Source organism: uncultured Tateyamaria sp., assembly GCF_947494755.1.
Taxonomy (GTDB): Bacteria; Pseudomonadota; Alphaproteobacteria; order Rhodobacterales; family Rhodobacteraceae; genus Tateyamaria.
Genome location: NZ_CANLVZ010000022.1, coordinates 1 through 47,068, shown reverse-complemented (window position 1 = coordinate 47,068; position 47,068 = coordinate 1). Strand labels below are relative to the sequence as shown.

61 protein-coding genes, 1 tRNA gene and 1 pseudogene are annotated in these 47,068 nt (G+C 59.6%); 15 read left to right on the top strand and 48 right to left on the bottom strand.

Translation table 11 applies throughout. The features are described from left to right. Positions 1 to 183: 183 nt before the first annotated feature. From Q0908_RS19150 to Q0908_RS19130, 5 genes are all read right to left on the bottom strand, one after another. Entirely contained in the window at positions 184 to 1,065 is an 882-nt protein-coding gene (locus tag Q0908_RS19150) for a hypothetical protein (RefSeq protein ID WP_299288484.1), read from the bottom strand. A gap of 192 nt (positions 1,066 to 1,257) precedes the next feature. After that, positions 1,258 to 1,334, bottom strand: a tRNA-Arg gene (locus Q0908_RS19145). A gap of 69 nt (positions 1,335 to 1,403) precedes the next feature. Next, a complete protein-coding gene (locus Q0908_RS19140; RefSeq protein ID WP_299288481.1) occupies positions 1,404 to 2,786 on the bottom strand; it encodes a HAMP domain-containing sensor histidine kinase in 1,383 nt (460 codons plus the stop codon). 12 nt (positions 2,787 to 2,798) lie between these two features. Next, positions 2,799 to 4,217, bottom strand: coding sequence for an FAD-dependent oxidoreductase (locus Q0908_RS19135; protein ID WP_299288478.1), 1,419 nt, complete (start codon positions 4,215 to 4,217; stop codon positions 2,799 to 2,801). A 5-nt stretch (positions 4,218 to 4,222) separates the two neighbouring features. Continuing rightward, the gene (locus tag Q0908_RS19130; RefSeq protein ID WP_299288475.1) at positions 4,223 to 4,981 is read right to left on the bottom strand and encodes a TVP38/TMEM64 family protein; all 759 of its coding nucleotides are present in this window, start codon (positions 4,979 to 4,981) and stop codon (positions 4,223 to 4,225) included. A gap of 295 nt (positions 4,982 to 5,276) precedes the next feature. Between Q0908_RS19130 and rpmH the strand changes: the two genes are divergently transcribed. The 3 genes from rpmH to yidD are packed head-to-tail and all read left to right on the top strand — an operon-like array spanning position 5,277 to position 6,071. Then, a complete protein-coding gene (gene rpmH, locus Q0908_RS19125; RefSeq protein ID WP_005980833.1) occupies positions 5,277 to 5,411 on the top strand; it encodes a 50S ribosomal protein L34 in 135 nt (44 codons plus the stop codon). 25 nt (positions 5,412 to 5,436) lie between these two features. After that, positions 5,437 to 5,832 (top strand): ribonuclease P protein component, encoded by a 396-nt coding sequence (rnpA, locus tag Q0908_RS19120; protein WP_299288472.1) that lies wholly within the window; start codon positions 5,437 to 5,439, stop codon positions 5,830 to 5,832. After that, positions 5,829 to 6,071 carry a membrane protein insertion efficiency factor YidD gene (gene yidD, locus Q0908_RS19115; protein WP_299288470.1) on the top strand — a complete coding sequence of 81 codons (243 nt, stop codon included), beginning with the start codon at positions 5,829 to 5,831 and terminating at the stop codon, positions 6,069 to 6,071. The genes rnpA and yidD overlap by 4 nt, the downstream gene beginning before the upstream one ends. Here the strand turns inward: yidD and Q0908_RS19110 are convergent. Beyond that, a pseudogene (locus Q0908_RS19110) lies at positions 6,072 to 6,594 on the bottom strand (DUF3833 family protein). 103 nt (positions 6,595 to 6,697) lie between these two features. Between Q0908_RS19110 and ttcA the strand changes: the two are divergent. The 8 genes from ttcA (at position 6,698) to Q0908_RS19070 (ending at position 14,983) form a co-directional block, all read left to right on the top strand. After that, entirely contained in the window at positions 6,698 to 7,585 is an 888-nt protein-coding gene (ttcA, locus tag Q0908_RS19105; RefSeq protein WP_299288464.1) for a tRNA 2-thiocytidine(32) synthetase TtcA, read from the top strand. A 75-nt stretch (positions 7,586 to 7,660) separates the two neighbouring features. Continuing rightward, positions 7,661 to 9,211 (top strand): bifunctional diguanylate cyclase/phosphodiesterase, encoded by a 1,551-nt coding sequence (locus Q0908_RS19100; protein WP_299288461.1) that lies wholly within the window; start codon positions 7,661 to 7,663, stop codon positions 9,209 to 9,211. A gap of 165 nt (positions 9,212 to 9,376) precedes the next feature. After that, complete coding sequence (yidC, locus tag Q0908_RS19095) at positions 9,377 to 11,191, top strand: membrane protein insertase YidC (protein ID WP_299288458.1); 1,815 nt, start codon at positions 9,377 to 9,379, stop codon at positions 11,189 to 11,191. Then, positions 11,191 to 11,928 carry an MOSC N-terminal beta barrel domain-containing protein gene (locus Q0908_RS19090; RefSeq protein WP_299288456.1) on the top strand — a complete coding sequence of 246 codons (738 nt, stop codon included), beginning with the start codon at positions 11,191 to 11,193 and terminating at the stop codon, positions 11,926 to 11,928. The genes yidC and Q0908_RS19090 overlap by 1 nt, the downstream gene beginning before the upstream one ends. Then, positions 11,925 to 12,578 carry a ribosome biogenesis GTP-binding protein YihA/YsxC gene (gene yihA, locus Q0908_RS19085; RefSeq protein WP_299288453.1) on the top strand — a complete coding sequence of 218 codons (654 nt, stop codon included), beginning with the start codon at positions 11,925 to 11,927 and terminating at the stop codon, positions 12,576 to 12,578. The genes Q0908_RS19090 and yihA overlap by 4 nt, the downstream gene beginning before the upstream one ends. Positions 12,579 to 12,654: 76 nt before the next feature. Continuing rightward, positions 12,655 to 13,518, top strand: coding sequence for an acetylglutamate kinase (gene argB, locus Q0908_RS19080; RefSeq protein ID WP_299288450.1), 864 nt, complete (start codon positions 12,655 to 12,657; stop codon positions 13,516 to 13,518). A 59-nt stretch (positions 13,519 to 13,577) separates the two neighbouring features. Beyond that, positions 13,578 to 14,372: a sterol desaturase family protein gene (locus Q0908_RS19075; protein WP_299288447.1), complete on the top strand. Its 795-nt coding sequence runs from the start codon at positions 13,578 to 13,580 to the stop codon at positions 14,370 to 14,372. Continuing rightward, entirely contained in the window at positions 14,369 to 14,983 is a 615-nt protein-coding gene (locus Q0908_RS19070; RefSeq protein WP_299288444.1) for a ferredoxin, read from the top strand. Before Q0908_RS19075 ends, Q0908_RS19070 begins: the two co-directional genes overlap by 4 nt. Here Q0908_RS19070 and Q0908_RS19065 read toward each other — a convergent pair whose 3' ends face one another. The 11 genes from Q0908_RS19065 to Q0908_RS19015 all read right to left on the bottom strand — a co-directional run bounded on the left by Q0908_RS19065 (position 14,984) and on the right by Q0908_RS19015 (position 26,144). Next, on the bottom strand, positions 14,984 to 15,766 hold the full coding sequence (locus Q0908_RS19065) for an FkbM family methyltransferase (RefSeq protein ID WP_299288441.1): 783 nt from the start codon (positions 15,764 to 15,766) through the stop codon (positions 14,984 to 14,986). It lies immediately after the preceding gene. Positions 15,767 to 15,926: 160 nt separating this feature from the next. Beyond that, complete coding sequence (locus Q0908_RS19060; RefSeq protein ID WP_299288438.1) at positions 15,927 to 16,730, bottom strand: amino acid ABC transporter ATP-binding protein; 804 nt, start codon at positions 16,728 to 16,730, stop codon at positions 15,927 to 15,929. 15 nt (positions 16,731 to 16,745) lie between these two features. After that, on the bottom strand, positions 16,746 to 18,044 hold the full coding sequence (locus tag Q0908_RS19055) for an amino acid ABC transporter permease (RefSeq protein ID WP_299288436.1): 1,299 nt from the start codon (positions 18,042 to 18,044) through the stop codon (positions 16,746 to 16,748). Position 18,045: 1 nt separating this feature from the next. Further along, positions 18,046 to 19,257 (bottom strand): ABC transporter permease subunit, encoded by a 1,212-nt coding sequence (locus Q0908_RS19050; protein WP_299288434.1) that lies wholly within the window; start codon positions 19,255 to 19,257, stop codon positions 18,046 to 18,048. Between the two features lie 166 nt (positions 19,258 to 19,423). After that, a complete protein-coding gene (locus Q0908_RS19045; RefSeq protein WP_299288431.1) occupies positions 19,424 to 20,443 on the bottom strand; it encodes an amino acid ABC transporter substrate-binding protein in 1,020 nt (339 codons plus the stop codon). Positions 20,444 to 20,659: 216 nt separating this feature from the next. Beyond that, complete coding sequence (locus tag Q0908_RS19040; protein ID WP_299288428.1) at positions 20,660 to 21,364, bottom strand: ATP12 family protein; 705 nt, start codon at positions 21,362 to 21,364, stop codon at positions 20,660 to 20,662. Then, positions 21,361 to 22,020: an HAD-IA family hydrolase gene (locus tag Q0908_RS19035; protein ID WP_299288425.1), complete on the bottom strand. Its 660-nt coding sequence runs from the start codon at positions 22,018 to 22,020 to the stop codon at positions 21,361 to 21,363. Before Q0908_RS19035 ends, Q0908_RS19040 begins: the two co-directional genes overlap by 4 nt. Then, positions 22,020 to 23,057 carry an RluA family pseudouridine synthase gene (locus Q0908_RS19030; protein ID WP_299288422.1) on the bottom strand — a complete coding sequence of 346 codons (1,038 nt, stop codon included), beginning with the start codon at positions 23,055 to 23,057 and terminating at the stop codon, positions 22,020 to 22,022. The genes Q0908_RS19035 and Q0908_RS19030 overlap by 1 nt, the downstream gene beginning before the upstream one ends. Then, the gene (gene crcB / locus Q0908_RS19025) at positions 23,054 to 23,434 is read right to left on the bottom strand and encodes a fluoride efflux transporter CrcB (RefSeq protein WP_299288419.1); all 381 of its coding nucleotides are present in this window, start codon (positions 23,432 to 23,434) and stop codon (positions 23,054 to 23,056) included. The genes Q0908_RS19030 and crcB overlap by 4 nt, the downstream gene beginning before the upstream one ends. Before the next feature lie 31 nt (positions 23,435 to 23,465). After that, positions 23,466 to 24,770, bottom strand: coding sequence for a replication-associated recombination protein A (locus tag Q0908_RS19020; RefSeq protein ID WP_299288415.1), 1,305 nt, complete (start codon positions 24,768 to 24,770; stop codon positions 23,466 to 23,468). Then, positions 24,771 to 26,144 carry a trypsin-like peptidase domain-containing protein gene (locus tag Q0908_RS19015; protein WP_299288412.1) on the bottom strand — a complete coding sequence of 458 codons (1,374 nt, stop codon included), beginning with the start codon at positions 26,142 to 26,144 and terminating at the stop codon, positions 24,771 to 24,773. A gap of 120 nt (positions 26,145 to 26,264) precedes the next feature. Between Q0908_RS19015 and Q0908_RS19010 the strand changes: the two genes are divergently transcribed. Next, positions 26,265 to 26,720 carry a host attachment family protein gene (locus Q0908_RS19010; protein ID WP_299288409.1) on the top strand — a complete coding sequence of 152 codons (456 nt, stop codon included), beginning with the start codon at positions 26,265 to 26,267 and terminating at the stop codon, positions 26,718 to 26,720. A 67-nt stretch (positions 26,721 to 26,787) separates the two neighbouring features. Here Q0908_RS19010 and rplQ read toward each other — a convergent pair whose 3' ends face one another. The 8 genes from rplQ to rplO all read right to left on the bottom strand — a co-directional run bounded on the left by rplQ (position 26,788) and on the right by rplO (position 32,515). Continuing rightward, complete coding sequence (rplQ, locus tag Q0908_RS19005; RefSeq protein ID WP_299288407.1) at positions 26,788 to 27,207, bottom strand: 50S ribosomal protein L17; 420 nt, start codon at positions 27,205 to 27,207, stop codon at positions 26,788 to 26,790. Between the two features lie 152 nt (positions 27,208 to 27,359). Continuing rightward, positions 27,360 to 28,376: a DNA-directed RNA polymerase subunit alpha gene (locus tag Q0908_RS19000; protein ID WP_299146823.1), complete on the bottom strand. Its 1,017-nt coding sequence runs from the start codon at positions 28,374 to 28,376 to the stop codon at positions 27,360 to 27,362. A gap of 117 nt (positions 28,377 to 28,493) precedes the next feature. Next, entirely contained in the window at positions 28,494 to 28,886 is a 393-nt protein-coding gene (rpsK, locus tag Q0908_RS18995) for a 30S ribosomal protein S11 (protein ID WP_299146824.1), read from the bottom strand. A 12-nt stretch (positions 28,887 to 28,898) separates the two neighbouring features. Next, positions 28,899 to 29,267: a 30S ribosomal protein S13 gene (gene rpsM, locus Q0908_RS18990; protein WP_299146825.1), complete on the bottom strand. Its 369-nt coding sequence runs from the start codon at positions 29,265 to 29,267 to the stop codon at positions 28,899 to 28,901. Between the two features lie 321 nt (positions 29,268 to 29,588). Beyond that, complete coding sequence (locus tag Q0908_RS18985) at positions 29,589 to 29,894, bottom strand: hypothetical protein (RefSeq protein WP_299288402.1); 306 nt, start codon at positions 29,892 to 29,894, stop codon at positions 29,589 to 29,591. Then, positions 29,891 to 30,541 (bottom strand): adenylate kinase, encoded by a 651-nt coding sequence (locus Q0908_RS18980; protein WP_299288400.1) that lies wholly within the window; start codon positions 30,539 to 30,541, stop codon positions 29,891 to 29,893. The genes Q0908_RS18985 and Q0908_RS18980 overlap by 4 nt, the downstream gene beginning before the upstream one ends. A 23-nt stretch (positions 30,542 to 30,564) precedes the next feature. Then, complete coding sequence (gene secY / locus Q0908_RS18975) at positions 30,565 to 31,929, bottom strand: preprotein translocase subunit SecY (RefSeq protein ID WP_299288397.1); 1,365 nt, start codon at positions 31,927 to 31,929, stop codon at positions 30,565 to 30,567. Positions 31,930 to 32,044: 115 nt separating this feature from the next. Continuing rightward, on the bottom strand, positions 32,045 to 32,515 hold the full coding sequence (rplO, locus tag Q0908_RS18970; protein WP_299288394.1) for a 50S ribosomal protein L15: 471 nt from the start codon (positions 32,513 to 32,515) through the stop codon (positions 32,045 to 32,047). Between the two features lie 364 nt (positions 32,516 to 32,879). On the opposite strand from rplO, the gene Q0908_RS18965 reads away from it, so the two are divergent. Next, complete coding sequence (locus Q0908_RS18965; RefSeq protein ID WP_299288391.1) at positions 32,880 to 33,590, top strand: hypothetical protein; 711 nt, start codon at positions 32,880 to 32,882, stop codon at positions 33,588 to 33,590. Here the strand turns inward: Q0908_RS18965 and Q0908_RS18960 are convergent. Then, positions 33,529 to 34,179, bottom strand: coding sequence for a DsbA family protein (locus tag Q0908_RS18960; protein ID WP_299288388.1), 651 nt, complete (start codon positions 34,177 to 34,179; stop codon positions 33,529 to 33,531). The two genes, Q0908_RS18965 and Q0908_RS18960, sit on opposite strands and share 62 nt — an antisense overlap. Before the next feature lie 181 nt (positions 34,180 to 34,360). Here Q0908_RS18960 and Q0908_RS18955 point away from each other — a divergent pair, with 181 nt between their 5' ends. Further along, positions 34,361 to 35,008 carry a hypothetical protein gene (locus Q0908_RS18955; protein ID WP_299288385.1) on the top strand — a complete coding sequence of 216 codons (648 nt, stop codon included), beginning with the start codon at positions 34,361 to 34,363 and terminating at the stop codon, positions 35,006 to 35,008. A gap of 60 nt (positions 35,009 to 35,068) precedes the next feature. Here Q0908_RS18955 and rpmD read toward each other — a convergent pair whose 3' ends face one another. The 11 genes from rpmD to rpmC all read right to left on the bottom strand — a co-directional run bounded on the left by rpmD (position 35,069) and on the right by rpmC (position 39,345). Next, entirely contained in the window at positions 35,069 to 35,257 is a 189-nt protein-coding gene (rpmD, locus tag Q0908_RS18950; protein WP_299146832.1) for a 50S ribosomal protein L30, read from the bottom strand. Positions 35,258 to 35,262: 5 nt separating this feature from the next. Then, positions 35,263 to 35,841, bottom strand: a complete 579-nt coding sequence (gene rpsE, locus Q0908_RS18945; protein WP_299146833.1) for a 30S ribosomal protein S5 — start codon at positions 35,839 to 35,841, stop codon at positions 35,263 to 35,265. A 102-nt stretch (positions 35,842 to 35,943) separates the two neighbouring features. After that, positions 35,944 to 36,303, bottom strand: a complete 360-nt coding sequence (gene rplR / locus Q0908_RS18940) for a 50S ribosomal protein L18 (protein WP_299288381.1) — start codon at positions 36,301 to 36,303, stop codon at positions 35,944 to 35,946. Between the two features lie 11 nt (positions 36,304 to 36,314). Beyond that, entirely contained in the window at positions 36,315 to 36,848 is a 534-nt protein-coding gene (gene rplF, locus Q0908_RS18935; RefSeq protein ID WP_299288378.1) for a 50S ribosomal protein L6, read from the bottom strand. A 10-nt stretch (positions 36,849 to 36,858) separates the two neighbouring features. Further along, positions 36,859 to 37,251, bottom strand: a complete 393-nt coding sequence (gene rpsH, locus Q0908_RS18930; protein WP_299288376.1) for a 30S ribosomal protein S8 — start codon at positions 37,249 to 37,251, stop codon at positions 36,859 to 36,861. A gap of 13 nt (positions 37,252 to 37,264) precedes the next feature. Further along, positions 37,265 to 37,570: a 30S ribosomal protein S14 gene (gene rpsN / locus Q0908_RS18925; RefSeq protein WP_299146835.1), complete on the bottom strand. Its 306-nt coding sequence runs from the start codon at positions 37,568 to 37,570 to the stop codon at positions 37,265 to 37,267. A gap of 19 nt (positions 37,571 to 37,589) precedes the next feature. Then, on the bottom strand, positions 37,590 to 38,153 hold the full coding sequence (gene rplE / locus Q0908_RS18920; protein WP_299288373.1) for a 50S ribosomal protein L5: 564 nt from the start codon (positions 38,151 to 38,153) through the stop codon (positions 37,590 to 37,592). Continuing rightward, on the bottom strand, positions 38,153 to 38,458 hold the full coding sequence (gene rplX / locus Q0908_RS18915; RefSeq protein ID WP_299288370.1) for a 50S ribosomal protein L24: 306 nt from the start codon (positions 38,456 to 38,458) through the stop codon (positions 38,153 to 38,155). The genes rplE and rplX overlap by 1 nt, the downstream gene beginning before the upstream one ends. Then, on the bottom strand, positions 38,458 to 38,826 hold the full coding sequence (rplN, locus tag Q0908_RS18910) for a 50S ribosomal protein L14 (protein WP_113821507.1): 369 nt from the start codon (positions 38,824 to 38,826) through the stop codon (positions 38,458 to 38,460). Before rplN ends, rplX begins: the two co-directional genes overlap by 1 nt. A 75-nt stretch (positions 38,827 to 38,901) precedes the next feature. After that, positions 38,902 to 39,132 (bottom strand): 30S ribosomal protein S17, encoded by a 231-nt coding sequence (gene rpsQ / locus Q0908_RS18905; RefSeq protein WP_076628854.1) that lies wholly within the window; start codon positions 39,130 to 39,132, stop codon positions 38,902 to 38,904. A gap of 12 nt (positions 39,133 to 39,144) precedes the next feature. Beyond that, complete coding sequence (rpmC, locus tag Q0908_RS18900; protein WP_299146843.1) at positions 39,145 to 39,345, bottom strand: 50S ribosomal protein L29; 201 nt, start codon at positions 39,343 to 39,345, stop codon at positions 39,145 to 39,147. Positions 39,346 to 39,652: 307 nt separating this feature from the next. Here rpmC and Q0908_RS18895 point away from each other — a divergent pair, with 307 nt between their 5' ends. Then, positions 39,653 to 40,270, top strand: a complete 618-nt coding sequence (locus Q0908_RS18895) for a TIGR02466 family protein (protein ID WP_299288365.1) — start codon at positions 39,653 to 39,655, stop codon at positions 40,268 to 40,270. Between the two features lie 268 nt (positions 40,271 to 40,538). Here the strand turns inward: Q0908_RS18895 and Q0908_RS18890 are convergent, their stop codons facing one another. The 11 genes from Q0908_RS18890 to Q0908_RS18840 all read right to left on the bottom strand — a co-directional run. Further along, positions 40,539 to 40,898: a type II toxin-antitoxin system death-on-curing family toxin gene (locus tag Q0908_RS18890; protein ID WP_299288362.1), complete on the bottom strand. Its 360-nt coding sequence runs from the start codon at positions 40,896 to 40,898 to the stop codon at positions 40,539 to 40,541. Positions 40,899 to 41,249: 351 nt separating this feature from the next. Next, positions 41,250 to 41,663 carry a 50S ribosomal protein L16 gene (rplP, locus tag Q0908_RS18885; RefSeq protein WP_299146850.1) on the bottom strand — a complete coding sequence of 138 codons (414 nt, stop codon included), beginning with the start codon at positions 41,661 to 41,663 and terminating at the stop codon, positions 41,250 to 41,252. A 15-nt stretch (positions 41,664 to 41,678) separates the two neighbouring features. Beyond that, positions 41,679 to 42,386, bottom strand: a complete 708-nt coding sequence (gene rpsC, locus Q0908_RS18880; protein WP_299288358.1) for a 30S ribosomal protein S3 — start codon at positions 42,384 to 42,386, stop codon at positions 41,679 to 41,681. Beyond that, positions 42,386 to 42,766: a 50S ribosomal protein L22 gene (gene rplV / locus Q0908_RS18875; protein WP_299146852.1), complete on the bottom strand. Its 381-nt coding sequence runs from the start codon at positions 42,764 to 42,766 to the stop codon at positions 42,386 to 42,388. The genes rpsC and rplV overlap by 1 nt, the downstream gene beginning before the upstream one ends. Beyond that, positions 42,763 to 43,041 (bottom strand): 30S ribosomal protein S19, encoded by a 279-nt coding sequence (gene rpsS / locus Q0908_RS18870; protein ID WP_025059469.1) that lies wholly within the window; start codon positions 43,039 to 43,041, stop codon positions 42,763 to 42,765. The genes rplV and rpsS overlap by 4 nt, the downstream gene beginning before the upstream one ends. A 3-nt stretch (positions 43,042 to 43,044) precedes the next feature. Then, a complete protein-coding gene (gene rplB, locus Q0908_RS18865; protein ID WP_299146853.1) occupies positions 43,045 to 43,887 on the bottom strand; it encodes a 50S ribosomal protein L2 in 843 nt (280 codons plus the stop codon). An 817-nt stretch (positions 43,888 to 44,704) separates the two neighbouring features. Further along, positions 44,705 to 45,001 carry a 50S ribosomal protein L23 gene (locus Q0908_RS18860; RefSeq protein ID WP_299288353.1) on the bottom strand — a complete coding sequence of 99 codons (297 nt, stop codon included), beginning with the start codon at positions 44,999 to 45,001 and terminating at the stop codon, positions 44,705 to 44,707. After that, positions 44,998 to 45,615 carry a 50S ribosomal protein L4 gene (rplD, locus tag Q0908_RS18855; protein WP_299288350.1) on the bottom strand — a complete coding sequence of 206 codons (618 nt, stop codon included), beginning with the start codon at positions 45,613 to 45,615 and terminating at the stop codon, positions 44,998 to 45,000. Before rplD ends, Q0908_RS18860 begins: the two co-directional genes overlap by 4 nt. Continuing rightward, complete coding sequence (gene rplC, locus Q0908_RS18850) at positions 45,612 to 46,484, bottom strand: 50S ribosomal protein L3 (protein WP_299288348.1); 873 nt, start codon at positions 46,482 to 46,484, stop codon at positions 45,612 to 45,614. Before rplC ends, rplD begins: the two co-directional genes overlap by 4 nt. Before the next feature lie 14 nt (positions 46,485 to 46,498). Beyond that, complete coding sequence (gene rpsJ / locus Q0908_RS18845; protein ID WP_195819727.1) at positions 46,499 to 46,819, bottom strand: 30S ribosomal protein S10; 321 nt, start codon at positions 46,817 to 46,819, stop codon at positions 46,499 to 46,501. 153 nt (positions 46,820 to 46,972) lie between these two features. Beyond that, on the bottom strand, positions 46,973 to 47,068 hold a 96-nt coding region (locus tag Q0908_RS18840; RefSeq protein WP_170782973.1), incomplete at its 5' end, for a hypothetical protein.

Below are 47,068 nucleotides of genomic sequence, written 5' to 3'. Positions count from 1 at the left end.
ATGCTAACCGGTCAGAAGAGGACCAAAACCTGAACAGAGCTAACTTATAAACACGGACTCTCAGGGGAGCAGGTCAACAACAAATAGGCAGCGAACACCCACCTGACGTCCGCTTTCAAGGAGCTGCACTGCCGCGTAGAGATGGATGACCAAGGTCGGCTCTGGGCCGCGAGCTGCCTTCATTCAAGGCAACACACCTTTCAAGCTCAGGCTGCTGTTACCAAGATCAAAGGACCCGATCGCGGACCAATCGCCAGACCTCCACACGCCGGTGATATGGTCAAAAATAGCACACGGTATCGAGCTGTTCCGTAGCAACCCGACTCGCTCCAATGCAAAACGTTTCGACGTTGCATCCCACACAGGGTAAATCGCTGCGACAGGTTTGACAAAAGGACCGTCCACAAGCGGCGAGCGGCAGATCGATATCGGTATGAGCAATGCCGACAAGGCACTGGCACGAAACAGCAGGTTGCGAATGGCAAAGAACGGCGCGGGAAGCGCCATGTTCAATTCAGCTTCCAGAGGCACCCCGTTTTGGGCAGCGGGTGACGGCCTTGGCACCAGATGTACCTGCCCGTTCAGCATGTCAAACCGCTGTTTGCCTGGCACAAAATCCCACCAGCTCAAAAAACTCTCTATATCAAAGAACGTCGGCAAATCCTGCCCGCTCAGAGGGAGGTCGTTCCAGCCCGTGCGGCGCGCAACCGGAAAGCGTTCGCATAAATCGGTGATGGCAATCTGATGCCCGCCAACGGCCACGGTTGTATTGGTCATTTGGTATCGAAACCCAGAGCCGAGCTTGCGCGCAACAAGAGCCACGCCCGCGTCCGACCTCAAATGAATGACCTGCGCTGCCCCAGCCACTTCACGCGCTGTCATCACGTCTTCGGTCAGTGCAAGTTCGGGATTGTCCGGAGGGACGAGGCAGATAAGAGCCCGCCTGCCCTGCTCATCGATGATCTCGGCACGAGGTGCGAAGCGGGTTCCAGCCCGGCGCGCAACGATCGGGTCATCGCAAATCGTGAGATTTGTCTCAGACAGGGAAAGAGATTGTTCAACCATGACAGCGCCCTTTCGCCGCGATTATGCAGCAAAGGTGGTTCTGGCACACCAAATTATCCCTGGCCAAAAGCCCAAGAGATTGAGATCGGACAGGCTGACAGGAATTGGAACCACGAAAGCGACGTTTCGAGAGACAAATCAGACCTATGTGTCCAAAAACACAAAACTATCTGTCATCTCACATTTTGATTTTGGCGGACCGAGGAGGATTCGAACCCCCGACCCCCTGATTCGTAGTCAGGTACTCTATCCAGCTGAGCTATCGGTCCGCGTTTGGGCGGTTTAGTCCTGTGCCCGCGCCAATGCAAGGGGGTATCTGGCCAAAACCGTGCGCGCGCTCAAATACCGTCGCCCTTGGGCAGGCGGATCGAAAACACTGTTCCGGAGGGTCCTGTCCGGTCCAACTCCAGCGCCCCCCCATGGCCGCGGATCAGCTCGGATGCAATGGCAAGGCCAAGGCCGGTGCCGCCTTTGCTCACCCCACCCTGGAAAGGCGTGAACAGATGCTCTTGCGCCTTGGGTGGCAGGCCGGGGCCAGTGTCGGCGATCTCGATCCACCAATTGTCGGCGTCCTCGTAAGCCGAGACGTTGATTTCGCCTGCCTTATTCGTCGCGATGATCGCCTGACGCGCATTGCGCACGAGGTTGGACACCACGCGAAACAGTTGTTCGGGGTCTGCGCGCAGGGTGAACAGCGGCGGGATGTTTTCGCTGAGCGACAGGTCATGCTCGCCCACTGCCAGTCGTTCACTGTCCAGCACGTCAGCCACCAGATCATCCAGCGTCACCACCATGAGTGAGGGGCTGGGTTCTTCGGCCTTGCCAAAGGCGAGCGTGCTTTCGCACAGGTTCACCGCGCGCGTGATTGAGCCTACCAGTTTGGGAGCCATGCGCGCCACCAGCGGGTCTTCGGACATCTCAATCCGGTCGGTGAATAGTTGAGCCGAAGTGAGAATATTGCGCAAATCATGGCTGATCTTGGACACAGCCCCCCCGAGTTGGGCCAGCCGGTCCTTTTGGCGCAAGGCCGAGATCAGCTCGGTCTGCATCGAGCGCAACGCTTCTTCGGCCTCGCGCAGTTCGGTCACGCCTGCGGTCGGAATAATGATACGCCGCGCATCCTCGGGTGAGGCGGCGTAACGTTGCATATGACCAACGACGCCACGGATTGGTTTCACCAGGATGGCGCGCACTGCAATAAACAGCAAAAAGGCGGTAAAGATCGAAATGACCGCCGACAAGACCAGAATACGCACGCCATAGTCGAGCATAGCAGCGCGCAAAGGTGCCGTTTCCATAGTAATTTCGATCAGCAACCCTGCTTGCCGGGTGGGCGCACCGATCACCCGGATTACCTTGTTTTCAGGATCAAGCAGACGCAGCATTGCATCGCGGATCAACACCGGTGCGGTGCCATCGCGCAGATCAAAGGTCGCATCGATAGCTTGCGGCATCGGAGTCGACAGCATCAATTGGCGCACCTCGTCGCGGCGCAGCACCACGTTGAAGACGCCTGCGTTCTCAAGCAGCTCTTCCTCCAACTCACTGTCGATCATGTCGTCGGCCAGCAGCGCAAGCGAGGCGATCTGCGCCCGCTCAAGCCGGTTCTGCAAAAACTCTTCACGGAACCGGGCGATTGAGGGCACGAAGATCATGATTTCCGCCAACATCACGAAAATCGTCGTGAGGATCAGAAAGCGGCCAGAGAGTGAATTCAACATGCGCGTATGTGGTCAGGGAATGAAGCGTTGCACAAGCCCTACCACCCGCTTGACCAGATCACTTTCGAACAAGCGGGGGCTGAAATAGGCCCCGGCAGCGCGTTTGTTGACCTCACCAATGGTCGGGTACGGAGCAACCATGGCCGCCACCTGGCTCATCTTCATCTTGTTGGCCAGCACAAGCGCCCAGAGGTTGATCAATTCGCCCGCCTGATGCCCCGCGATGGAGGCACCGACGGGACGTCCCTTGACCACCATGACCTTGATCAGCCCCTTGGTCTTGCGCTCGGCGATGGCCCGGTCGTTGTGTTCATAGTGAAAGCGCACCACCTCAAGCTTGTCGCCGTGGGTTTTACGCGCCTGCGCTTCGGTCAGTCCCACCTGCGCCAGTTCCGGGTCTGTGTAAGTCGCCCACGGGATGTGGCTGGTCTTGGTCTTCGAGGGCAACCCAAACAGCATGGATCGAATGATGACCCCCGCATGATAGCCCGCCACATGGGTGAATTGCAGTCCACCGGCCGCATCCCCGATGGCATAGACGCGGCGATTGGTGGTCTTCATGGCGTTATCGACCTTGACTCCTGTTTTCGTCGTCTCGATCCCGGCGGCATCGAGGTTCAGCTTGTCGGTGTTCGTCTTGCGCCCGACGGCCACCAGCAGATGCGAGCCGGCAAAGCTGCGCCCGTCCTTGGTGTGTACCGTGACGGCCACCTCCCCGCCTTCGATCTTGGAGGCCAGCGCATCTTCGGCGATTTCGATCCCTTCTGCGCGCAGGTTTTCAAGCACCACCTTGGCCAGTTCCGGGTCGTCCTTGCCAAGCGCCTTGTCCCCTTCGATCACCGTCACTTTGGATCCCAAGCGGACATGGGCCTGCGCCATCTCCATCCCAATCGGGCCGCCGCCGATGATCAGCAGGTGGTCGGGCCGTTCCCGCAGCTCCCATAGAGTTTCATTGGTCAGGTATGGCACCGTGTCCATGCCTTCGATTGGGGGCACAAGCGGGCTGGACCCCGTCGCGATCACGATGCGTCGCGCGGTGATGACCGTATCGCCCGCCTGCACTTCGGTGTCTGAAATGAAGCGCCCGAATTCGCGGATCACCTCGACCCCAAACCCCTCAAAACGTTCCTGACTGTCGACCGGTTCAATCTGGGCAATGACGCCCTGAACATGGTCCTTGGCTGCGGCATAGTCGATTTGCGGGGCCACCTCGGCCACGCCGTAGACTGCGCTGTGGGACTGAGCATGCGCCGCCTTGCCGCTTGCAATGAGCGCCTTGGAGGGCACACAGCCGTAGTTCAGGCAATCCCCGCCCATCTTGTGTCCTTCGAGCAGGACAACCTTGGCCCCCATTTGGGCCGCGCCTGCGGCCACGGACAAGCCACCTGATCCGGCCCCGATGATCAGGATATCGGTCTTTATACGCTTCATGAAACTTACAGGCCCTTTTTGCCGCGCACGGTCTTGAGGATGATGGGAAGGGCGGCGAGCGCACACAGACCCAAGATAGGCAGCAGGATCGCAGGTTCAAAGATGATGCCCAGATCAGGCGTGTCGCCCCGGTCAAACACCTCACCCAGACCCGCACCGACAGAGGTGAACACAACCGCACCCGGAATGATGCCCAGAAACGTCGTTACTGCAAAACGGAACAAAGGCACACCCAACAAGGCCGGGATCAGGTTGGCCGCAAAGAACGGCACCGCAGGCACAAGCCGGATCAGAAACAGCATGGACCACTGGTTTTCGTCGATGCCATCCTTGATCTTTTTCTGCAGACCACTGCTGGAATCCATCTTTTTGGCCAGTTTGTCGCCAAGGCCCAGGCGGGCGGCGGAAAAGATGGCGATGGCCCCCAATGTGGCCGCAACAACATTGAACAGCGCACCGGGGAAGGTAGCGAACAGGAAACCGCCCGTGAGCGTCATCACAGAGGCACCAGGCAACGAAAACGCCACCACGAGGAAATAGGCGGCCACGAATGCCAGCACCGTCAGCACAAAGTTCTCATCCCGAAACGCCAAAAGCGCCTCGCGATTGTCCGCAAGGGTCTGAAAGTTAAGGTAATCGCGCAGTGTAAAGGCACCAATCGCCGCAACAAGTGCGATCACGATCAAGGGCAGGCGGCGTGCAAATCCGCCGGTTGTTGGTTGGCTGGTATCGGACACATCCGTCCCCTTTTCGTCATTATCCATTGCTGAGGTGCCCCTTCATTGGCCCTCTTCTGACCTGAATGTGCGGACGCGGCACCCCGAAAAACAGGAAAGTCACGGGCGATTGATCATTATTTGTCGAAAACGTGCGAAATCAGGGCTCAATGCGCGTGCTTGAAACATATCATCAGACGCCGGCGCGAATTTGTTGCAGTATCACCATTTTTCGCCTCGCCGGGGTTTGACTTGCCCCCCTGCCCCCTTTAGAGGACGGGCTTCGAATACTGCCATTGCCCCGAATCCGCGTGGCTTGGCCAATTGACCCGGAGTGATTGCGATGAAACGCACATACCAACCCTCGAACCTCGTGCGCAAACGCCGCCACGGTTTTCGCGCGCGCATGGCGACCAAAGCTGGCCGCAAGATCCTGAACGCACGCCGCGCCCGTGGCCGGAAGTCGTTGAGCGCGTAACCGCGCCCTCAGGCATGTTTATCACATGACCCCGCCGAAGGTCTCTTTGTCCGACACACCCGTCGGAAAAGATGCGCCATCGGCGGGGCCATTTCGTTTGTGCACCCTCAAGGCGCGTTCGGAGTTTCTTCGCGCTGCCCGCGCCCGTCGTGTGGCAATGCCCGGATTTATCCTGCAAGTGCACACGCGCGAGACAGGCGATCATATCGGCATTGGCTATACCTGCTCCAAAAAGGTCGGCAACGCTGTGGCCCGCAACCGCGCCAAGCGGCGCTTGCGCGAAATTGCCCGCCTCGTGCTGCCCCATCACGGTACCCCCGGCACCGACTATGTCCTGATCGGGCGCGCCGAGGTCACCGCCACCCGCCCCTTTGAGGACATGCTCGCTGATCTGCGCACCGCACTTGAGCGTGCGCCATGACCCCGCTCGCCTTTATCGCCTCAGTGCCCGTGCGCGCCTATCGGTTGATATTTTCGCCGTGGGTCGGGTTCAATTGCCGCTACCAACCCACCTGCAGCGCCTATGCGCTCGATGCACTGAAAAAGCATGGTGGGATCAAAGGATCGTGGATGGCCGCCCGACGCATCGCGCGCTGTCATCCATGGGGTGGTGATGGGTATGACCCTGTGCCAGAGCGCCCCGAACGGGACGATCCCTGATCACTGCTTTTCAAAGGTGACGATCACGTCGCCAATGTGGACCGCTGCCCCTTCATATAGGCCCGGTTCAGCACACGTGTCTCCGAGAGCATCCACATCCAGTCATCAAAGGTGACCCGCAGCGTGCCGTCCGGCATCGGCAAGTCAATGGTATAGCGCCAGTTGAACGTACCGCCTCGCTGTTGCCCCGTCGCTGTCCCGATCACACCCGGCGCGGTCCCGTCCCGGGTGTCCTCGCCGGTTTTGTTAAGCGCCCAGATGCGTTGTTCGGTGCTGTTGTCCTCATAGACGAAATCCTCAACCAGCGTCAGGGCTGCCCATCCCATGTTCCGTTGATCTCGACGTCAAAGCGACAGCGTACCGTTCCGAACACGTCCGGAAAATGCCCATAGGCCACGACCCGTCCGTCAAAGAACTCTTCAAGGTTCAGTTTCCGCTCGGACAGGGCGGGGTCGTCCAGCGTCCGCTTGCCTGCGCAGGCGGCGACACATGCCAGCGCCAATACCATCAATACGCACATCATGTCGCTGTCCACTTGTTAAACTGGATACGCGCCGCGCCCCCCTTTTGGTTCGCCAAGGCCGTGGTATAGGCTGAATGAAACCCATCGCCCAAGGACGCACCCCATGCTTGATGACAGCGACGATATTCACCCGCTTTTTGCCGGGGCACCGCGCACGACCGAGTTCAAAAAGCTGCGCAAACGTGTCGTGCGCCAAACCCGCGAAGCGATCGAGCAATACGGGATGATTGAGGCCACGGACCCCGACGCACCCCGCCCCAAATGGCTAGTCTGCCTGTCAGGGGGCAAGGACAGCTACACCCTGCTGGCCGTGCTCTACGAACTGCGGTGGCGCGGCTTGTTGCCGGTCGATCTGCTGGCCTGCAACCTCGATCAGGGGCAACCGGGCTTTCCCGCAACCGTACTGCCTGCGTTTTTGGAGCGGATGCAGGTGCCCCACCGGATCGAGTATCAGGACACCTATTCCATCGTTGTCGACAAAGTGCCCGAGGGGCGCACGTTTTGCGCGCTGTGTTCGCGGCTGAGGCGGGGCAACCTCTACCGGTTGGCGCGCGAAGAGGGGTGTTCGGCTGTGGTGCTGGGCCATCACCGCGACGATATCCTCGAAACGTTCTTCATGAACCTGTTTCACGGCGGGCGTCTGGCGACCATGCCGCCAAAGCTGGTGAACGAAGAGGGGGATTTGTTTGTCTATCGCCCGCTGGCGCATGTGGCCGAAGCCGATTGCGACCGATTTGCGCAGGCCATGGCCTATCCGATCATCCCCTGTGATCTGTGCGGCAGCCAGGATGGGCTGCAACGCCAGCAGGTGAAACAAATCCTCGACGGGTGGGAAACCAACAGCCCCGGCCGCCGACAGGTGATGTTTCGCGCGCTGATGAATGCGCGGCCATCGCATCTTCTGGATCCGAAGCTATTTGATTTCCAAGGACTTATGCGAAAGTCTGATCAATTTGAGGAAATTTCTGGGGATATTCCGGTGCTGCGTTAAGACCGGGCTTACCAAGCGTGACTAGACCCTAGGGACCTGCTGTGGGATGGCAGGTGATGCGTGAAGGGATCTAATATGCGTTTTCGGGTGCCGACCTCTTTTTCCGAGTTGCGCCAACGGTGGGCCGCGGCACTTTCGGGGCCGCAAATGCTGGCATTCGTTCCCGCGCTGACGCTTGCGGGGTTTTGGTTCGGGGGCGAAGTGGCGCTGGTTGCCATTGCCTGTGCGCTGCCTGCAATCTGGCTGATGCAGGGTGGCGTTGATGGTGTGGTTGCCCGGCGCGTGGCGCACGTCACGTCCTCTTCGGGCGTGGTGTCTCCTGACACATTTTTGACCAAGGTCCAAAGCATGCGACAGAACGCACGCGGCGCAGATCGCAACAGCGCCATTTTGGCAATCGAACTGGACGAGTACTCGCTCCTGACGAACCGGTTTGAACCGGGTGCCCTCGACAAGGTTCTCAAGACGATCAGCAACCGAATTGCGGCGGCATCGCGCGATTCTGACATCATCAGTCGCATTGGCGATTGTCGATTTGCCATTTGTTTGGGGCCGGTCCAGCATCTTGATCTGGAAAGCTGCATTCAACTCAGCGGACGTTTGCAGCAAGCCATTGAAGAACCGATTTCGCTGGACGGCACATCGATCTATACGTCGGCGTCCATCGGGTTCTGTCTGCTCAGCCGCGCGCCGGGCACAGATGGTCAGGACTGGATCAACGGCGGCGTGGCCGCGCTGCAAGAGGCGCAGCGCCGGGGGCCTGCATCCGTCCGCGCTTATTCGGTCGAGCTGCATTCGCGCCTCAAACATCGCGCCGATTTACGCGACGAAGTGGCGACCGCTCTTGAGCGTGGTCATATTCAACCCTGGTTTCAACCCCAAATCTCGACCGATACTGGCAAGGTGACAGGATTTGAGGCGCTGGCCCGCTGGATACATCCAGACCGGGGCGCGATCTCTCCTGCCGAGTTTTTGCCTGCAATCGAAGATGCGGGCCTGCTCGAGCGGCTGGCAGAGGTGATGATCTATCACACGTTCACGGCCATCAAGGCTTGGGACTCCGCTGGCCTTCACGTGCCGCATGTGGGTGTGAATTTCAGCGGATCGGAACTGGGCAACCCGCGGCTTGTGGACAAGGTTCAGTGGGAATTGGACCGCTTCGATCTGACACCTGATCGGCTAGCCGTTGAAATCCTGGAAACCGTTGTGACGGACACATCCGACGACACCATCACCCGCAACATCAACGCGCTGACCGCCCTTGGCTGCCGGGTCGATCTGGATGACTTTGGAACGGGTCATGCCTCCATCGCGTCCATCCGTCGGTTTGGAGTGGGACGGATCAAGATCGACCGCTCGTTCGTGATGAAGGCGGACCGCGACCCAGAACAGCAACGCATGATCAGTGCGGTTCTGACCATGGCCGAACGGCTTGGGGTCGAAACCCTCGCCGAAGGGGTAGAAACGGTGGGTGAGCATGCGCTGTTGGCGCAACTGGGATGTGACTACGTCCAAGGCTTTGGAATCGCGCGTCCGATGCCGTTTGAAAAAACACTGGATTGGGTCCGCACGCACGAGGCCAAGCTGCAAGACGCGCCAGCCATTCCACTGCGGCGCACGAATTAGTCCGACACAAGTCTCTCACCACCATCGCGACGCCGGTGTTTTGACGGCGCAGCTGAGTGGCGCATGGGCCCTGTTATCCCTTGAATGAGGGCGAATCCGCTTGACGTTTGTGTCCGCACTCTGTTGAACCCGACCAATCTTTCTTACAGCGGGTGGCGGTCTTCCATGGACGATCAAAACAAGAACCTCATTCTTGCAACTGCGTTGAGTTTCATTGTGATCCTCGTCTGGTTTGTGCTGTTCCCACCACCAGAGCCTGACACGCCGCTTGATGCCACGACCACGGTCGATGCAACGGCGAGCACAGGCGACATTGCCGTGCCGGCCCCTCAATCCGATGCGACCGGTGCGACCGCGCCGGAAGCGACCGCATCCGAAACCGCTGACGCACCCCGGATCGCCATCGAAACAGCGCGGTTGAGCGGTTCGATTTCCCTGCTCGGCGGACGCATCGATGACCTGCGCCTGAAAGACTACCGCGCAAGCCTAGATGAAGACGCCGACATCGTGACCATGTTGTCACCTGTCGGGTCTGATGCCGCCTATTATGCACTGCATGGCTGGGCTCCTGGCACGGGCCTTGAGGCCGCTGGTGTGCCAGACCCGAACACCCTGTGGAACGTTGAGGGCAACGACACGCTCAGCGTCGGGAACGAGGTGACCTTGCAATGGTCGAACGCCACCGGGCAAACGTTCAAACGCGTGATCAGCGTCGACGAAAACTACATGTTCGATGTCACGCAAAGTGTGACGAACACCGCTGACACAGCCGTGCGCGCCGCGCCCTATGGTATGATCACACGGCATGGCACGCCGACCGATCTGAAAAACTTCTTTATCCTGCACGAAGGTGCCGTCGCCATGGCCAATGGGGAATTGGCCGAAACCGACTGGGATGACATCCCAGAGGCCGAGGTTGACCCGGCCTGGGGTCGCCCCGCCATCGTGACACGCGACGTCACCGAAGGCTGGATCGGGTTTTCAGACCACTACTGGCAGTCGATCCTGATCCCCACGGGCGTCGCCAGCTTTGAACAGGCGCTGACCTATGCGCCGCGCACGGACGTGTTTCGCGCCATCACCCGCCTGCCCGCGCAAGACATCGCGCCAGGCGCAACCGTCAGCGTCACAACCCAGCTCTTCGCGGGCGCGAAAGAATGGGAGGCGATCCGCGACTATCAGGACGATGGGGTCGAGGGCTTTGTCGACAGCATCGACTGGGGTTGGTTCTTTTTCCTGACCAAACCGATTTTCTGGCTGCTGCACGAGATCAACGTGCTGATCGGCAACATGGGTTGGTCGATCATTGGCCTCACCCTGATCATCAAGGCGATCCTGTTCCCGCTGGCCTACAAATCCTACGTGTCCATGGCGAAGATGAAAGAGCTTCAGCCGCAGATGGAAAAGCTGAAAGAGGCCGCGGGCGACGACAAGCAAAAGATGCAGCAAGGCATGATGGAGCTGTACAAGAAGGAAAAGGTGAACCCGGCTGCGGGCTGTCTGCCGATCCTTCTGCAAATCCCGATCTTCTTCTCGCTCTACAAGGTGATTTTTGTCACCATCGAATTGCGCCATGCGCCGTTTTTCGGACCCTTCCAGGACCTCAGCGCGCCTGATCCGACGACCATCCTGAACCTGTTTGGCCTGCTGCCCGTTGAGGCACCCGATCCGAACTCGATCATGGCGCTGATCTTTATCGGTATTCTGCCGCTGCTTTTGGGCATCTCGATGTGGCTGCAACAAAAGCTGAACCCAGCCCCCACCGATCCGACACAGCAGATGATCTTTGCGTGGATGCCGTGGGTTTTCATGTTCATGCTCGGCAGTTTTGCCAGCGGGCTTGTCGTCTACTGGATCGCCAACAACACCATCACATTCACACAGCAGTATCTGATCATGCGCAGCCAGGGCTACAAACCTGATCTGATGGGCAACATCAAATCCAGCTTCAAGAAGCGCACGCAGACGGACAGCAAGTGATGCAGGTCACGACCCTGTGGCGTCATCCAATCAAAAGCCACGGACGCGAACAGATTGACAGTGTGGCACTTGTCGCCGGGCAGTCCATGCCATGGGATCGGGTCTGGGCCGTCGCGCATGAGGCGGCCAAGGCCGAACCCGGTGTCTGGGCGCAATGCGCCCACTTCAGCCGCGTGTCCAAAGCACCCGGGCTGATGGCCATCACTGCCAAGCTCAATGAGGCGACTGGCAAGCTGACCCTGTCACATCCTGATCGCCCCGACCTGACCTTTGATCCTGAAGCCGAACCGGGTGCCCTGATCGGGTGGAGCGCACCGCTTGTCCCGCAGGACCGCGCCCTGCCGAGCCACATCATGCGGCTGGATGGGCGGGGCTATACCGACAGCGATTTCCCGTCCGTGACCCTGTGCAACCTTGCCTCGCACCGGGCCGTCGAACAGCAGATGGGCCAGGACCTTTCCATCCATCGCTGGCGCGGCAACATCTGGTTTGACAGCGACGCCCCATGGATTGAGTTTGACTGGATGGACCGCGATATTCAGGTGGGCGAGGCTATCCTGCGCCCGCGGGAACGTACCGACCGTTGCTTGGCGACGACCACGAATCCGGACACCGGACGGCGGGATGCCGACACGCTCAAGGCGCTCGACAGTTTTGGACATCAGGATTTCTCGGTCCGTTGCGAGGTGGTCCGGGGTGGCACGGTGCGCGCAACCGACAAGGTGATGCCGCTATGACCTCCCTGCCGTTCCCAATCGCCGACGCCCCCGATCCACAGACGGAAGAACGCGGGCGGCTTTTGTTTGCGGGTGAGACCGAATTCGTCAAAGGTGTCGTCGCAATGTCCGGCCTGCCACCTGCTGACCGGATGGAGGTCTGTTTTGCGGGTCGTTCCAACGTCGGAAAGTCTAGCCTGATCAATGCCTTGACCGGACGCAAAGGGCTGGCGCGCGCCTCAAACACGCCCGGCCGCACGCAAGAGATCAACTTTTTCACCGCCGCTGACAGCCACTATCTGGTGGATTTACCCGGCTATGGCTATGCGAACGCACCCCTGCCGGTGGTGGCGAAATGGCAAAAACTGCTCAAGCAATATCTGTCGGGGCGTCAAACGCTGCGCCGTGCCTTTGTGCTGATCGATGCGCGGCACGGGGTGAAAAAAGTGGACGAGGAAATCCTCAGCCTGCTCGACAGTGCCGCTGTCACGTTCCAGTGCGTGTTGACCAAGGCGGACAAGGTCAAAGCCGCAGACCGCGACGCGGTGCTGGCCCAGACCCGCGCCGCCCTCGCCAACCACCCCGCTGCTTTCCCCGAGATCGTCCTGACCTCCAGCGAAAAGTGCGACGGCATCGCGACCTTGCGCGCCATCATCGCAACGCTCGAATAACGCGGCGCATGACGACATGGCTTGCGTGCGGCTCGGCAATTCCCGATAACCGCGCAAAGCCAAAGGCCGCCACAAGATGAAGACCCAAGAGATGAACCGCGACTGGATCGCCACCGCCCGCACCCTGTCCCAAGCGCTGCCCTACATGCAGCGCTATTCGGGCGCGACCGTGGTGATCAAACTGGGCGGGCACGCGATGGGCAGCGACGAGGGCATGGCGAGCTTTGCCAATGACGTTGTGCTGATGCGTCAGGTGGGCGTGAACCCGGTGATCGTGCATGGCGGCGGGCCAATGATCAACGAGATGCTCGAGCGGCTCGATATCGCGTCCGAGTTCGTGAATGGCAAACGCGTTACGGATGCGGCCACAATGGATGTGGTCGAGATGGTCCTGTCTGGCCGCGTGAACAAACGGATCGTACAGGCGATCAACCGGGCCGGGGGGCGGGCTGTGGGCCTGTCTGGCAAAGACGCCAACCTGATGACCTGTGATCAGACGGACCCGCAATTGGGTCTGGTCGGCACGCCCGCGCAGATGGACCCGTCGATCCTCAAGACCTTGTTCGAGACGTCCATGATCCCGGTGATTGCCCCCCTTGGGGCGGGCCGGAATGGCGAGACATTCAACATCAACGGCGACACGGCGGCAGGTGCCATCGCGAGCGCGCTGAAGGCGGACCGCCTGTTGCTGCTGACCGATGTGTCCGGCGTCAAGAACGCGGCGGGCGAGGTTGTGACCGAAATCACCGCCGACCAGATCCGCACCATGACCGAGGACGGCACCATCGCGGGCGGCATGATCCCCAAGACCGAAACCGCGCTGGATGCCATCGCAAGCGGCGTGCGTGCGGTCGTGATCCTTGATGGGCGCGCGCCCAACGCCTGCCTGCTGGAATTGTTTACCGACCACGGTGCCGGGTCGATCATCCGCCCGCGCTGACACGCAAATGTGTCCCTGCGCCGCATTGCCGGTCGGGCGTTGTGCAGTAGATATGGCCCATGGAAAACGAAGCACTCATTCGCCTTGTGGTCTTTCTGGGCCTGTTCTCGCTCTTTGCTGCTGTTGAAACGCTGGCCCCGCGCCGCATACGCACCCAACAGCGCAGCAAGCGGTGGATGACCAATTGGGGCATCACCATCGCCAATACGGTGCTGCTGCGGTTGATGGCTGTGGGTCTGCCTTTGCTCGCGGTCGGCGCGGCGGCGGACGCGCAGATGCAGGGCTGGGGCTTGTTCAACGCCATTGACCTGCCGTTGTGGATCGAGGTGATCGCTGCGATCCTCATCCTCGATTTCGCGATCTGGGCGCAACACCTGATCACGCACAAAGTCCCGATCCTGTGGCGGTTGCACCGCGTGCATCATGCGGACGTTGATATGGATGTGACGACCGCCATCCGCTTTCATCCGGTCGAGATTGGGTTGTCGATGCTGCTGAAGATCGGCCTCGTCTACCTGCTTGGCCCCGCCGCCATCGCGGTGATCCTGTTCGAGATCATCCTGAACGGCACCGCCATGTTCAACCACGCCAATATTCGACTGCCGCTCGCAGTGGACGCCGTCGTGCGCCGCGTTCTCGTGACACCGGACATGCACCGCGTGCACCACTCGGTGCATCGTCATGAACATGATAGCAATTACGGGTTCTCACTGTCGATCTGGGATCAGATGTTTGGCACCTACATCGCGCAACCCGCTGCCGGACATGACGAGATGGAGGTAGGTCTTGAATGGCAAGATGACCGCCCGGCCCGGTTCGGCTGGTCGATGAGCCTGCCTTTCGCACGCAAATGATACTGCACGCCATCGCTGACGACGTGGGCCCTCATGGCATGTTTGTCATGGGGCATGACGCGGACCGGGTGCTGGTCGGGGCGGATGCAACCTTTTGGCAGGCCTTCACCGCTGCACCGGAATACCACGACGGCAAGGCGGACCCGATTGACCGCTATTCAAAGCGGGTGATCGAACCATTGGCCGCGCGCGTGCAGGCGCAGGCCGTCTTTCCCTCTGATGGGCCGCCTTACGCACCGTTTATCAAGTGGGCAATCGGCACCGGGCGTTTCTGGCAAAGCCCGACTGGAATGATGGTGCATGACACCGCAGGTCTGATGATTTCGATCCGGGGGGCGCTGATCTTTGACGCAGCGCTCAAACCTGCTCCAGCGCAGCCTTCTCCTTGCGAGGCCTGTACGGATCACCCGTGTGTTGCTGCCTGCCCCGTCAACGCGCTCAGCGACATGCACGCCTACGATGTGCCGACCTGTAAGGCGTATCTTGATACGCCACCCGGGGCCGACTGCATGAAATTGGGTTGCCGCGCGCGGCGGGCCTGCCCGATCAGCCAGACGTTCGACCGGGCAGACGCGCAAAGCGCATTCCACATGAAGGCATTTCGCGGCTGATCAGCTGATAATCAGCGTATCTGCCTCGTTCTTGCCCAGCATCAGACCCTTCACACCATCCGCGTCCAGTGCAATGCCACTGTCCGTCATCATGTTACGATTCCATGGCAACGCATCAATGACCGCTTGCATCTTGGTGTCATAGGTCTCGCGCCAGTCCGGGTTGTCATCCGCGCCCATCTTGTGTGAACGAAAGAACATGCGATGGTGAAATTCGATGGAAAACACATAGTCAGGCTGCGCCATCAAGTCCTTGAGCGAGGGGATCAACTCGTATTCGCCGCCCTCGATATCCATCTTCACGAACACCTTCTTGGCGTCACCGCAAAACTCCGTCACGACATCCTGAAGGCGTCGCGTCTGCACCGTCCATTGCGTCGGGCGATTGGCAAACAACGCGCTCGACATCGAGTCGCCCCCTTCACCTGAGGAGTTGATTGAAATCGGCTCACCCGAGGCATGGATGCCCTCATCAAATATCTTGATCCGGTCGGCCCAGTCCGCGTCTTTGTTCAGCTTGAGATTGGCCTTCAATTCCTTGAATGCGCTGCGGTCTGGCTCGAAGGCCAGGCACAGCTTGGCCAGTTGCGCCCCGTAAAAGGCAGTCGACCCGATCCAAGCGCCGAAATCGATCACGAGCGTTTCCTGGTCAATGTACCGGTCAAAGGTCTGGTATGTCTCGGGTTCCCAGTTTCCGCGCAAAACACGACGCCAAAAGCGGTCATAGCGCCCTTGGTGCACGTTGAAAGTCCGGCCTTTGACCGAGATCTGGTGGTGTTCCACGCACTGCTCCTGCTCAGATTATTTACGGGGACGGTCGACCATAACGTTTGACCTGACAAGGCTTTCTTGGTCGATCACAAAAAAAGGGCACCCCGCATATACGCGATGCCCCAATGGCGTGTGCCCGTAAGGCGGAGGTGTCGTCCGCCCAACCTCTCAATCAGTGTCCAAGGATCTGGCTGAGGAACAGCTGTGTCCGTGGGCTTTTCGGGTTGTTAAAGAACTCTTCGGGCTCGTTCTGTTCAACGATCTGCCCTTCATCCATAAAGATCACGCGGTTGGCGACCTGACGGGCAAAGCCCATCTCGTGAGTGACGCACAGCATGGTCATGCCCTCTTCGGCAAGCTCGACCATGGTGTCGAGCACTTCCTTGATCATCTCGGGGTCAAGGGCGGACGTCGGTTCGTCGAACAGCATGATGCGCGGGCGCATGCACAAGCTGCGCGCGATGGCGACCCGCTGCTGCTGCCCACCCGACAACTGACCGGGATACTTGTCGGCCTGATCCGGGATCTTCACCTTTTCGAGGAAGTGCATCGCGATTTCCTCGGCCTCTTTCTTGGGCGTCTTGCGCACCCAGATCGGGGCCAGCGTGCAGTTCTCAAGGATCGACAGGTGCGGGAACAGGTTGAAGTGCTGGAAACACATGCCCACTTCCGACCGGATCTTGTCGATGTTCTTGAGGTCCGAGGAAAGCACGGTGCCATCGACGGTGATCTTGCCCTGCTGGTGTTCCTCGAGCGCGTTGATGCAGCGGATCAGCGTGGATTTGCCGGACCCTGATGGCCCTGCGATCACGATCCGCTCGCCCTGATAGACGGTCAGGTCGATGTCACGCAGCACATGGAACGAGCCGTACCACTTGTTCATGTTCTCGATCGACACAGCGACCTGCGAGGACACGTTGGGAGCCACATGCGGCAGATCGCCGGCATCGGGGGTGTTGGTGGTCATATCAGTCATGTCATCCACTCCTTATCAGCGGTGATCGGTCGCGAGTTGGCGTTCGAGCCACTGCGAATATTGTGAGATGCCGTAGCAAACGACGAAAAACAGCGTGATGGCAAAGGCCCAGAGTTCCCAATAGACGCCATTCCAATCGGTCGAGGCGAGGATGGGGCCACGGATCATCCCCACAAGGTCGAACATCGAAATGACCGACACGAGGGTAGTGTCCTTAAACAGCCCAACGGCCACGTTCACGATGCCGGGGATCGAGATTTTGAGCGCCTGAGGCAGAATGATCAGCCGCATCGCTTGCGCATAATCCAGACCCAGTGAGTCCGCCGCTTCATATTGCCCCCGTGGCAAGGCCGCCAAGCCCCCCCGGATCACCTCGGCGATATAGGCCGCCGAGAACATCGTGATCATGATGATCACCCGCAGGATCAGGTCGAAATTCGTGCCCGGCGGAAAGAAGAACGCCAGGATCACGTTTGCCACGAACAGCAGGGTGATCAGCGGCACACCGCGGATGAATTCGATGAAGATCACGCAAATCCATTTGATGATGGGCATGTTCGACTGACGACCCAGTGCCAGCGCGATCCCAATGGGCAGCGACAGCGAAACGCAGACGACCCCAAGGATCATGTTGAGCATGAAGCCCCCCATGTCACGACTTGGCACCGCGGCCAGGAACGTCTCGTCGGGCGTGATTGCGGAGACAACGATGCCGCCAAGCCACCATGTGACGACGGCAGCCGCCAAGCCACCAAAGAAGCCGGCCGCGAACGATCCTGCGACCAAGCGGCTGTAGACCACATAACCCACTACGAACCCGACCATCGCGAGGATCGGCGTATAGATCGTGCCCCCCCAGATCAGGTAGAACGCGAGGAACGGGTAGATCGCGGTAAAGGCCAGCATCCCCTTGGGTAGTTTCTGAAACAGAACTGGTGCCGCCGCGACGAACAGCAACGCAAAGGCCAGCGTCGGCCGCCAGTATTGCGAGCGTTCATAGCCTGTGCCGAAGACCAACTGGTTCCATCGCTCCGTCAGAACCGAGAAACAGCCCCCCGTCGCGCCTTCGAGGACTTCGCGGCATTCACGGATGTTGCTTGTGTTCCAGACACCGTTCAGCGCCCAGGGCAAAAAGCCCGACAAGATCAGGTAGATGCAGTAGATCGCCGCGAGCGTCAGGATCGTGTAGGGGATGTTCGAGAACAGGTTGTCCTTCGTCCATTTAACCGGTCCTGCCGCCGTCGAAGGGGGCGGTTGCTGAGGCAGTTGCGTTTCGCGCACGTATGCGACGGAGTGTGCGTGTGTATCAGACATCTCAACGCTCCTTCAGGCTGACGGAGTTGTTGTAGACGTTCATCACCGCCGAAATCAGCAAGCTGATCGTCAGATAGAACAGCATGAGCAGCAGGATACATTCAATCGCGCGCCCTGTCTGGTTCAGGGTGATGCCGCCCAGTGTCGCGGTGATATCCTCGTATCCCACCGCAATCGCCAGCGACGAGTTCTTGGTGATATTGAGGAATTGCGAAATCAGTGGCGGGATGATGACCCGCAGCGCCTGTGGCAGCACGACCAGGTTCATCACCCGGTTGGGGCGTAGCCCGAGCGACGCCGCCGCCTCGGTTTGTCCCTTGCTGACCGCCTGAATACCGGCGCGCACGTTTTCGGCGATGAAGGCCCCTGTATAGATCGACAAGGCCAGCCAAAGCGCGATCAGGGGGCGTCCGATCTGGGTCCCTCCCTGAAAGTTGAAGCCTTGCAGCGCTGGCACATCGACTCCGATGGGACGGCCCATGATGAAATAGGCCAGCAGTGTCGGGATAAAGAACAGCGCCAGTGATGGCAGGAACGTGGGCAGGTCGCGCCCATGATCGTAAAGCTGTTTGATCGCATAGCGGCGGTACATGAAGATACCGAGGATCGATGCGAGGAACACCAGAACCACGACCATTGACCCGGGCCCGAATGTGGGGGCCGGAATATAGACGCCGCGGTTGGTATAGGCGATCAGCCCGAACAGCATCTCGGTGTCCGGTGTTTCGCCCCGATAGGCCCGCGGGGACGGCATGGTGATCACGATGGTGTTGATCACGAGGATCCAGATCAGCACGGGCACATTGCGGAACGCTTCGACATAGGCCGACATCAGCTTGGCCACGAGCCAGTTTTTCGACAGACGCAGCACGCCAGCCGTCACGCCGAGAATTGTGGCTGTGACACAGGCCAGAAAGGCAACCAGCAGCGTGTTCAGAATGCCAACCCAAGCCGCCTGAAGGTGCGACGACTGGCTGGTATACTCCACCATCGTCTGCGCAATACCGTACCCGGCCGGTTCATCGAGGAACTGATAGGAAATGTTGAGGCCCTGCGCCGCCAGGTTCGAGAACAGGTTGCTCATCAGATAGCCCATGGCCCCGATCAGCAAAACAAGCGCGATGAATTGGAAGGTGTAGCCTCTGTACCGTGTGTCGTTAAGCAACATCGACAGGCGGAACGATCCCTGTGGAGGGTCGGTGATGGTTGACATCGTGGTGGTCCCCGTGGTTCCGGCCTTGATTTTTGTCGCACATAGGCGCGGGGCCGGTGTTCAGTTGTTGTCTGCACTTCGGGCATGGCTGCCGCTGTTTTCAGCGATCTTGTGCCCTGATGCGCAAGGGGCGCAGGTTTGACCCTGCGCCCCCTGGCTGGTTGATTTAGCGGAAGGGCGGCGAGTAGATCAGGCCACCATCGGTCCACTGAGCGTTCAGGCCACGGGCCAGACCGATCGGAGTGGATTCACCGATGTTCTTCTCGAAGATCTCGCCGTAGTTGCCCGAGACCGCGATCGCGTTCTTGGCCCAATCAGCGGACAGACCCAGCATCTCGCCCAGGGTACCTTCGGTGCCCAGCAGACGGTTGATTTCAGGGTTGCCACCGGCTGCGGATGCCATGTCGGCGATGTTGGCCGATGTGACACCCAGCTCTTCGGCTGTGATCAGTGCGTTCAGTGTCCAGCGGACCACGTCACCCCATTCGTTGTCGCCGTGGCGAACAAGCGGGCCGAGTGGCTCTTTGGAGATGATTTCGGGCAGCAGGACGTGATCGCCTGGTGCTTCGAAAGTCGCACGTGTCGCGGCCAGACCGGAGGCGTCTGTGGTGTAGACGTCGCAGGCACCGGCAAGGTACTGTTGCTGTGCTTCGGCGTTGGTTTCGATTGGAACCGGCTCATAGTTGATGTTGTTGGAGCGGAAGAAGTCCGCCAGGTTCAACTCGGTTGTTGTGCCGGTCTGGATGCAGACGGTTGCCCCGTCGAGATCCTTGGCCGACGAAACGCCCAGCTCTTTTGGAACCATGAAGCCTTGGCCGTCATAGTAGTTGACGCCCACGAAAGTGAACTTGAGGTCCACATCGCGCGAGAATGTCCATGTGGTGTTACGGGCCAGCATGTCGATTTCGCCCGAGGCCAACGCGGTGAAACGCGTTTTGCCGGTTGTAGGCACGAATTCGACAGCAGACGCGTCACCCAGCACAGCCGCAGCAACGGCGCGGCAGACGGCGACGTCAAAACCATTCCATTCACCGTTGGCGTCTGGTGCGGCAAAGCCGACCAGGCCGGTGGTCACGCCGCAGTTCAGTTTGCCGCGTGCTTTCACATCATCAAGGGTGCCAGCAGCCGCTACACCGGCAGCAACGCCGGCGACGGTCAGCGCGCCAAAGAATACGGATTTTTTCATTAGTTACCTCTTCCTGATTTTCCGCCATATTTTGGCGGTTCGACCGGCGCGAGGTGAGTGTTCACCCACGCCGAAGGAGCCCCGGAGGGGTTTGTCCCCTGCCAGTGGGCGGCACTTTGGCCGGATTCATCGCAAAACGTCAAGGGTCGCTTCACCAAAACCGATGCGAAACCGCGCAGGATTTAGGCACCCGGTCGATGATTGCGCTCACAGCACTCAGGCGACATCAAAGAACGATTTTGCGTGCAAAAACGACTGTTTCTTGATTTCGGCGACCTCTTGGGCCTCCTCATCCTCGCCCCATTGCTCTTGCTGCCATATTTCGTCCACCCGAGAAGCTGCCCAAACCGTAGGCACCGGGTGCAGATCTTGGGCAGCGGCAAGTCCCAACACCAGGGACCCCGACAGGCTGACAAGATCGTGAAAGCCCGCAAGCTGGAAATGCGACAGCGCATGGACCCGATCAGACAGCCGCTTTAGCGCATCTTCGTCTTGTGATTCGTGCATGACCCCCGTGCGCAGATGCAGCCGCGCGCCAAACTTCTCAGCCGCCCAATCCAGATAGGGATCCCATGTCTCTGCCTGCCGCGCGACCAAACCGGCAGGGGCATCGGCGCGGTAGCATAGCAAATCCGCATCCCCGTATGCGGCCAGCATGTCCGCCACTTCGCGATGCTGGATAGCCACCTTGTCGATGGCCGCGTTCGCACTGCGGGTGTAGGGCATGTTCAGCGGGTTGATCTCGTCCTCTTGCGCGTCCCATTCGGCGGCGATTGCTTCAGCCATGCTTTGGGTCGGCAGGATCAGCCCCGCCTTGGCGGGCGTCTTGACCGCGCGTCCATCAAGGTGAACGGTCCAGCCTTGTTCAGTCTCAACCGCTGCTGCATCCGTCCAGAACCGTTTTTGTTTCCATTCGCTCATGGGATGTCGCTCCAAAGAGTGTCGAGAACGCCGTGCAGGTCTTCGAACCGGTCAATGACGGTGTGGGCCGCGCCAAGTTGGCCACGCAGATGATACCCCCAGGCCACCCCAATGCCACGCACGCCTGCTGCGGCCGCCATGTCGAGATCGTAACTGGTATCGCCAATCATCACCGCATGTGTGGCATCCGTTCCCGTCTCGCTCAGCGCGGCATGGATCATCGACGGGTGCGGTTTGGAGGGGTGAAAGTCCGCGACCTGCTGCGTTGCAAATAGGCCTTGCAGTCCATGCGCCTCGATCAGCCCATCAAGGCCGCGTTTGGATTTGCCCGTCGCCACCCCAAGCAGCACATCATCGCGCGCCGCCAGCGCGTCGAGCACAGCGCGCGCACCGGGATATAGCGGTGAGGACGCCGCCCCGTTGGCCCGCCGCAGGTCTGCATAGCTGTCCTTGTAGGCCCGCACCAAACGAGCGTTATCAGCCTCAGGCGCGAGCTTGTGCATCGCCACATCCAAGGACAGGCCCACGATCCCCAGAATATCCGCGCGCACCGGCGGCGTCAGATTCTGATCACCGAACGCCGCGCGCATCGACGCGATGATGTCGGCCTGACTGTCCACCAACGTCCCATCCACATCAAAAATGACGAGCCGCATCAAAGGTCCTCGAACGGGTCTTCGGCGGCCAGATCATCGGTCCACCCGAACGTGTCCCAACTGTGTGCCATGTGGTCTGGCAGCGGGGCGGTCACTGTGATGACCTTGCGGGTGCTGGGTTGTTCAAAGCGCATCATGCGCGCGTGCAGATGCAACTTCTTGCTGATGATCCCGCCCAGTTGCGCGCCCCAGCCATCACCAAGGTTTTCCTGCCCCGACCCACCGTATTTGCCGTCGCCAATGATCGGGTGTCCGATCTCGGCCATATGGGCGCGCAATTGGTGCGTGCGGCCCGTCACCGGCTCCATCGCGACCCACGAGGCGCGGCTGGCAACACGATAGAGCGTCGCATAAAGCGTGTGCGCACGTTTGGCCCCTTTGGTGGTTTCGACATCGCGGGGATGCACCGCGTACATCTTCTCGCCCTCGCCGCCCGCGCCACGCCCCGATGCCTTGACGAGGCCATACTTGATCTCGCCCAGATAGGGGGTCGGCACACCGGCGACCAAAGCCCAGTAGATCTTGCGGGTTTCGCGATGGCGCATCGCCTCGGTCAGCCCCTTGGCAGCGGCCCGCGTGCGCGCCAGCAGCAATACGCCGGAGGTATCCTTGTCGAGCCGATGCACAAGGCGCGGCTTTTCCTCCAGCCCGAACTTCAACGCCTCGGCCAGCCCGTCCACATGCCGCGTTTGCCCCGATCCGCCTTGGGTCGGCAGGCCGGCCGGCTTGTTGATCGCGATGATGTCGTCGTCGCGGTAGATCACGCAGGACTGGATCATCTTGGCATCCGCGTCCGATACGGTGGTGCGCGTCACCACAGGCGCAGGGCGATCCGGCAGCGGTGGAATGCGCACTTGCTGGCCCTCCTCTACACGGGTATTCGATTTCACGCGCCCGCCTTCGACGCGGACCTCGCCCTTGCGGCACATCTTTTCGATCATGCCCTGGCTCACTTGGGGAAAGCGGCGTTTCATCCAGCGGTCAAAGCGTTGATCGCCCTCGCCTTCTTCGACTGTCACGGTTTGAACGCCGCTCATGCGAATACTCCTCGGGCCAGGATCAGGCCCAGTGCCAACGCGCCTACCGACGCGCCCACAGAAATTGCGATATAAAGGGCCGCCTGGCCCATCTGACCCCGTTCAATCAGGGTCATCGTCTCGAGGCTGAAAGCAGAAAATGTGGTGAACCCGCCAAGCAGACCCGTCATCACGAAGGGGCTAAGATGTGTCAGCCCGCGCTGCGCGGCCGCAACCACAAAGACTCCCATCAGGAACGACCCGATCACGTTGACGGTGATGATCGCCAGCGGAAAGTCGGACGGACCAAGCGCGCGCAGCATCGCCACGCCCGCAAGCCAGCGCAACGACGCGCCAATCGCCCCGCCAAGGGCCACAAGAGAGAGGGTTGAAATCATGTGCGGTCTGTCGTCGCTTGGGCGCGAAGAGTCAAGTTTGCCGCTTGATCCGAAGCCGCGCAAAGTAGTCGAGCCGCTTTTTCAGGTCACGCTCAAAGCCACGCTCGACGGGTTGATAAAGGTCAGGGCGGCCCATGCCGTCGGGAAAGTAGTTTGCGCCCGAAAACCCATCCTCGGCATCATGGTCATAGGCATAGTTCTCGCCATACCCCTGATCCTTCATCAGCGCGGTCGGCGCGTTCAGGATATGCTTGGGGGGCAGGTGCGATCCGGTCTGCTTGGCGGCTCGGCGCGCGCCTTTGTAGGCGTTGTAGACCGCGTTGGATTTGGGCGCGAGGGCGAGGTAGACAAGGGCTTGCGCCAGCGCCAATTCCCCCTCGGGGCTGCCCAGACGTTCGTAGGTTTCCCAACTTTGCAGGCAGACGGCCTGCGCTTGGGGATCAGCTAACCCGATATCCTCGACCGCCATGCGCGTGATGCGACGGGCCAGATAGAGCGGGTCTTCGCCCCCTTCGAGCATCCGCGCAAACCAATAAAGCGATGCATCCGGGTCCGACCCGCGCACCGATTTGTGCAAAGCCGAAATCAGATTGTAATGGGCATCCCCCGACTTATCGTATTGCGCCGCGCGGCGCATCAGACGGGTTGCGAGGGTGGCAGGGTCGAGCGGGGCATCCACGTCCCACGCCGCGATCTGTTCGATCAGGTTCAGCAAAGCGCGCCCATCGCCGTCGGCCATATCCAGCAGATTGGTGCGCGCCTGCGGATCAAGCGGCAGCGGCTTGCCCAGATCAGCCTCGGCCCGTTGGGCAAGCCGTTCCAGATCATCCGTCCCGAGCCGTTCCAGCACCAAAACCTGCGCCCGGCTGAGCACAGCAGCGTTCAACTCAAAGCTGGGGTTTTCAGTTGTTGCCCCAACCAGCAGGATCGTTCCGTCCTCCATATGGGGCAGAAACCCATCCTGCTGCGCCTTGTTGAAGCGGTGGATTTCGTCAACGAACAACAAGGTGCCGCGCCCGTTCTGACGGCGGATGCGGGCGGCTTCGAACACTTTCTTGAGGTCCGGCACGCCTGTGAAAATCGCGCTGATCTGGACGAAATGTAGTTCGGTCTCATGCGCCAGCAGGCGGGCAATGGTCGTCTTGCCCACCCCCGGTGGTCCCCAAAAGATCAGCGACGACAGCGCGCCTGATGCCAACATCACCGTCAGCGGCGCGTCCGGACCCAGCACCTGAGGCTGGCCGATGACCTCGGCCAATGTCTGCGGGCGCAACCGATCCGCAAGGGGACGATGCCCCGCGTCCGGCGCGGGGTCAGGGGCGAACAGGTCCGCCACCTAGAACCGCAACTGCACGCGCGACGTGCCCCGCAAGGCCCGCACCGTCGTGCCGCGACGGGCAACGCGCAACGCGGCGGCCGCGTCAACAGGTTCGATAATGTCGCGCCGGTCAATGCGCTGCAAAATGTCACCTACCCGCAGACCGACCCGACCGCCAAGCACGCCCACGTCTGTCACCACAACGCCTTCTGCGCCAAGAGGCAGGTTTATCTCGGCGATCACCGCCGGATTGATCCGCGCCACGCTGAGACCTGGCAATGCCGCATCCTCGTCCAATGTGATTTCATCGCGCGGCGGATCCTCGGGGGGTTGGATCAGCGCGACGGCCACATCCGTACTCTCACCACCCCTCAGGCGGGTCATGGTGGCACTGTCCTTGTTCGAGGCCACGCTCATGCGAAACAGCATCTCGCTCGGCGAGTTGACAGGCGCACCATCCACTGCCAGCACCACATCACCCACCTCGAACCCGGCGCGGGCGAGCGGGCTGGCCGGGTGCAACCCCGCCAGGATGATACCGCCGGGGCGATCACGGCCCAACATCTCTGCCAGATCGGCGTCAACGGCCTGCCCCGTCGCACCTGCCCATGGACGCAAGAACCGGTCATTGCCGTCGCGGGCCTGTTTCATAAACGCCGCCACAAGGTCGGAGGGGATCGCAAAACCAATCCCGTTCGATCCGCCCGAGCGGCTGAGGATCCGCGTGTTCACGCCCAACAACTGCCCGCCCATGTCGATCAACGCCCCACCGGAATTGCCTGGGTTGATGGGCGCATCCGTCTGGATGAAATAACCGGCCCCAAGTCCGCCCGACCGCGCAAGACCCGACACGATGCCCGATGACACCGTCTGACCAACGCCAAATGGGTTACCGATGGCCAATGCCAGCTCGCCCACCTCGACGGTCTCACTCTCGCGGAGGGATAAAAACGGTAGGTCCTCGACCCCTTCGATCTTGAGAATTGCCAGATCACTGTCGCGGTCCCCCAACAGCACACGCGCCTCGTATTCGCGCCCGTCATTGAGGACCACGCGGATTTCTGTCGCTTGCCCGACCACGTGATAGTTGGACACCACAATCCCATCGGCGGACAGGATCACACCCGACCCAAGCGAGTTCTGAACGCGCGGCTGCGTCTGGCCAAACCCTTCGAACAGACGCTCAAAAAACGGATCGTCCATGAACGGGGAGCGTTGCGCCTGTGTCTCGAACTTGACGTAGATATTGACGACCGCCGGGGCGGTTTCGCGCACCAAAGGCGCAAAGCTGAGCGTGATTTCAGACCGAGAGTTTGGCACGCGGGTCGAGTCCTGCGCGTATGCGCCCCAGCCCGCCACACAGAGCAAAACTGTCAGTATCAGCCGTCTCATCGCAACCCTCCTGCCCCAGATGGATATGCGCGTTGCGCCACCGATTTGCAACAATCGCGATGGAACGGGGGTGGCGCCGCACGCGTTGGTCTGGAAACGGAAACCTAAGGAGGATTCGAGATGTCGAAACTGATCAAAGGCACGTGGGTCGTGGTGACTGACAGTGAAAAGGCGTTGTTCATGCGCAATCTGACGGACGGCGAGGATCCGCATTTCGAGGTCGACGGGGTCGAAGAACAAGACAATCCGCCCGATATCGAGCAATCGGCCAACCGCCCCGGACGTATGAACGATGGCGGGCCGGGCCACAAATCCGCGTTTGATGATACCGACTGGCACGAACTGGCCAAGGATCGGTTCGCCACGGACTTGTCGGACATGCTCTATGCCGAGGCGCATAAGGGCGCATTCGAGCGGCTGGTGATCGTGGCCGCTCCGCAGGTATTGGGTGTGCTGCGCAATGATCTGCATCAGGAAGTGACAGACAACATCATCGCCGAAATTCCCAAGACGCTGACCAACCACCCGGTGGACGAGATCGAAAAGATCGTGAAGGACGAGTTGAAAGCGGCCTGAGATTGAATGCAAAACGCCGCCCGTATTGGGGCGGCGTTTTCTTTGAGTTTGTCTGTGAGGACAGCCCTTATTCTTCGGCTGCATCCTCGGCAGCGACGCGGGCCTTGTCGGCAGCCCCTTTTGCGTCGCGGTCGCGGTCCACGAATTCGATGATCGCCATGGGCGCCATGTCACCGTAACGGAAACCGGCCTTGAGAACGCGCACATAGCCGCCCTGACGTTCGGCGTAGCGGGGTCCAAGCACGTCAAACAGTTTGGCGACGTATTGATCTTCTTTCAGCTTGGAGGCGGCCTGACGGCGCGCGTGCAGATCGCCGCGTTTGGCCAGCGTGATCAGCTTTTCGATGATCGGGCGCAATTCTTTGGCTTTCGGCAGGGTTGTCTTGATCTGCTCATGTTCGATGAGCGAGCCGGCCATGTTCGAGAACAACGCCTTGCGGTGTTCATGAGTTCGGTTCAGGCGGCGGTAACCACGTGCGTGACGCATAATTTCATTCCTTATCAGTGCCCTCTACGGGCGGTTTTGCTTTGTCCGGCCTTTGATGCGTGTCTCAGGCTCTCCTTGGGGCTGATGCCCGGGCGCACGACACGTGCGCCTTACTGGTTGTAAGGCGGGGGTGTCCCCCGCCCTACTGGTTCTTAAAAGTTGTCTTCGAACTTTTTCGCCAGATCTTCGATATTGTCCGGCGGCCAGTCCTCGACGTCCATGCCGAGGTGCAGCCCCATGCCCGACAGCACTTCCTTGATCTCGTTCAAGGACTTGCGGCCAAAGTTGGGCGTGCGCAGCATTTCGGCTTCGGTTTTCTGGATCAGATCACCGATATAAACGATGTTGTCGTTCTTGAGGCAGTTGGCCGAACGGACCGACAATTCCAACTCGTCCACTTTCTTGAGAAGCAGCGGATTGAACTCGAGGCCATCATCATCGTCCTGGCGGGACGCGGATTCAGGCTCGTCAAAGTTGACGAAGATACCCAACTGGTCCTGTAGGATGCGCGCGGCAAAGGCAACGGCATCATCCGGCGTGATCGAGCCGTCGGTTTCGACCTTCATGGTCAGCTTGTCGTAGTCCAGCACCTGGCCCTCACGGGTGGGTTGGACGTCATAGCTGACCTTTTTGACAGGCGAATAGATCGCGTCGATCGGGATCAGACCGATGGGCGCATCCTCGGGCTTGTTCTTGTCAGCCGAAACGTAACCCTTGCCGGTGTTGACCGTCAGTTCCATGAATACGTCCGCGCCATCGTCGAGGTGACAGATGACCAGATCGCGGTTCAGGATTTCGATGCCCGCGGATTCCGAAATGTCACCCGCCGTGACAACGCCAGGACCTTTGGCGGAGATCGACAGGCGCTTGGGCCCTTCGACTTCCATACGCAGGCTGACCTGCTTGAGGTTCAGGATGATGTCGGTGACGTCTTCACGCACACCGGCCACGGACGAAAACTCGTGCAATACGTTGTCGATCTGCACCGAGCTGATGGCCGCGCCCTGAAGGCTCGACATCAGTACGCGGCGCAGCGCGTTGCCCATCGTCAGACCAAAACCGCGCTCAAGCGGTTCGGCGATAACGGTGGCCTGACGCGCAGGCTCGTTGCCTGGCTTCACCTCAAGCTGCTGCGGCTTGATCAGTTCGGCCCAATTTTTATGGATCATACGTCCCTCCATTCCTGCCTGTTCCTCATGTCCAAAAGGAGCAGGCTCCCGAGGTTTCAAAAAAACGTGTTGGGGCCGCACGCAAAACACGCGGCCCCGGTAGAAATCAGTTGTCGCTTAGACGCGGCGGCGCTTGGGCGGACGGCAGCCATTGTGGGCCATCGGTGTCACATCACGGATCGAGGTGATATTGAAGCCGACAGCAGCCAACGCGCGCAGTGCCGATTCACGACCCGAACCGGGGCCCTGCACTTCGACTTCGAGCGTTTTGACGCCATGATCCTGAGCTTTCTTGCCCGCATCCTCAGCGGCCATCTGGGCCGCGTAAGGTGTCGATTTCCGCGAGCCCTTGAAGCCCATGGTGCCCGCAGACGACCATGCGATCGCGTTGCCCTGCACATCCGAAATCAGGATCTTGGTGTTGTTGAACGACGAGTTCACATGCGCCACACCTGCGGCGATGTTTTTGGAGACCTTTTTCTTGGTCACACGGCGTGTATCACGTGCCATTGGTGCGTCTCCTTATTTCTTCTTGCCGGCAATGGCCTTTGCGGGGCCTTTGCGGGTGCGAGCATTTGTGTGAGTGCGCTGACCGCGCACGGGCAGGTTACGACGGTGACGCAGACCGCGGTAGCAGCCAAGGTCCATCAGGCGTTTGATGTTCATCTGGGTTTCACGACGCAGATCACCTTCAACGGTGAAGTTCTCGTCGATATGCTCGCGCACTTTGAGGATTTCAGCGTCGCTCAGTTCGTTCACACGGCGGCTGGCGTCGATGCCGACAGCTTCGCAGATTTTCTGGGCAGATGCGTTGCCGATGCCTGTGATGTAGGTCAGTGCAATCGGAACGCGCTTGGCGGTGGGGATGTTGACCCCTGCAATACGTGCCACGTAAGGCTTCCTTTTCGTTGCGAGCCCGTAATCCCGGGCCCTTTTTTCACAACATAAAGCCCAAGGATTTTGCCCCCGGGCTTGCCGCTGATCAGGTGATCTGGCCGGACGCGTTCCGGCCTTTGATTCTCGTTAGAGATGGGGTGACTTAGGCTTTGATCCGGGAGGCGTCAAGCCTCTGACACACTTCTTAGAACTTCCTCTTCGATTTCCTGCGCCTGAGCGTCACTCAGAACATCGTTCTGTCGATAACTGGTCCGCTTCGCACGCCAGAATGGAACAATGATCATACCCAGCATTTCGCCCGACAGGAACTCGCCATCAACTTCCTTCTGCAGCCATGCAGTAGGCCAAGACTTTTCCTCGAAAGACTGTTTTCTCGCGCACCAACGGCGTCAGCGACTGCACGAACATCAATACTGCATCAATCGGATCAGAATAATGCCCATGCCAATGGTCTGTCGTAATCGTAAATTCAGCGGCATCATCGTCCCGACGCAACGAGATGGTAAACCCGCCAGAAGCAAGTGCCGGAAACGTCAGAGCTTGGCCACGGTCGTGCTCAATCGCAACATCTGCCATTCGCTCCAGACACGCGGCCAACCGATCAACAATCAACTGACTCACGTATTGTCGAGCACTCCAGCAATTGCTGCCTTCACCCCATCCATACTCCCCAGCCCATCGATCTTGGAGAGCTGGCCCTTGGCATAGTAGTAGCCGATCAGCGGCGAGGTCTTCTTGTAGTATTCCATCAGCCGGGTGCGCAGCGACTCTTCGTTGTCGTCGGCCCGCCGTTTGAACTGGTTTTCAGCCCCGCAATTGGTGCATTTGCCATCCGCCGGGATCGGCTTGGTGTTGTCGTTATAGACCTCACCGCACGCTCCGCAGGTCGCGCGCGCGGTGATGCGCGCCACGAGTGCTTCGTCATCCACTTCCATCTCGATGACTGCATCAAGGGCCTGACCCTTTTCGGCCAGCAGATCGTTCAGGGCGTCGGCTTGGGCCAAGGTGCGTGGGAAGCCGTCAAAGATGAACCCGCTTGCCTCAACCGTTTCAAGCTGCTCGCGGATCAGGCCAATCACGATCTCGTCCGTCACCAGTGCCCCACGCGCCATGACGTCCGCAACGATCTGGCCCATTTCGGTGCCCGAGTCCTTGGCCGCGCGCAGCATGTCACCGGTCGACAGTTGCACCATGCCGCGTTCTTCAACAAGAAACCGCGCTTGCGTGCCTTTGCCCGCACCGGGTGGGCCCAACAGGATTAAGTTCATTGTCTTCCCCCAGACCGGATCGCTTAGCGGCGCACCGGGCTCCGTTTACGGCGCCCTTTTGAGCCTTTGCCGCGCAGTTGCGATTTCTCGATCAGGCCTTCGTACTGGTGGGCCAGAAGGTGGCTTTGAACCTGTTGGATCGTGTCCATTGTGACCGACACGACAATCAGGACCGACGTGCCGCCGAAGTAGAACGGAATGGCAAACTGACCGCGCAGGATTTCGGGCAGGATACAGACGGCGGCCAGATAGGCCGAGCCGAGCACCAGAACACGATTGACCACATATTCCAGATATTCGGACGTCTTCTTGCCGGGGCGAATACCGGGCACAAAGCCGTTCTGGTTCTTGAGATTGTCGGCCACATCATCGGGTTTGAAGCTGACATTGAACGTGTAGAAATAGGCAAAGAACACGATCATCGCGACAAAGAACAGCAGGTAGAGCGGCTGGCCGGGGCCGAAGTTCGCCAGCAGCCATGACATGATCGGACTGGTGGAGTTGCCCGAGAAGGTCGAGATCGTGACCGGCAGCAACAGCAGCGATGAGGCGAAGATCGCCGGGATCACGCCCGCCGGGTTCACCTTGACCGGCAGGTGCGAGGACCCGCCATCATAAACCTTCATGCCCACCTGACGGCGAGGATACTGGATATGGATCTTGCGCAACGCGCGCTCCATGAACACCACAAACATGATGGTCGCGATGACCATCACCAGGACGCCAATGATGACCGCAGGGCTGATCGCGCCCGACCGGCCAGAGGCAAAGAACTGCGCGATGGCGGCGGGCACTTCGGCAATGATGCCGACGAAGATGATCAGCGAAATACCATTGCCGATGCCGCGTGCTGTGATTTGCTCACCCAGCCACATCAGGAACATCGTACCGCCCACAAGCGTGATCAGGCAGGACATGCGGAAGAACATGCCCGGGTCGGTGACAAGATCACCGGATTCCAGCGAAACGGCAAGGCCGTAAGCCTGCAACGTCGCCAGCGCCACGGTGCCGTAACGGGTATATTGGTTGATCTTCTTGCGCCCCTGCTCGCCCTCTTTCTTCAGCTGTTCGAGCTTGGGGACCATTGAGGTCAGAAGCTGTACGATGATCGAGGCGGAGATATAGGGCATGATCCCGAGGGCGAAAATGCCCATCCGACCAAGCGCACCGCCGGTGAACATGGACACCATGCCGCCGATGCCCTGACCCGCCTGCTCCATGAACTCACGCAGGGCCGCGCCATCGATACCCGGAACGGGGATGAAGGTGCCCAGACGATAGACGATCAGCAGACCGAGTGTGAACAGGATGCGGTTGCGCAGGTCCGTGGCCTTGCCCAGAGCGCTCCAGCTCGTGTTGGCGGCCATATTCTCGACGGCTGATACCATTGGGGTGGTGTCCTTTGGCAAACCGCCGCCCTGCCGGTTTTCCAGCGGGCGGCGTGAGGAAAACTAAGCCCTATGTAAGCCGCAGATGCGCGGCTCACAAGGCGTGTTTATCGGCTTACTCAGCGGCTGCCGCAGCGACGGACAGTGTGCCGCCGGCTTTTTCCACAGCTTCCACTGCGGATTTGGACGCACCGGTCACACTCAGATCAACTTTGCTTGTGATCTCGCCCTTGGCCAGAACGCGGATGCCGTCCAGTTTGCGACGCACGAGGCCAGAGGCGATCAGCGCATCTTCGGTGATGGCGGATTTCGCGTCGAGCTTGCCCGCATCGATGAATTTCTGGATCAGGCCGAGGTTGATTACAGCGAACGCCTTGCGGTTGGGCTTGTTAAAGCCACGCTTGGGCAGACGTTGGTACAAAGGCATCTGGCCGCCTTCGTAACCGTTGATGGCTACACCCGAGCGGGATTTCTGACCTTTGATACCACGGCCACCCATCTTACCGGTGCCGGAGCCGGGACCACGGCCCACGCGTTTGCGGGGTTTGGTGGCGCCTGGATTGTCGCTGAGTTCGTGCAGTTTCATGTCGCTTCTCCTAAGCCGGAACCACCCCCGAAGCGGAATGGGTGAACGCGGCGTTTCTTGGTTTTGATTCTTGTGGACGTGATGTCCACCGACAGGCGTATAGACGCGGTGCGATACCGGATCAAGGGCGCGTTTCGGGGTGATCTCGCCAGATGGTCTACGTCCGCGTCAACGTCCCCATCACTCCGAACCTGTGGCCCAGATATGCGCTCGCTATCGAGTCCAACCCCTATATTTTCCAACTACCCCTACGCGAATAGTCATTTGCGTGCTTCCCCAACCGCCCTTTCGGATGTAAGCAAATTTCAACGACGCCCTCAATCGGCGCATCAAGCAGACCCACAGGCCCCCGGAGACCACCGCCGTGTTCCAAGACGCCCTCGCAAACAGTGCTGTTTTGCAGCGAGCCGGCCTCGCCGCTGCGGTGCTGAGTGTCTATGCGTTCTGGCCCTATATCCGCGACATCCTTGCCGGACGCACACGCCCCGAACGGTCGTCCTGGCTGATCTGGGCCCTGCTCAGCGCGGTCTCGCTGCTGTCCCAGACCTATGAGGGGGCGCAGGCCTCGTTGGGGTTTGCCGCGATGCAGACCGCCGGCACGGTTCTCATCTGCGGCTTGACCTTTTGGCGGGGCGAACGGCGCGGCTTTGACACCGAGGACAGTCAGGTGCTGACCGCCACGGCCATCGGTATCTGGCTGTGGGCCGAAATGGAAACGGCGGCCTACGCGATGATGGTGACGATCAGCATGTCGGCCATGGGCGGCGTGCTCACGATGAAGAAAGCCTACGCCGATCCGGGCTCCGAAACCATGGCGACATGGGCCGCGTTCTTTGTGGCATCTGCATTGGCGGCCGTGTCGGTTGGGCAACTCGATTGGTTGCTGCTGGCCTATCCGCTTTACGTCATGGCCCTGTCAGCGGCGATCATGCTGGCGATGGTCCTGGGCCGCAAACGCGCGCCGCAGGTAGAGCGGATGGACAGCGCCATGCGCCGCACGCTAACGATGTCGATCAGGTCTTTGGATCGTGCACCGGCGGGTTCGACCAGCGGGACGGCGCAAAAGGGCGCGTGATCGCGCGTTCGAGCATCTCAAGCCGATCCTGCCCGTAAAACATCTCGCCCTTCAGCACATATGTCGGTGACCCCATAACACCCGCAACGCGCGCGTCGTCCGCGTTTTGGGCATATCGCGCCGCCATGTCGGGGTGGCGCGCGGCGGCGATCAGATCATCCGTGTCATGCCCCAAGGCGCTCGCAAGCGCGCTGAGTGTCGCCGCATCTGACAAATCCGCATCATTCAGCCAATGGGCGCGCAGCACCGCATGAGCAAAGGCATCGACAGCATCCCCCCGATCCCCGAGGGCGAGGATCATCGCACTGGCTAGCGTGTAGTCCGCATCGTGATAGGTCGGGCGCGCGGACATGACCGGCACGTCGCGCACCTCGGCCCACCGCTCGATCTCTCGACCAAAGAAGTAATCGACATGGGCTTGGGTGCGATCCCGGAACGGCAGACTGCCTTGCGCCTCGACCACCGGGGACAGCGGAATGGGGCGATGCACCAGGGTCAGCCCATGGGCGGCGCAGATCTGCATCACCCGCGCAGAGCCAAGATAGGCAAAGGCGGAATGGGCGGAATAGTAATAGATCAGCTCGGACATAGCCCGAGACTAGAGGCGCGGGTTGGAAACCGAAACCCGTCTACGGTATGGAAAACCAGACTCGCGCAAGGCGGTGCTTCGCCGTAGTTTCAAACCCATAGATCCAACGCCGAGCGATATTCTTCGGCACCCCCTTTTCCCATCCGCTCACAGGCGGATCGCATCGCCCCGGAGACTGAATTTGCTTGAAGCCCTGTTTCAAGACGCGCCCGTCCTGCGTCTTATTGGTATCGCCTCGGCGCTCCTCAGCATCTTTGCCTACCTACCTTACGCCCGCGACACACTCGCCGGGCGGACACAGCCCCAACGCACGTCTTGGCTGATCTGGTCGGTGCTGGGCAGTATTGCGTTGGCCTCGCAAGCTTACGAGGGCGCGCAGGCATCGCTCTGGTTTGCGACCATTCAGGTCGGCGGGACGATTACGATCTTCCTGCTCTCGGTGCGCTACGGGACGGGCAATTTCGTAACAAAGGCCGATGCGGGGGTGCTCTGGGCGGCGGCAACCGGGCTCGTGATCTGGGCGCTGACGGACACGGCCGTCTATGCGCTGGCGATCACGATCACCATTTCGCTGATGGGCGGGTCGGTGACGATCCTGAAAGCCTACCGCGCGCCACAAAGTGAGACGCTGAGCATGTGGCTGACATCCTGGGTGGCGGCGGGACTGGCCATGATCGCAGTTGGACAGGTCTACTGGGTGCTGCTGGCCTATCCGCTGTATCTGTTTGTTTTGAACGGCGGGATCGTGGCGGCGATCCTGCTCGGGCGGGCACGCAGCGCCCCTGCCCCGATCTTTATCCGGCGCTATACGAAAAACGCCGCGCATTGAGGTGCGCGGCGTCTTTGGCGTGAAGTTGTAAGGCGGAGGTGTCCTCCGCCCCGGCCCGTCTCAGCCTTTTTCTTCGATGATCTCAACCATGTGCGAGATCGAACGCACCATGCCGCGCACCGAAGGGGTGTCTTCGAGTTCGCGGGTTTTGTGCATTTTGTTCAGGCCCAGGCCCACTAGTGTCGCGCGCTGTTTGGCGGGGCGACGGATGGGGGAGCCGATCTGTTTGACGACGATGGTTTTTGCCATGGGTCTCAGGCCTCCTCGGTGGCCGCTTCGGCGGCAGGTGCTTCGTCACGCTTCGGCAGAATGTCAGCGACTTTCTTGCCACGGCGTTGGGCGACACCACGGGGCGACTGCTCTTTGCGCAGGCCGTCCATGGTGGCACGGATCATGTTGTAAGGGTTTTGCGAGCCGATCGACTTGGACACAACGTCCTTGACGCCCAGCATTTCGAACACGGCCCGCATTGGACCACCGGCGATGATCCCGGTTCCCTCAGGGGCGGTGCGCATCACGACTTTACCGGCACCGTGGCGCCCTTCCATGTCGTGGTGCAGCGTGCGGCCTTCGCGCAGTTGCACGCGGATCATCTGGCGCTTGGCTTGCTCTGTGGCTTTGCGAATGGCCTCGGGGACCTCTTTCGCCTTGCCTTTGCCAAAGCCGACGCGGCCCTTTTGATCGCCAACGACGACGAGCGCGGCAAAGCCGAAGCGCTTACCACCCTTGACGGTCTTGGAGACGCGGTTGATCGCGACCAGGCGATCGGCGAATTCTGGGGTTTCGTCGCGGTCGCGACGGTTGCCCCGGCGATTGTTGTCACGTTCTGCCATGGAGGCATCCTTTGTTCAGGGTGGCTTGCGCCAGTTAACGTCGATCCAAGTGGGCAGATGCCCCCGGATCATCGGGGCCGCGCGAACGCGACCCGCAAGTCTTTAGATTTTCAAACCACCTTCACGCGCGGCATCGGCAACTGCCTTGACCTTGCCGTGAAAGAGGAAGCCGCCGCGGTCGAAATACGCTTCGGACACGCCCGCCTTCTTGGCGCGCTCCGCGATTGCCTCGCCCACTTTGGTGGCGGCCTCGACGTTGTTCTTGCCCACAACGCCCAGACCCTTTTCGAGGGTCGAGGCCGAGGCGAGTGTCACGCCGTTGACGTCGTCGATCAGCTGCACGCTGATGTTCTTGTTGCTGCGGTGCACGCTCAGGCGCGGACGCCCTGCATTCACGCGGCGAAGTTTGTTCCGGACGCGCAGGCGGCGCTTGAGGAACAGGGTCCGTTTGCTATTTGCCATCTGTCTGGTCCTTACTTCTTCTTGCCTTCCTTACGGAAGATAAATTCGCCTTTATAGCGGATGCCTTTGCCCTTGTAGGGCTCGGGCTTGCGCCACTCGCGGATGTTTGCAGCCACTTGGCCGACCAACTGCTCGTCGATACCTTCGACGACGATTTCGGTCTGCTTGGGGGCTGTGACGGTGACACCGGCGGGCGGCGTGTAATCCACATCGTGCGACAGGCCAAGGTTCAGTTTCAGGGTGTTGCCCTGCATCTGAGCCCGGTAGCCGACGCCCTGGATTTCCAGCTCTTTCTTGAAACCGTCCGTGACACCGGTGACCAGGTTCGCGACCATTGTGCGGCTCATGCCCCACTGCTGGCGCGCGCGCTTGGACTTGCCGCGTGGCGTGATGGAAACGGTGCCGTCTTCGACCGCAAGGGTCACATCGTCCGTCGCCTTGAACGAACGCGTGCCTTTGGGGCCTTTGACTTCGATCATCTGACCAGAGACGGATGCGGTCACACCCGAGGGCAGATCGACCGGTTTTTTACCAATACGAGACATCTGCTTCTCCTTAGAAGATCGTGCAAAGCACTTCGCCGCCAACATTCTGGCTGCGTGCGTTTGCATCCGACATCACACCTTTGGAGGTGGAGACAATCGACACGCCCAGGCCCTGACGGACCGACGGGATGTCATTGACGCCCATGTAAACGCGACGACCGGGTTTGGAGACCCGCTTCAGTTCGCGAATGACAGGTTCGCCTTCGTAGTACTTCAGGCTGATCTCGATGGCGGGGTGGCCATCCTCGCCTTTGGTTTCTTCAAAGCCACGAATGTAACCTTCGTCCGCCAGCACTTCGAGCACGCGCACGCGCAGTTTTGACGCAGGCGTCGTCACCACGGACTTGCCGCGCATCTGGCTGTTGCGGATGCGGGTGAGCATATCTGCGATAGGATCGGTCATAACTCTCTCTCCCTTACCAGCTTGACTTGACCATGCCGGGGATTTGCCCGGCAGAGCCGAGTTCCCGCAGCGCGATCCGGCTGATTTTCAGCTTGCGGTAATACGCATGCGGACGACCGGTCAGTTGGCAACGATTGTGAAGACGCACGGCGCTGCTGTTGCGGGGCAGTTTTGCCAGCTTCAGCGAGGCGCGGAAACGCTCTTCCATCGGTTTGGTTTCGTCGCTGATGATTGCTTTGAGCTCGGCACGCTTGGCCGCGTACTTTTTCACCAGCTTTTCGCGCTTCACTTCGCGCGCGATCATGGATTTTTTAGCCATATCTTTTTCCTCTTCGCGCTTACGAGTTGAAGGGCATGTTGAAATGCTTGAGCAAGGCTTTTGCTTCCGCATCAGTCTGGGACGTGGTCGCGATCACGATGTCCATCCCCCAGTTTTCGTCGATCTTGTCAAAGTCGATCTCGGGAAAGACGAGGTGTTCCTTGAGGCCCATGGCGTAGTTGCCACGCCCGTCAAAGGATTTGCCCGAAATGCCGCGGAAGTCACGGATACGGGGCATCGCAATGGTGATCAGACGGTCCAGGAATTCATACATCCGGTCGCCGCGCAAGGTCACCTTGGCACCAAGGGGCATGTCCTCACGCACCCGGAAACCCGCGATGGATTTCTTGGCAACGGTGGTCAGCGCCTTCTGGCCTGCGATCGCGGTCAGGTCTTCCTGAGCGGATTTGGCTTTCTTGCTGTCGCGCACGGCCTCGGCACCGCAGCCAATGTTCAGGACGATCTTGTCCAGACGCGGGATCTGCATGTCGTTCTTGTAGCCGAACTCTTCTTTCATGGCCGCGCGGATCGTGTCCTTGTAAACGGCCTTGAGGCGGGGGGTGTAGGTTGCAGTGTCGAGCATCAGATCACATCCCCTGTTGTCTTGGCAAAGCGCACTTTCTTGTTGCCGTCCATTTTGAAACCGACGCGTGTGGCTTTGCCATTGGCATCCAGCAGCGCGAGGTTGGAAAGATCAACGGGCATCGCTTTGGGGATGCGGCCGCCTTGGCTTTCCTGGGTTTGACGGGTGGCGCGGATCGCGATGTTCAGCCCATCAACGACGGCCTTGTTCGCTTTGGGGTTGATCGAGGAAATCGTGCCCTCTTTGCCCTTGTCCTTGCCCGTGAGCATGACGACCTTGTCGCCTTTTTTGAGTTTCGCAGCCATCAGAGCACCTCCGGAGCCAGCGAGATGATTTTCATGAAGTTCTTGCCGCGCAACTCGCGCACTACGGGGCCAAAGATCCGGGTGCCAACAGGTTCGTTGTTGTTGTTCAGGATCACGGCCGCGTTGCGGTCAAAACGGATGGCGGTGCCATCGTCGCGGCGGACTTCCTTGGCGGTGCGCACGACGACGGCCTTGCGGACGTCCCCTTTCTTTACGCGACCACGTGGGATGGCTTCCTTGACGGACACGACGATAACGTCGCCGACCGAAGCGTATTTACGCTTGGAACCACCCAGGACCTTGATGCACTGAACACGGCGCGCGCCGCTGTTGTCAGCAACATCCAGGTTGGTTTGCATCTGGATCATTTGGTTTCTCCCGACCTTTGGGGGGCGATGCGTGCCTGATCCCCAGGGTTTCGATTAATGCAGCAAAGTGCCGACTTACGCCTCAAGCACTTCCCAACGTTTCGTTTTCGACTTGGGCGCACATTCGATGATACGAACGGTGTCGCCGACCTTGAACGCGTTCTGTTCGTCGTGCGCCCGGTATTTCTTGGACTTACGAATGGTCTTTTTCAGAACCGGGTGCGTAAAGCGACGCTCGACAGACACGGTCACGGTTTGGGCGTTTGCGTCGGAGGTCACGACGCCAGACAGGATACGCTTTGGCATGTCATGCTCTCCTTATTCGGCCGCTTTGGCGGCAAGTTCGTTGAGGATCGTCTTGACGCGTGCGGCATCACGACGGGCACCACGCAGACGCGCGGAGTTCTCAAGCTGACCCGTGGCCTGCTGGAAACGCAGGTTGAAGGCTTCTTTTTTCAGGTTTGCCAGTTCATCACGAAGCTGGTCCGGGGTCTTGTCCCGAAGTTCTTGGGCGTTCATGCGCCTGTTCCTTTCAACATCACGAGCGGGCCACCAAAACGGCGTCACCCTGATTCCCGTGGAGTGGATGATAGAGGGGCCGTATATGAGGGGTGCGGACGCATAGCAACCCCTGTTTTGTAAAGAAACATAAGGCTGTGCGCTGGTCCGTCGGGCGCGGCGGAGGCACCTACCATATATATTGAAAACGTCCATCCCGCCTACCACGTGCGCCCCGCGCACCGCAGGGGCTCGGCATGGGTTTTTACTCCATTCCGATCGACTGCGCACTCTGGCCCGGCGGTGCGCGCTGCGCTAAGGAGACCGCATGAAAATCACATCCCTCTTCGCCACCCGCCTCTATCATGCCGCCCTGTCCGAGTTCGCGCCCAAGGTCGATCCGACCGAGCTGGAGCGCAACTGCTATGGCATTGCCGAAGATGACGAGGCGGGGCACGACTGGTGCGAGGCGCAGGGCTATCCCGGCTACACCTCTTATGCGTCGCTGACCGACCTGCCGTGGCGGTTCCCGATCTTTGGCGATCTGGTCAAGGCGCTGGACGCGCATGTCGCCGCCTTTGCCCGCGAGTTGGCCTTCGATCTGGGGGACAAAACACTGGTGCTGGACTCGATCTGGATCAACATCCTGCCCGAAGGCGGCATCCACACCGGCCACATCCACCCTCATTCGGTGATTTCGGGCACGACCTATGTGGCGATGCCCGAGGGGACCAGCGCGCTGAAACTCGAGGACCCGCGGCTGCCGATGATGATGGCCGCGCCGGGGCGCACAAAGGATGCGCCCGAGGAGTTGCGCCAGTTCCACTATGCCAAACCGGCGGTGGGCGATGTGCTGCTGTGGGAAAGCTGGCTGCGCCACGAGGTGCCGATGAACATGGCCGAGGATGAGCGGGTGTCGGTGTCGTTCAATTATGGGTGGGAGTGACGGCGCACGTCATGCCTATATAGTCGATGTTAATTCATAGCTCATACTTGAAAACCTAAGTTGTCACTGCCCTTCTTTCTCTCGTTGCTGGCAGTCCTTAACGCTGCGGGTCGGGTTCAGCGGTGCCCACTGCAGATAGATTTGGCCCGATTGGAACCTACCTAGACCAAAGACCACTTGAGTCGAAAATCTGGCTCGTACCAAGTCGTGTGCCGCGGCGTGTCTATCAGCAAATCGCAATACTTGTCCGATCGCCAAATTATTCGGGTCAGTATCGAGAGCGTACCAACCTCGCCTGAAACCAGTCCTCCAAGTCCGAGAAGTCAACCTCGCCCGCTGCGACAGCGACAACCAGATCATCAATTGGCTCGTCGTCCGGAATGTTCAGAGAGTAGCCGCTGCGCTCAATGAGTAGTTCCGTCAATATCCATGCTGTCCGCTTGTTGCCATCGACAAATCCATGGTTGCTGACGCAACTATGCAATGTAGCAGCAGCCTTGGCTGCAATCTTCGGGTGATAACCGGAGTAGGGACGGCCCAAAGCTGACTGAATGAGATGTAAACTCGAAACGCCGGGTCGACCACCATACCTTAAAGCCTCGTCATGAGCCAGAAAAGCATCGGCCAAAGTTAGCTTATAGTGGCGCCTAGCGATCGGCCAACCTCTTCAAGGCGTCCCGGCGTTTGGCTGTCACTAGCTTGGCTGCCGTCATCGATTTCGGACCGGATCTCGACGTCTTTCCAGAGCTTTGCACAGATACGAACCTACCTGAACGAGCGTCACGCACGACCGTACCACCCTTGACTGCAGATTTCTTAAGTTGTGGCATCGCAAACAACCGCGTTGAAAGAATTACCTCTTATAAAGGTATCTAGACCCTGTTGCGCAATATGTTTGTCTAAAGAACAAAATAACCCCAGGCGCTTTCACACCAGGGGCTATCAACCACATTCGTAGGGTAGGCAATCGGCCCACCAATTACCAGTCCTCGCGGACCACAACGCGGGTTTTGATCGGCAACTTCATCGCCGCAAGGCGCAGGGCCTCGCGGGCGATGTCGTCGTTCACGCCATCGATTTCGAACATCACGCGACCGGGTTTGACCTTGGCCGCCCAACGGTCGACCGAGCCCTTACCTTTACCCATACGCACTTCGATGGGCTTGGCCGTCACGGGCACGTCCGGGAAAATCCGGATCCACACCCGGCCCTGACGTTTCATGTGACGGGTCATGGCACGACGCGCCGCTTCGATCTGACGGGCGGTGACCCGCTCAGGCTCAAGCGCCTTGAGACCATAGGTGCCAAAGTTCAGGTCGGACCCGCCCTTTGCCAGACCCTTGATCGAGCCCTTAAACTGTTTGCGGAATTTGGTACGCTTTGGTTGAAGCATCTAAATGCCCTCCGATCAACGACGACCGCCTGCACCGCGAGGTGCTGGGCCGTCCTGGAGTTCCTGTGCTTTACGGTCACGCGCCTGGGGGTCGTGCTCCATGATTTCACCTTTGAAGATCCAGGTCTTGATCCCGATGATACCATAGGCGGTCGACGCCTCGACGTGTGCGTAATCGATGTCGGCACGCAGGGTGTGCAAAGGCACGCGACCCTCGCGATACCACTCGGTCCGCGCGATTTCGGCGCCGCCAAGGCGGCCCGCGACGTTCACGCGGATGCCCAGGGCACCCATGCGCATGGCGTTCTGCACCGCGCGCTTCATGGCGCGGCGGAAGGACACCCGACGCTCAAGCTGTTGGGCGATGCTTTCACCCACAAGGGCGGCATCCAGCTCGGGCTTGCGGACTTCAACGATGTTGAGGTGCAACTCAGAGTCGGTCAGGTTCGCCAGCTTCTTGCGCAGACCTTCGATGTCCGCACCTTTCTTGCCGATGATGACACCGGGGCGGGCTGTGTGGATCGTGACACGGCACTTCTTGTGAGGCCGTTCGATGATCACACGGGCCACACCGGCCTGCTTGCACTCGGTCTTGATGAAATCACGGATTTTCAGATCTTCGAGCAGAAGATCACCGTAATCCTTGGTGTCGGCATACCAGCGGCTGTCCCAGGTGCGGTTCACCTGCAGGCGCATGCCAATCGGATTGACTTTGTTACCCATCAGGCTTGCTCCTCGACTTGACGCACTTTGATCGTGATTTCGGCGAACGGCTTCATGATCTTGCCGAAACGGCCGCGCGCCCGGGGACGCCCACGTTTCATGGTCAGGTTCTTGCCAACCCAGGCTTCGGCGACGATCAGCTCGTCGACATCCAGGTTGTGGTTGTTTTCAGCATTGGCGATCGCGGATTGCAGGCACTTCTTGACGTCCTGCGCGATGCGCTTTTTCGAGAAGGTGAGGTCGGTCAGGGCCTTGTCCACCTTCTTGCCACGGATCAGCTGAGCCACGAGGTTCAGCTTTTGCGGGGACGTGCGCAGCATACGGGTCTTGGCCATTGCTTCGTTGTCCGCCACGCGGCGTGGGTTCTTGTCCTTGCTCATTTGCGTTTCGCCTTCTTGTCAGCGGCGTGACCGTAATAGGTCCGCGTGGGCGAATATTCACCGAACTTCTGGCCGATCATCTCTTCGGACACGTTCACGGGAATATGCTTGTGGCCGTTATACACCCCAAAGGTCAGACCCACGAACTGGGGCAGAATGGTGGAGCGGCGCGACCAGATCTTGATCACTTCGTTGCGCCCGCTCTCGCGCGACGCTTCCGCCTTCTTCAGCACATAGCTGTCGACGAACGGACCTTTCCAAACAGAACGAGACATCTATCAGCGCCCCTTTTTCTTGGCGTGACGCGAGCGGATGATCAGCTTTTGCGACGCTTTGTTCTTGTTGCGGGTGCGGGCACCCTTGGTGGGCTTGCCCCATGGGGACACTGGGTGGCGACCACCCGATGTGCGCCCTTCACCACCACCGTGGGGGTGGTCGATCGGGTTCATGACGACACCACGCACAGACGGGCGGATGCCCTTGTGACGCATGCGGCCCGCTTTACCGTAGTTCTGGTTGCTGTTGTCTGGGTTGGACACGGCACCAACGGTGGCCATGCATTCCTGACGGACCAGACGCAGCTCGCCCGAGGACAGACGGATCTGGGCATAGCCCCCGTCGCGGCCCACGAACTGGGCATAGGTGCCAGCGGCGCGCGCGATCTGACCACCCTTGCCGGGCTTCAGCTCGATGTTGTGAATGATTGTCCCAATGGGCATCCCCTGGAACGGCATTGCGTTACCGGGTTTGATATCCGCCTTTTGGGAGGAGATGATCTTGTCACCGACCGCCAGACGCTGAGGGGCAAGGATATAGGCCTGCTCGCCATCATCGTATTTCACCAGCGCGATGAACGCGGTCCGGTTGGGATCATATTCGATGCGTTCGACCGTAGCCGAGACATCCATTTTGTTGCGACGAAAATCGACGATCCGATAGAGGCGTTTCGCGCCCCCGCCTTTGCGGCGCATCGTGATCCGTCCGGTGTTGTTCCGTCCGCCATTCTTGGTCAAACCCTCAGTGAGAGACTTGACCGGGCGGCCTTTCCAAAGCTCCGAACGGTCGATCAGTACCAGCCCACGCTGGCCCGGCGTCGTCGGCTTATACGACTTGAGTGCCATGATTGCTGTCTTCCGTTTTGCTGTGCGCGGCCATGTGGGCCACGATGGTTATAGGCCCCCGTAGGTGCCCGAAGTGAGGTGGCGGCGGGCGGATGATGCATCCGCCTTACAGCCAAAGACAAAGCCCCGGACGAATCCGGGGCGGTGTCGATGGGGTCTGGTAAGGCAGCACCCCCACACCGTCAACCCTCCAATAAGGGCCATCGACCCATATCTTTCTTAGCAATCTGTCCACTGCGTAACAAAACCGCCTGATGGTTCTGCGAACAAACCGTTGACCTCTGTACGAATAATGCGCTTGATGAAAAATATAAGATGAAAAGCGTATAGACGTAGATCAAAAATGAGACTTCGAAATTTGATAGTCGCGCTCATAATCTGTAACCCCGCCAGTGCTGCGAACTGGCATTCGTTCGGGACGTGTAGCTACCATATTGCTCCCGACGGACGCAACTTCACTCTTGTGAGCAAGTCAGGCTGCCGACAGGACTTTTATGGGGGCACTGGTCATTTTGTGTCAGCATACAAATGGCAAAACGGAAACGAAGCCGTCCAAATCGACACGTATGATGAACAAAGCGAAAAAATCGTCCAAACGTTGAACGGTATTGACGTAATTGAGTCCGGAATTGGACTTGAGTCAAACGATGGTCTTACCGATTACGGCTACTGTACAATCACAAGTTCTACTCTTGGGATCGAAGCGACCTGTTTCAAACGTCTTAGCAAACAGATTAGTGGTCATTAAAAAAGAGGCCCGCCGAAAAAGCGAGGCCTCTCCTTCTTACCGTAAGGTGGGCAATTTGCCCACCACCAATCAAAGCCCGGTACTCACGTCAATCGTGTTGCCTTCTTCAAGCGTCACATACGCCTTCTTGACGTCCTTGCGCTTGCCCAACGCGCCGCGGAAGCGTTTGACTTTGCCTTTGGTGATGGTCGTGTTCACGGCCTTAACCTTGACCCCAAACAGGGCCTCGACGGCCTCTTTGATCATCGGCTTGTTGCTGTCCATCGCCACTTCGAACACGATCGCGCCGTTTTCGGACGCCATAGTGGCCTTTTCGGTGATGACCGGCTTGCGGATCACGTCGTAATGTTCTGCCTTGGCACTCATTTCAGGCGAGCCTCCAGTGCTTCGATCCCTGCTTTGGTGATCACGAGCGTGTCACGTTTCAGGATATCGTATACGTTGGCGCCCATCGTCGGCAGGATGTCCAGACCTTCGATGTTGCGCGATGCGGCGAGGAAATCCTCGTTCACGGATGCGCCGTCAATGACCAGCGCGCGTTTCCAGCCCAGATCCTTGACCTGCTTGGCCAGAGCGGCAGTTTTACCCGTGGTGGCCGCATCCTCGATGATGACCAACTCACCCGCCGCCATTTTGGCGGACAGCGCGTGACGCAGACCGAGCTTGCGGAACTTCTTGGGCAGGTCATGACCGTGGCTGCGCACAACCGGACCCTTGTAGACACCACCACCGCGGAAGATCGGGGCCGAGCGGGCACCGTGGCGTGCGCCGCCGGTGCCTTTTTGGCGATAGATCTTCTTGGTCGAGTATTTCACTTCGGACCGCGTCTTGACCTTGTGCGTGCCGGCCTGGGCGTTGTTACGCTGCCAGCGGACGACGCGGTGCAGGATGTCTGCGCGTGGCTCGAGGCCAAACAGGGCCTCGTCCAGATCGACAGAACCGGCCTTGCCGCCGTCTAGTTTGATGACATCGAGTTTCATGCGTCACCTTCCTTGTTCTCGGGCGCGTCGCCCGCATCGTCGGCCTTGTCAGCAGCGATGTCGGCTTCGGCGGCTTTAAGCGCTTCGGCTTCGGCAGCGGCCTGCTCTTCGGCAAGACGTTTTGCTTCGGCTTCGGCCTCTGCGGCGGCGGCTGCAGCAGCTTCTTCAGCGGCTTTGGCGGCTTCTTCGCGGGCAGATTTCAGAGCGGCGGGCAGGATCGCGTTTTCGGGGAACGGCTTTTTGACCGCATCCTTGACGGTGACCCAGCCCCCTTTCGATCCGGGGACGGCACCCTTGATCATGATCAGACCACGGTCGGCATCGGTGCGCACAACCTGAAGGTTTTGCGTGGTCACCTTGGCGGCACCCATGTGGCCCGCCATCTTCTTGCCTTTGAAGACTTTGCCGGGATCCTGACACTGACCGGTCGAGCCATGCGAGCGGTGCGAAATCGACACACCGTGGCTGGCCCGGAGACCGCCGAAGTTGTGGCGTTTCATGGCACCGGCAAAACCCTTACCGATAGAGGTGCCGGTCACGTCGACGAACTGCCCCTCAAAGTAGTGGTCGGCGATAATTTCCTCGCCCACATTGATCAGGTTGTCTTCGGTCACGCGGAACTCGACCAACTTGCGCTTGGGTTCCACTTTCTGTGCGGCGAAGTGGCCGCGCATGGCTTGGCTGACGCGCTTGACCTTGGGCGAACCCGCCCCAAGCGTTACAGCGGTGTAGCCGTCCTTGTCCGATGTCCGTTGGCCAACGACCTGCAGACCGTCCAGTTGAAGAACGGTAACAGGAACCTGCTTGCCGTCTTCCATGAACAGCCGGGTCATGCCGACTTTCTTTGCGAGAATTCCAGAGCGCAACATGGATGTACCCTCCTTTACGATTGCAGTTTGATCTCGACATCCACACCAGCGGCGAGGTCGAGCTTCATCAGCGCGTCCACGGTCTGGGGGGTCGGATCAACGATGTCGAGCAGACGCTTGTGCGTGCGGATCTCGAACTGGTCACGGGATTTCTTGTCGACGTGGGGGCCACGCAGAACGGTGAATTTTTCGATCTTGTTCGGCAGTGGGATGGGCCCACGGACGGACGCGCCTGTGCGTTTGGCGGTGTTGACGATCTCTTGTGTGGAGGCATCCAGCACACGATAGTCAAACGCCTTGAGGCGAATGCGGATGTTTTGGCTTTGAACGGCCATGATGTGCGTTCCCTTACTCGGGGCTCTTAACGGAGAGGAGGAGCGTCGCTCATCGACACCCCTCGTCGCGTCTGTTTTTTCGGTGCAGGGCGGATCGAGATCCGCCTTACGTTTGGGCGCGTAAGGCGGAGGTGTCCTCCGCCTCGCAACCGTTTACTCGGTAATCTTGGATACCACGCCGGCACCAACAGTGCGGCCGCCTTCGCGGATCGCAAAGCGCAGGCCCTGCTCCATCGCGATCGGCGCGAT

What these genes read in the sequence shown, in the direction of transcription:
- Q0908_RS19150 (WP_299288484.1), bottom strand. Translation starts at nt 1,065, where the DNA reads ATGGTTGAACAATCTCTTTCCCTGTCTGAGACAAATCTCACGATTTGC.
- Q0908_RS19140 (WP_299288481.1), bottom strand. Translation starts at nt 2,786, where the DNA reads ATGTTGAATTCACTCTCTGGCCGCTTTCTGATCCTCACGACGATTTTC.
- Q0908_RS19135 (WP_299288478.1), bottom strand. Translation starts at nt 4,217, where the DNA reads ATGAAGCGTATAAAGACCGATATCCTGATCATCGGGGCCGGATCAGGT.
- Q0908_RS19130 (WP_299288475.1), bottom strand. Translation starts at nt 4,981, where the DNA reads ATGGATAATGACGAAAAGGGGACGGATGTGTCCGATACCAGCCAACCA.
- rpmH (WP_005980833.1), top strand. Translation starts at nt 5,277, where the DNA reads ATGAAACGCACATACCAACCCTCGAACCTCGTGCGCAAACGCCGCCAC.
- rnpA (WP_299288472.1), top strand. Translation starts at nt 5,437, where the DNA reads ATGACCCCGCCGAAGGTCTCTTTGTCCGACACACCCGTCGGAAAAGAT.
- yidD (WP_299288470.1), top strand. Translation starts at nt 5,829, where the DNA reads ATGACCCCGCTCGCCTTTATCGCCTCAGTGCCCGTGCGCGCCTATCGG.
- ttcA (WP_299288464.1), top strand. Translation starts at nt 6,698, where the DNA reads ATGCTTGATGACAGCGACGATATTCACCCGCTTTTTGCCGGGGCACCG.
- Q0908_RS19100 (WP_299288461.1), top strand. Translation starts at nt 7,661, where the DNA reads ATGCGTTTTCGGGTGCCGACCTCTTTTTCCGAGTTGCGCCAACGGTGG.
- yidC (WP_299288458.1), top strand. Translation starts at nt 9,377, where the DNA reads ATGGACGATCAAAACAAGAACCTCATTCTTGCAACTGCGTTGAGTTTC.
- Q0908_RS19090 (WP_299288456.1), top strand. Translation starts at nt 11,191, where the DNA reads ATGCAGGTCACGACCCTGTGGCGTCATCCAATCAAAAGCCACGGACGC.
- yihA (WP_299288453.1), top strand. Translation starts at nt 11,925, where the DNA reads ATGACCTCCCTGCCGTTCCCAATCGCCGACGCCCCCGATCCACAGACG.
- argB (WP_299288450.1), top strand. Translation starts at nt 12,655, where the DNA reads ATGAAGACCCAAGAGATGAACCGCGACTGGATCGCCACCGCCCGCACC.
- Q0908_RS19075 (WP_299288447.1), top strand. Translation starts at nt 13,578, where the DNA reads ATGGAAAACGAAGCACTCATTCGCCTTGTGGTCTTTCTGGGCCTGTTC.
- Q0908_RS19070 (WP_299288444.1), top strand. Translation starts at nt 14,369, where the DNA reads ATGATACTGCACGCCATCGCTGACGACGTGGGCCCTCATGGCATGTTT.
- Q0908_RS19060 (WP_299288438.1), bottom strand. Translation starts at nt 16,730, where the DNA reads ATGACTGATATGACCACCAACACCCCCGATGCCGGCGATCTGCCGCAT.
- Q0908_RS19055 (WP_299288436.1), bottom strand. Translation starts at nt 18,044, where the DNA reads ATGTCTGATACACACGCACACTCCGTCGCATACGTGCGCGAAACGCAA.
- Q0908_RS19050 (WP_299288434.1), bottom strand. Translation starts at nt 19,257, where the DNA reads ATGTCAACCATCACCGACCCTCCACAGGGATCGTTCCGCCTGTCGATG.
- Q0908_RS19045 (WP_299288431.1), bottom strand. Translation starts at nt 20,443, where the DNA reads ATGAAAAAATCCGTATTCTTTGGCGCGCTGACCGTCGCCGGCGTTGCT.
- Q0908_RS19040 (WP_299288428.1), bottom strand. Translation starts at nt 21,364, where the DNA reads ATGAGCGAATGGAAACAAAAACGGTTCTGGACGGATGCAGCAGCGGTT.
- Q0908_RS19035 (WP_299288425.1), bottom strand. Translation starts at nt 22,020, where the DNA reads ATGCGGCTCGTCATTTTTGATGTGGATGGGACGTTGGTGGACAGTCAG.
- Q0908_RS19030 (WP_299288422.1), bottom strand. Translation starts at nt 23,057, where the DNA reads ATGAGCGGCGTTCAAACCGTGACAGTCGAAGAAGGCGAGGGCGATCAA.
- crcB (WP_299288419.1), bottom strand. Translation starts at nt 23,434, where the DNA reads ATGATTTCAACCCTCTCTCTTGTGGCCCTTGGCGGGGCGATTGGCGCG.
- Q0908_RS19015 (WP_299288412.1), bottom strand. Translation starts at nt 26,144, where the DNA reads ATGAGACGGCTGATACTGACAGTTTTGCTCTGTGTGGCGGGCTGGGGC.
- Q0908_RS19010 (WP_299288409.1), top strand. Translation starts at nt 26,265, where the DNA reads ATGTCGAAACTGATCAAAGGCACGTGGGTCGTGGTGACTGACAGTGAA.
- rplQ (WP_299288407.1), bottom strand. Translation starts at nt 27,207, where the DNA reads ATGCGTCACGCACGTGGTTACCGCCGCCTGAACCGAACTCATGAACAC.
- Q0908_RS19000 (WP_299146823.1), bottom strand. Translation starts at nt 28,376, where the DNA reads ATGATCCATAAAAATTGGGCCGAACTGATCAAGCCGCAGCAGCTTGAG.
- rpsK (WP_299146824.1), bottom strand. Translation starts at nt 28,886, where the DNA reads ATGGCACGTGATACACGCCGTGTGACCAAGAAAAAGGTCTCCAAAAAC.
- Q0908_RS18980 (WP_299288400.1), bottom strand. Translation starts at nt 30,541, where the DNA reads ATGAACTTAATCCTGTTGGGCCCACCCGGTGCGGGCAAAGGCACGCAA.
- secY (WP_299288397.1), bottom strand. Translation starts at nt 31,929, where the DNA reads ATGGTATCAGCCGTCGAGAATATGGCCGCCAACACGAGCTGGAGCGCT.
- rplO (WP_299288394.1), bottom strand. Translation starts at nt 32,515, where the DNA reads ATGAAACTGCACGAACTCAGCGACAATCCAGGCGCCACCAAACCCCGC.
- Q0908_RS18960 (WP_299288388.1), bottom strand. Translation starts at nt 34,179, where the DNA reads ATGTCCGAGCTGATCTATTACTATTCCGCCCATTCCGCCTTTGCCTAT.
- rpmD (WP_299146832.1), bottom strand. Translation starts at nt 35,257, where the DNA reads ATGGCAAAAACCATCGTCGTCAAACAGATCGGCTCCCCCATCCGTCGC.
- rpsE (WP_299146833.1), bottom strand. Translation starts at nt 35,841, where the DNA reads ATGGCAGAACGTGACAACAATCGCCGGGGCAACCGTCGCGACCGCGAC.
- rplR (WP_299288381.1), bottom strand. Translation starts at nt 36,303, where the DNA reads ATGGCAAATAGCAAACGGACCCTGTTCCTCAAGCGCCGCCTGCGCGTC.
- rplF (WP_299288378.1), bottom strand. Translation starts at nt 36,848, where the DNA reads ATGTCTCGTATTGGTAAAAAACCGGTCGATCTGCCCTCGGGTGTGACC.
- rpsH (WP_299288376.1), bottom strand. Translation starts at nt 37,251, where the DNA reads ATGACCGATCCTATCGCAGATATGCTCACCCGCATCCGCAACAGCCAG.
- rpsN (WP_299146835.1), bottom strand. Translation starts at nt 37,570, where the DNA reads ATGGCTAAAAAATCCATGATCGCGCGCGAAGTGAAGCGCGAAAAGCTG.
- rplE (WP_299288373.1), bottom strand. Translation starts at nt 38,153, where the DNA reads ATGCTCGACACTGCAACCTACACCCCCCGCCTCAAGGCCGTTTACAAG.
- rplX (WP_299288370.1), bottom strand. Translation starts at nt 38,458, where the DNA reads ATGGCTGCGAAACTCAAAAAAGGCGACAAGGTCGTCATGCTCACGGGC.
- rplN (WP_113821507.1), bottom strand. Translation starts at nt 38,826, where the DNA reads ATGATCCAGATGCAAACCAACCTGGATGTTGCTGACAACAGCGGCGCG.
- rpsQ (WP_076628854.1), bottom strand. Translation starts at nt 39,132, where the DNA reads ATGCCAAAGCGTATCCTGTCTGGCGTCGTGACCTCCGACGCAAACGCC.
- rpmC (WP_299146843.1), bottom strand. Translation starts at nt 39,345, where the DNA reads ATGAACGCCCAAGAACTTCGGGACAAGACCCCGGACCAGCTTCGTGAT.
- Q0908_RS18895 (WP_299288365.1), top strand. Translation starts at nt 39,653, where the DNA reads ATGAAAATCACATCCCTCTTCGCCACCCGCCTCTATCATGCCGCCCTG.
- rplP (WP_299146850.1), bottom strand. Translation starts at nt 41,663, where the DNA reads ATGCTTCAACCAAAGCGTACCAAATTCCGCAAACAGTTTAAGGGCTCG.
- rpsC (WP_299288358.1), bottom strand. Translation starts at nt 42,386, where the DNA reads ATGGGTAACAAAGTCAATCCGATTGGCATGCGCCTGCAGGTGAACCGC.
- rplV (WP_299146852.1), bottom strand. Translation starts at nt 42,766, where the DNA reads ATGAGCAAGGACAAGAACCCACGCCGCGTGGCGGACAACGAAGCAATG.
- rpsS (WP_025059469.1), bottom strand. Translation starts at nt 43,041, where the DNA reads ATGTCTCGTTCTGTTTGGAAAGGTCCGTTCGTCGACAGCTATGTGCTG.
- rplB (WP_299146853.1), bottom strand. Translation starts at nt 43,887, where the DNA reads ATGGCACTCAAGTCGTATAAGCCGACGACGCCGGGCCAGCGTGGGCTG.
- Q0908_RS18860 (WP_299288353.1), bottom strand. Translation starts at nt 45,001, where the DNA reads ATGAGTGCCAAGGCAGAACATTACGACGTGATCCGCAAGCCGGTCATC.
- rplD (WP_299288350.1), bottom strand. Translation starts at nt 45,615, where the DNA reads ATGAAACTCGATGTCATCAAACTAGACGGCGGCAAGGCCGGTTCTGTC.
- rplC (WP_299288348.1), bottom strand. Translation starts at nt 46,484, where the DNA reads ATGTTGCGCTCTGGAATTCTCGCAAAGAAAGTCGGCATGACCCGGCTG.
- rpsJ (WP_195819727.1), bottom strand. Translation starts at nt 46,819, where the DNA reads ATGGCCGTTCAAAGCCAAAACATCCGCATTCGCCTCAAGGCGTTTGAC.